Raw genomic sequence first — 57,671 nt, 5'->3', positions numbered from 1 at the left:
ACGGTGATCATCCCCGTCCACACGGGCGGATCATGAGAGAGCGCCACTTCTATCGCGCCTATGGCCTGACCATCGCGTCCGAGGTGGCGTTGCCCGAACTGGAGCCGGCGGCGCCGGGGGCGGCGGATGTCGTGATCGCCGTCGGCCCGATCGACCTGCCAAAACCCTCCTCGGACGCCGCGACCGAGTTTCGCTTCGAGGCGGAGCGCCAATATCTCGCATGGCATGCCGTCGGCGCATTCCTGATCAGCGATGGCTGCCGCATCGACGTCGAGCCGGCGCCCGGTGTCGACGACACGCTGATCGCGTTTCCGCTGCTGGGTCCGGTGATGGCGCTGCTGCTGCACCGGCGCGGCCTGCTCGTCCTGCACGCCAGTGCCATTGCAGTCGCCGGCACGAGCGCCATCTTCATGGGCGACAAGGGCGCCGGCAAGTCGACGACGGCAAGCGCGATGATCCGGGCCGGACATGACCTGCTTACCGATGATGTCGTGGCGCTGGACCTGGCCAATCCGGGTGAGCCGATGATCGTTCCGGGTTTTCCGCAGATCAAGCTGGCAGCCGACGCCGCGGCGGCGATCTCGCTGGGAGAAGTCGAGGTGCGGCCGCAAGTGCATCCGGCGATCGACAAGATGCAGCATCGCCTGAATGGCGCCTTTTCCGGCAACAATGTGCCTGCAACTCGGATCTATATCCTTGAGCGCGGCGAAAAGGCCGCCATCACGCCGTTGCCAGGCATCGCCGCCCTGCCGGCCATCATCAAATTCTCCTATGTGACGCGGTTCGGCCGCGCGGCCCTGCCTAGCGACCTTGCAGAAGTGCATCTTCGCCAATGCGCGCGGCTGGCGGACCAAGTCGGCGTTCGCCGCCTCGAAGTCCCGGCGGGCCTAGATAGGATCGGTGAGGCCGTGGACCTGATCGAAAGGGATCTGGCGGCTGGAGATCCGACAGCAGGTCGTTGGCGGTCGTGAGCGCAATCATGTCGAAGTCCTCAGTCCTTCGCCTGTCGCTGTTTCGAGACGTTGCCGCATTCGGCGCCGTCATCGCCCAGATCGGCGGGCGGCGAACCTGGACGGCGCTGCTCTTCCTGATCCTGGGCAGCCTGACCGAAGGCATCTCCATCCTGCTGCTGGTGCCGCTGCTGCATCTGGTGGGACGCGCCGACCAGGATTTTGCGGTCAAGCTGCCGAACAATGATTTCGCACGCTGGCTGGTGCCGGACGGAACGCTGCAACTGACGACGGTGCTTTGCCTGCTGGTCGGGCTTGTTGCCGTGCAGGCGGCGTTCAACCGCTTCAAGTCGGTCTACATGGCCAAACTGCTGTTCGATTTCATCAATCGCGTGCGCATGAACCTGTTCGAGAGCATCGGCAAGGCACGCTGGGGCGTCTTCACGCGCATGCGCAGTTCCGACCTCGACCATGCCCTGACCGGCGATATCGACCGCGTCCAGGGGGCTGCCTTCTCGGTGTTGATGCTGGTGCAGATCGCCGTGCTCCTGACCGGCTACCTGCTGGTTTCGGTGTTCATCTCACCGGTGATGACGCTGTTTGCCGTCGTGATCGGCATCGTGATGTTCGTGGCCCTGCAGCCGTTTCGATCGCGGGCCACCGCCTTTGGCCGGGTGCTGACCGCCAATCGCCAGGATCAGTACCGGACGGTTTCGGAATTCCTCGGCGGCATCAAGGTGGCCAAGAGCCTGAATGTCGAGGCGACCTATTTCGCGCAGCTGCAAGCGACGCTCGAAAAGATGAAGGCCGACAATGTCGACTATGTGCGCAACAGCACCATCGGCACCGCGGTGTTCCAGGTGGCGAGCGTCGTTGGCTTGAGCCTGTTCATCTATGTGGCACTGGTCCGCTTCAACCTGTCGCTGGCCGAGATCGTCGTCCTGCTGCTGGTTTTCATGCGAATCGCGCCGCGCTTCATGGACATGCAGACGCAGGCCCAGCAGGTCTTGATCAATCTGCCCGCCTATACGGCGATGCGCGGCATGCAGGCGCGTTTCGATGCCGAGCGCGAACTGGGCGATGCCGAAACCAGCGAAGGCGGCAAGCTGTCTCTGGCAACCGGCCTCAACATCAGGGACGTCTGTTTCGGCTATGGCGACGACCCGGCCAAGATGGTCGTCAGGGACGTCACCTTCGGCCTGCCGGCCGGCAAGGTTACCGCGCTGATCGGCCCCTCCGGCTCGGGCAAGAGCACGATCGCCGACATGCTGCTCGGCCTGCTCGAGCCGACCGCCGGCACGATGCTCGTCGACGGCGTCGAGATCGATGCCGGCAACCGCCGCCGCTGGCGCGATCAGGTGGCCTATGTGCCGCAGGACGTGTTCCTGCTGCATGACACGATCGCGGCCAACCTGCGCCTTGCCGCGCCGCAAGCCAGCGATGACGATCTGTGGACCGCGCTACGCTCAGCGCACGCCGGCGAATTCGTCGAACGGCTCGACATCAGGCTTGAGACGGTGGTCGGCGACCGTGGCGTGCGGCTTTCGGGCGGCGAACGCCAGCGCATTGCGCTTGCGCGCGCGCTGTTGCGCAAGCCGTCCCTGCTCATCCTGGACGAGGCCACCAGCGCGCTCGACTGGCAGAACCAGTCGCTGATCGCCCAGTCCATTGACGGATTGCGCGGCACCATGACGATCCTGACCATCGCGCACCGGCCGTCGATGATCGCCTTCGCCGACTGGGTGGTGGCGATGGAAAACGGCCGCGTCGTCGAAGTCGGGCAATATCAGCGGCTGAAGGAAAAAGCCGGCAGCCGATTGTCGCGGATGCTTTTGGGCGAACAGTCCGAGAGCCAGCCCGCTAACGTTGCGTGAGGCTGGCAGGCTTCTGGTTAGTGCAGGCTTCGCCTGGCGCTGCCCAGCTTCTCGCCTTCGGCCACCTCGGGCGCATTCAGCTTTCTCTCCGCGTCGCGAGCCATGTCGGCCGGCGTCGGCGGGCTTCTGGCGATCATGGCATAGACGAGCACGAAGTAGCCCGCCTGAATGATAATTGCGCAGATGATGACGCGGATCAGCGTCGTTCCGATCGAAGCGCCGCCTAGCCAAGACCAGGCAACGACGATTGAAAGAGCGAAAATCATCCCGACGATGAATTTTGGAAGTGCCATACCCAACAGCCCATAAACCGGCTCGGGTCTATATAACGATTGCCCCACCCGAGCGCCGTCCCTTGTCATGCGGGCTTGTTAAGGTCGCCCGCTCTCGGCCGGTTGCTTCCGGCCTTTTCTACCTGTCGCCACTGTGACAGGTATAATTTGCAATTCTATTAAGGCGAGCAGTAGGCGGCAAGGGCAACTCCGGATATTTTTGATTGAGCTTTTGCGATCGATTCGGCCATGCTGCAATGCACGCAAAGGGATTTGAACCGACCTCGAATGGTCGCCATTCTTGAGTAAAAGAAACAATATTAAGTAGTATTTTACGGGATTTGCCTTGAGTCTCGAGCTCTGCTAAAGCACTATTGTGCTCCGTGCCTTACCCCATAGGACAGCCCGCCTAAGAACCGCCCCAAAAAGGCCGCTATTTTTCGGGGTTTGCCCATTTATTGTCACAAATGTGCTAAATATCCCGAAATTTGTGCATGGCTAGCTTATTATTTAGTCAATTCATGACGCGACTATTTCAACCGGTTGGTAAATTGTGTGTTGCGCTGCAACATTTTTTTGGTATCTTGCGGCGAACCATTCGTTCACGCATGGAGTTTACGGCATGAGGGACGTTGCCAAGTCGGCCACAGCGGGCTTTTCGCAGGTCGACATCGATTTTCCGCCGCCGATCGGCGGCCTGCTCAAACGCAGCTTCGATATCACCGGATCACTGATTGGCTTGATTGCTCTCAGCCCGCTGTTTGTCATGATCGCTCTGCTCGTCAAACTTTCCGACGGCGGATCGATTTTCTACGGCCACAGGCGAATCGGACGCGGAGGACGGATTTTTCCGTGCCTGAAGTTCCGCACCATGGTTCCCGATGGCGACAAGGTGCTGGCCGCTTATCTCGCAACCAACCCGGACGCCAACGCGGAATGGGTGGCGACCCGCAAGCTGAAGAACGATCCGCGCGTCACCCGCGTCGGAGCGGTCCTGAGGAAACTCAGCCTCGATGAGCTGCCGCAGATCATCAACATCCTGCAGGGCGACATGAGCCTTGTCGGGCCGCGTCCGGTCGTGCGTGACGAGCTCGAGATCTATGGCACCTCCGCCGTCTACTATCTGAAATCCCGCCCGGGCCTGACCGGCCTGTGGCAGGTGAGCGGCCGCAACGACGTCTCCTATGACAGCCGCGTGGCCTTCGATCGCCACTATGTCGAGAACTGGTCGCTGTTCGAGGACGTTCGCATCATCATCAAGACAGTCCCCGCCGTCTGGATGTCACGCGGTTCTTACTGACCGGCCGCGATACCAGGCATTCGGCGGCAAGCATCATCGGGCGATGGGGCTAAAGCGGATCGGAACGTTCAGTTGAAAACAGATATGTTTGAAGCCCTTCGCAGCGGCCCGGTTTCCGGCCGGCTGCGGCGGGCGCGTTTGCTGGCCACATGCGTTGCCATGTCGCTGGTCATCCCTCACATCGCCGCCGCCGACGAATACCGTCTCGGATCGCAGGACAAGCTCACCATCCGCGTTGCCGAATGGCAGACGGTCGAAGGCACATTCCGTGACTGGTCGGCGGTGAATGGCGAGTACACGGTTGGCCCTTCCGGCACGTTGTCGGTGCCGTTCGCCGGCGAGCTTCCGGCATCCGGCAAGACCACCTCCGAAATCGCAGCGGCGATCGGCCAGGCATTGCAGCGCAAGCTCGCTCTGTCGGACAAGCCGGAAGCCTCTGTCGAAATGGCGCAGTACCGGCCATTCTACATTTCGGGCGAAGTCCAGAACCCCGGCCAATTTCCCTATGTGCCAGAGCTGACAGTGCTGAAGGCCATCAGTGTCGCCGGTGGGATCAGGCGAAACGCCGACTATGGCCCGCAGCTCGGCAAGGACCTGGTCACCGCCAAGGGCAATTTCGATATCTCTGACGACCAGCGCATTCGGCTGCTCGTCAAGCGCGCCCGCATCGACGCCGATATGGCCGGCAAGGCGAGTTTCGAGGTGCCGAAGGAGGCTGAGGGCGATCCCAGACTGCCAGCCATCGTCGCAGACGAGATGACGATCCTGACCTCCGACCAAAAGGCGCTGAAGCTGAAGCTTGAGGCGCTCAGCGATCTGAAGGGGGTTCTGCAGTCCGAAATCGAGTCGCTGCAGAAGAAGATCGTCAACCAGCAGCAGCAGGTCGACCTGGCACAGCAGCAGCTCACGAGCATCGGCCCGCTGGCGCAGAAAGGCCTGATCGCCAACGCCCGGCTGCTGGATTCGCGGCAGTCCGTCGCCGACCTGCAGGGCAAAATCCTGGACTACGAAACGGCCATCCTCACCGCCAAGCAGGCGATCAGCAAGGCGACGCAGGACGCCATCGATGCCCAGAACACCTTGAGTTCAAATCTCGCCACCGACCGGCAGCAGACCGAAGCTGACCTCAACGAGGCCGCGCTCAAGGTGAATATGCAGAAAGGCCTGATGGCCCAGGCCAGCGATCCCTCGATGAGAGTCGCCAGCGACAGTGACCAGCAATCCAGCCTGCTCTACGCATTGGTGCGGGTCGTCGACGGCAAGAGCAGCGAAATCTCGGCGAAGGAAGATACGCCGGTGCTGCCTGGCGACGTGATCAAGGTCAAGCTGGCGCCGCTGACCAGCCAGTAGACCCCTAGAGCAGTTCACCGTTCACGGAAACGGCGAACCGCTCTAACTCTTTGCTTTGACGCGATTCCCTAAGGGAACGCGCTACGCGCTTTTCCCGGGAAAACCGTTTTATACTTTCCTGGAATTGTTCTAGCCAGCAGACCCGGAAACCCCAGCACGATCCGGCGTTTTGATCCATCCCGCCAGGGATGGATCCCGCCTTGGGCCAGGCCTGCTTGGGCGAAAGCTCCCAAGCGAAACCGCCGTTGGCCCTGCTTCCGCCTCCCAAACGATAAAGCGCGTCGCGTTTGAAGGGATTCATGCGACGCGCTTCAAGCCTTTGTTTTGATGCATGTCAAAACCGCTGCGCAGTTTTGAGCGCCATGCACTGGCTCAGGACGGGTTGGCGGCCGCCGGACCATTCACATGCCGGGGCCAGGGGGCCTCTCTCTTGGCCGCCTCAGCCTGCTCGAAGGCGGGGCTCCACCGCGTGCGGGTGACCGGCAGCCGCGCCAGCTTAAAGAAGCTGAAATACATCAGGAAGGAGCCCATGATGTAGGGGTTGAGAATCTCGACCTCGACGAAGGAGCGGATCAGGAGCAGCACCATCACGCCGAAGAGAATTACCGAATCCGCTTGCCATGCCTTGAAGATCACCGCCGAGACGTGGCCGTAGAGCGTGCGCAGCATGATCAGCGAGACCAGCGTCGCTCCGACGAAGCCGAGTTCGACGAGGGCTTCGATATAGGTGTTGTGGAAATGGAAGCCGGTGCGGGTGGTGATGTAGAATTCGTTCCACAGCCGCTCGGCTTCGGCGAAACCCTGCACCCAATAGGCGGCATAGCCGAGGCCGAGAATCGGTGCTTTCTGCACGGCGTTCCAGCCCTGCTCCCACAGATAGGTCCGCCCGGTGAGCGTCGAATCCTTGCCGAAGAGGCCAAGGACGAAGTCCATCAGCCCGAGGTTCAAGGCGACGAAGACAACCACGACCAGCAGGCCGGCGCCGATCAGGAAGATCACCCGGCGATAGCGCCGCGACAGCAGCTTGCTCATGGCAAGAAGCGCCACAAGCGCCAGGACCGCCGGTATCGAGGCCATCGAGGTGGCGGAATGCGCAATGACCAGCAGATAGGCCGACAACAGCACGATAGGCACCGCCAGGATGACGCTCCGCCAGCCGCGCCTGTAAAAAGCAACGAAAACGACGCAGAAATAGATGCCGAGCGAGGCGACAAAGCCAATCTGGTTCTTGGAGGCGAAAGCGCCGACGAAGTTGTAGGTGCCGTCGAGAACGTCCTCGGAATAGTTTCCGACCCGCAGCGAATAGAGCAGGACGACGAATATCCCGATCAAGGCGCCTATGGTCAATGTGCGCACGCTGACGGTGCGTGCCGCGACGTAGGCGCAGGCAATATGGGAAAAATACTGGATCGACGTCCTCGCGGTGACGCCGGGCGCCTGCGACCAGAAGACCGAGAAGCAGACATAGGCGGCAAACAGCAGCGGCAGCCAGGCACTGGACAGGTGCCGCAGGAACCGCCGGTAGTCGACCAGGATGAGCGGCAGCCAGACCGCATAGTAGGCGAGGATCAGGATCTGGCCGAAAATGACCGAATAGGAAAACGCCCAGATCGAGACGGCAACGGCAAAACTGCCATAGACCGAATTCTTCTCGGGATCGACCAGCAGGGACTTTGGAATCTTCATCTCAGAGTCCCGCCGGCGCGACCCAAGGCCGGCAGGCCGTGGGCCAGTCGGCATATCCGCAAACAAGGGCGTGCAATAAACGGCGTCTCCATTGTGCAGTGCAATATAACCTATCGCGCCCTGCGCTCAATGGCAAATCCGGTCACCTTGTCTTACAGCGAGGCGATTGCCGAGATCAGGCCGTCGCCTCGTCCTGCCGCAGCTGCCTGGATCAGCGCTACCACAGTGCTCCGCCGGTGATCTGAATGTTTTCCATGGTGATGCCCTTGGCCAGATCCGAGCAGAGGAAGACGGCAAGAGCCGCGATCTCCTGTGGCTGCAGAAGGCGCTGCTGCGGGTTGCCGCTGGCGATTTCGGCCATGGCTTGCTCCGCCGTGCGCCCCTTCCCTTCGCGCTCGACGACCTGCGCCACGTTGCGGCGCATCAGCTCGGTCTCGACCCAGGTCGGGCTGATCATGACGCAGGTGACGCCATGCGCCGCCCCTTCCAGCGCCACGCAACGGGTCAGGCCGAGCAGGCCGGCCTTGGAAGCGCAATAGGCCGGGTTGTCCTTCCAGCCGACGGAGGCGGCGGTCGAGCCTATGTTGACGATACGGCCCCAGCCGCGCCCGATCATGCCGGGCAGCACGGCACGGGTGACGCGGAAGGCGCCGGTCAGATTGGTGTCGACGATCTTGTCCCACAGCGCGTCGGAGTGGCCGCAGACCGGCTGCTCGGCGGTGGTGCCTGCGGCGTTGACCAATATGTCGGCCGGGCCAATAGCGGCTTCGGCGTCCGCCGCGAAACCGTTGGTGACGTCGCTGTCGCGCACGTCGAGATGGGCGGCGTGAACCCTGGTGCCATGGGCGGCAAGAGCTGCGCGCACGCGTTCGATTTCGTCGGCGCCGGGATAATAGGCGGCATCGGATTTGTCGGCGCCGGCGGGCGCAATGTAGGAGCCGACGGCGACATTGGCGCCAGCCTCAGCCAGTGCCGTGGCGATGGCAAAGCCCATTCCGGAAAACCCGCCGGTGATGATCGCGCTGCGGCCGGAAAGGTTTGTCATCAGGCATGGTCTCCAGACAATTCGGTGCGGGCAACCAGGCTACCTTGCCTGCGACGCGGCTCACAAGATCAGTGTCGTCAAAGTGGTTTGCCCAGCCATTCGCGATAAAACCCTTCGAGATCGGGTTCGAAATCATGCACGATCGGATAGCCCGGCGCCGCCGCCTCGACCTCGTGCAAGGTACCGCACTGCGGGCAGATGAATTCGCGGATTTCCATCCATTCGGGATCAGGAAGGTCGCTGTTCGGATAGATCTCGCGCAGGGATTGCTCGCTGTTGCGCACGTTGATGGCGGCGTTGAGCTTCCAGTTCTTGCGGTAGTCGCCGAAGGAGTGGCCGCACTCGCAGCGGGTTATCCGCTCATCGCCGCTCTGGCAGATGAACAGGTGATCCGAGACCGGCAGCAGGATCGTATCCTTCCAGGCGACGCGATCCTGATAGACGGCGACCATCTTGAAGAAACGGTCATCGTCCTTGTAGGCGCTCATGATGCGCCGGGTCTGCGGCCAGGGCAGCTGGCCGGCAGCGAGATCGCGGATGACTTCCTTGCTGTACGAGGTCATGGCTTTGCTCCCGGCGTGAAGATCGACCTGGCGTCGACGTTCCAGAAATCACTGAAATCCTTGGTGAAGCGCGACGACAGCTTGATCGCGCTGGCATACATTTTCTTCACCTCCGGCGCGAAGTCGGCTTTCTCGACCCGGCCTCGCTCGGCGGCGATCCAGTCCGCCACCGGGATTGCTTTCGCCAGCCGCTCTTTGCGCATGGCGGCGCGCCGCGTCACGGTCGCATCGATATCGGCTTTGGGGTAACCGTCTTCATCGTCCTTCAGCACGATGCCGAAAACCTGGCCCGCCGCTTCGCGGGTGAGAAAACCGTTCTCGACATCCGATGCCGTCTTGATCGGATCGCGCTCCAGCACGTCGCCGTAGCCGCCGCCGCCATTGTAGGAATGGCTGAAGATGTCGCCCTCTTTGTGCGGCGAGGTGATGTAGGGGCCCTCGACCACGACATGGTCGCCGCCAATGCTCTTCTCGTAGTCCGACATATGCGGGTCGATGCCTGGCGCATGCGCCAGCGGTTCGCCCCTGGCCGCCAGTTCATGGATGTTGGAATTGCGCACGGCGCGGTGCTTCTGGCAGGTCGGCGCCGGATAGCCGCCGCACATGCCGCCATTGTCGAACACCCGCGAAGAGTGTTCCGAGGTGTGGAGCCGCAGATGCGGGGTCTTGTTGATCAGCCAGGTCGAGACGAAGGAACAGCCGCCGCGATATTTGCCGGCACCGCCGGAATTCGGCACGATCGAACGGCCGATATAGACCATCGGCATCGACTGTTCCCAGACCTCGATGTTGCCCATGTCGGATTCCGGGTTCCAGCCGACATAGGCGGTGTCGAGGCCATCCTTGATGGCCAGCGCGCCGGAGCCGGCGGCAGCGCATTCGAAATGCGCCATGCCGAACGGCGTGCCGTACTGGCTTTCGCCGCCCATCTCGATCATGGGGCTGTTGACCTGGCCGACGAAAGCCTCCTCGACGAAGCCACGGGCAATGAAGCTGCGCGACAGCAGTCGCTGGAACACGCCATAGGCGGGCAGCAGCAGCGCCCATGAGGTGGCTGTCGCCACCATCTCATTGTCGGGGTTGGTCCAGGTGCCGTGCGGCAGTTTCAGTTCGGTCGCCATCCAGGCGCCGTCATTGACCAGGCCTTCGAAATTCATGTGCTGGGTCAAGGTGACAAACATGCCGCCATCCATGCCGGCCGGCGTGCAGTTCATCGAATGGTAACCCCAGGGCTGAGTGCCCTCGAAGTCCATGGTGATCTTGCCGTCGGTGGTGATCTCCATCTCGATCGGGATGTTGTAGAGCCAGTCCGGATCGCCGAGCAGCTGGAAGCCGGGCTTGCCCGCGGTGACATGGCCATAGAAGGTGTGGCCGCGATAGATGCCGGGCACGGTGAGCTGGCGGGTACGGGCAAGCTGGGCACGACGGCCTTCCTCGATGAACTCCTTCGACACCTTCATCCAGTAGTCGAGGCCGATCTCGGAGATCAGCTGCTTGACGCTTTCGCGCATGTCGATGCAGGAGGCGACCTTGGCCTTCTCGTCCAGCACCCAGTAGATCGGCATGCGCAGATTGCGCTCGCAGCGGATGACATAGTCACGGCGGATCTCGTCATTCTCGCCGATCTTCTCGGCGCAGACGAACAGGCCTTCGGTGAAGCGCTCCTGCGCCAGGCAGACGTCGCCGCCGGGCGTGATGCCGCCGGCTTCGAGCTCGTGGCAGACCGCGCCGGCCCAGCCGACCAGCGTGCCTTCATGGAAGATCGGCACCACGTCCATGACGTCGGGCACCTGCACAGTGCCGATGAAGGCGTCGTTGTTGGCGAAGATGTCGCCTTCGCGGATGCGCGGGTTTTCCTCGTAGTTGTTCTTGATCATCCATTTGATGAAGCGGCTCATCGTGTGGACATGCACCATGATGCCGTTGGAGAGCGCGATGGCATCGCCCTCAGGCGTGTAGATCGCCACCACCATCTCGCCGACCTCGCGCACGCCGGGCGAGGCCGAGATGCGGCGGGCCATTTCGCGTGCAGAGACGCAATAGGCGCGCAGCTTGGTGTGCAGCGTCTCGAATTTCAGCGGATCCTGGTTGCGCAGCGTGAGTTCCGTGATGCCGTCATAGCATCCGGTCTCTTCCATCAGCCGCTCGGAATCGAGCAGTCTTTCGCGAAGGCGCAGGGCCGAGGCAGGTTTGTCCAACATGGCGGTCGCCCTCTCAAGCGTGGGTGTAGTGCAGCAGCGTCCATTCATCGACATGGACGCGGTCCTGCGGATGGACGACGAGTGTCGTGGCGGGATGTTCGATGATGGCGGGCCCGATCACCTGATGGCCGGGTTGCAAGAGATCCATCTCGTAGAGATTGGCCTTGTGCCAGCGCCCACCGATATAGGCCTCGCGCACGCCCTTGTGGGCGGCAGCCGGATTGGAGGCACCGAGCGGCCGCTTGAGCAGCACCGGCTTGACCTTGTCGGCGGTGGCGATCAGGCCGAGCTCGGTGATGGTGAAGCCGGCTTCGCCATAGCGCGACACGCGGTGGTTGACCTTGGCATATACCGCCTCGAACTCGTCGAGCACCTTGCGCATGTCGTCGGCCGAATTGACCTCGGCGAGCGGCGCCATCACTTCGACGTCCTCGAGCTGGCCGGTGTAGCGCATCATCAGGAACGGCACGGTCCTGATTTTCTCGCGCGCATGGCCGTCGGCGATCATCTCGTCGACGGCCGCCTTGGTCAGATCGTTCCAGACCGTCGTGACCTTGGCGCCGAAAGCGGCAAGCGTCGCCTCGTCGGCGCGCGAGGGGATGTCGTGCTGCGTCGACACCGAATGACGGCGCATGAAATCGGCCGTGGTGCAGCCGAAGGCGGAGAAGGCGGCGGCAAACTGGAAGGTGATGATATCCTTGAAGCCGATTCCCCTGGAGCAGCCGGCCAGATGCAGCGGGCCAGAGCCGCCATAGGACAGCAGCGTGAATTCCGACGGATGGATGCCCTGGCCCGAGATGACGCGGCGCAGCGCGTTGTTGGCGTCGGCCTCCAGCATGTCGATCATGCCTTCGGCGGCCTCCTCGACACCGACGCCGAGCACGTTGGCGCACTTTTCCTCGAAGGCCTTGCGGGCCTTCTCGACCTGCAGCACGACCTTTCCGCCGAGGAAGTAATACGGGTTCAGGCGGCCGAGAATGGCGTCGCAATCGGCGATGGTCGGCTCGGTACCGCCCCTGGCGAAGCAGATCGGGCCGGGATCGGAGCCCGCGCTTTCCGGTCCGAGACTGACTTTCTTGGTCAGCGGATCGACCTTGAGGATCATGCCGGCGCCCGCGCCAATGGTATCGAGATGCAGCGTCGGCACGTTGAGCTTGAAACGGTCCATCAGCGGCTCGTTCTCGATCCGCGTCTGGCCGCGCGTGATGACCCCCATGTCGAAGGAGGTGCCGCCCATGTCCGAGCAGATCAGCGAGTCATTGCCGATCAGCTTGCCGACATAGGCCGCACCCAGGATGCCGCCGATCGGGCCTGAGATCATGGTTTCATGCAGGCGCGGATGATTGATCGAGGTCAGGCCACCGAAGGAAAGCAGCGTCTGCACGCCATATTTGAAGCCGTATTTCTTCGAAACGTCCTCGATCCCCTTGAGCTGCTTGCGGCCACGCGAGGTGGCGTAGGCCTCGATCAGCACCGAGTTCAGCCGCGACTGTTCGCGGATGACAGGGCGGACTTCGTGGCTGGTGTAGACGGTGATCTCGGCGCCGGCCTTCTCGATCTCCTCGCGGCAGATCTCGGCGATGCGCTTCTCGTGCACCGGATTGACATGCGAGAAGATCGTCATGATGCAGATCCCCTCGACCTTGTCGGCGATCAGCTTTTGCGCCGCCGCCGCGACCTCATGCTCGTAGAGCGGCAGCACGATGTCGCCGAACTGGTCGATGCGTTCGGTGACGCCATGGGTGCGGCGGCGCGGCACCAGCGGGTCGGGATGATGATGGGTGACCGCATGCAGCCGGTCGGCATAGGAATAGTCGGCCCAGGCCTGCAGGCCACGGCCCATCAGGATCATGTCCTCAAGACCCTTGGTGGTGATCAGCCCGAGCCGGCGCCCTGTGCGCGACAGCAGCGTGTTGAGCATGCCGGTGCCGGAATAGAGCACGACGTTGACGCCGGAAAACAGCTGCTCCAGCGAGATGCCCCAGGCGTCCGCCGCGTCCTCGGCCGAAGCGAGGAAACCTTCGGCTTCGTTCTTCGGTGTCGTCGCCGACTTGCCTATCTTGAAGTGGCCGTCCTGATCGACAAGGATCGTGTCGGTCATGGTGCCGCCGGCGTCGATACCGATGACGATTGGATTGCCAATGATCGGCGTATTGCCAACGATGGGGCCGGTGAGGTTGGGCTGGGTCACGGTCGCCTCGATATCTGGTCTAAGTTGTCGCTAGGCTAGATTCGGCGGGTGGCCTCGCGCCATATGCCTAAAGACACAATGACGGGCTGACCTACATCGCAGAGAAAAGGGCATGCGCATGGGGACCATCTGGGCGCCGCTCGCCAAGGCGATCGCCGCCACCGGCACGGACAGGCATGTCGACTGCCTGATCGACCTGATCGGCGCGGATATCGAGCACGACCTCGTCACCGTGACACGCTATTCGGCGACGCAGACACCTGAATTCGTCAAGCACAGGCGCTTTTCGGACGAGATGGTGCAGCGCTACCTCGCCAGTTACTACGTCTTCGACCCGTTCTATGCGTCGTGGCGGCGCGAGCGAAGGCTCGGCATCATGCCGCTGAAACGGCTTGCCGACGACGCGGCCAAGCGCGGTCAGTACATTGCCGGCTTCCTGGCGCAGTCGGAAATCTGCGACGAGGTCGGCATCATGCTGGCCGATGGCGGCGACTGGTGCCTCGGCATTTTCCTCGACCGCTCGGCCACCGTATTCAAGGACAGCGAGATCGCCCTGCTGGACGAGCGGCTGCCGGTGTTCGAGGCGTTGCATGCGCTCGACATCAAGGCGCGCGGAACCGAGTTCTCCCGCACCTCGGCGCCGACCGGCCCCGGTGCCTCGCCCCGGCAGGAGCCGACCATCCCGGCAAGCCTGTGGCCGGAGCTGTCGCTGCGCGAGCGGGAACTGGTCCAGCTGATCCTGGCCGGCCACCCGACTGCGAACATCGCCGAGCGCCTCGGCATCACCGTCGGCACCGTGAAGAACCATCGCCGCCGCATCTACGAAAAACTCGACATCACCACCGAGCGGGAACTGTTCCTGCAGTTCTTCCAGCACCAGGTGGACCGATGAGGCGGCTGCGCCCATTCGCAGGAACATTCCCTGCGTCGGCGGATACAGCTACAATTCTACGTGACGGGGGCAACGAAGGGAGCGCTGCACGCGTATGATTGCCAACGCCCGAATCGACGAGAACGCAAGAAAGATATGGGAAAGCCATGACACCGAGTGACAGGTCGGCATGCGCGACAACCTGCCAGGGGCTCGCCATTGCCATGCGAGCGGCGAAGGCTACGGCCATCAGGGTGGAGTGTGCATCGTTTGCTTAGGGCCGAACCCGCAGCGCTGTCCGATGACGAGCTTCTGGATCGCTACCAGCGTGCGGCCTTCGACTATTTCCTGGAGAATGTGAACGCGGAGAACGGGCTGGTCGCCGATACGTCGCGGCCGAATTCGCCGGCCAGCATCGCCGTCGTCGGTTTCGCCCTGTCCTGCTATCCGATCGGCGTCGAGCGAGGCTGGATGACACGCGAGGCGGCGGTGAAGCTGACCCTTGCGGCACTGCGCTTCTTCTCGACCTCCACGCAAGGCAATGGCGACGACGTCACCGGCCACAAAGGCTTCTACTACCACTTCCTCGACATGCGGACCGGCCGGCGCGTCTGGCGCTGCGAACTGTCGATGGTGGATACCGCATTGCTGATCGCCGGGGTGCTGGTGGCGGGCGCCTATTTCTCCGGTGACGATGACGAGGAAGCCGAAATCCGCCGGCTGGCCGAAGCACTCTATCGGCGTGTCGACTGGCGATGGGCGCAAGGCAGCAGTCCAACCTTGCGGCAGGGCTGGAAGCCGAAGAGCGGCTTTCTCCACTATGGCTGGGAGGGCTACAACGAAGCGACGATCCTCTATGTGCTGTCGATGGCCTCGCCCGACAGCCCGACTTCCGGCGACAGCTACGAAGGTTGGACCGCGACCTACCAGTGGGAAAACATCTACGGCTACGACGTGCTCTATGGCGGACCGCTGTTCATGCACCAGTTCTCGCATGCCTGGATCGATTTCGCCGGCATACGCGACGCTTTCATGCGCGAGAAGAATTCGGACTATTTCGAAAACAGCCGCCGCTCGACCTACCTCCACCGCGACTATGCGCGGCACAACCCCTATGGCTATGGGGGTTACGACGAGAACCTATGGGGACTTTCGGCAGGCGACGGGCCGGGCGGCTTTCGCACCAGCGTGGAGCGACAGCGTCGCCGGTTTTCCGGCTATGCCGCGCGTGGCGCTCCGTTCGGGCCGGATGACGGGACGATCGCCCCATGGTCCTACCCGGCGTCACTGCCTTTCGCGCCGGAGATCTGCCTGGCGGCGTTGCGCCATCTCGGGGATCGCTACCCTGAGGTGGTCGACAATTTCCGGCTGCCGAGCGGCTTCAACCCGACACTGGCGAACCGGCGAAAATTCGGCCGCAACGGTTGGGTGTCGGAAGGCCACTACGGTCTGGACCAGGGCGTTGTGGTGATGATGATCGAGAACCACCGCTCGCGCCTGGTCTGGAAACTGATGCGGTCCAACCAGCACATCCGTCGAGGCTTGCGCAAGGCGGGCTTCACGGGTGGATGGCTGTCGAGGGATGACGGCGATGGCGCGTGACCGGACTGCCGCCTTCCCTGTCGACCGCAATGACATCGAGCTGATCCAGTACGCCCATCCACCGCACTGGAAGAACCCGGAGCCGGACGGTCCCTACAACCTCGTCGTCATCGGCGCCGGGCCGGCCGGGCTGACCGCCGCCCGCGACGCGGCTGGCCTCGGCGCAAAGGTCGCGCTGATCGAACGCAACCTGATTGGCGGCGCCTGCGTCAATGTCGGTTGCATCCCGTCCAAGTCGGTCATCCGCACGGCCAGGCTCTATGCCGATATGCGCGATGCCGAAAGTTTTGGCGGCGACACGCCGGAGCGTCTTCACGTCGACTTCCAGCGGGCCATGCGGCGCATGCGGCAAATCCGGCAGCGGATAAGCCGCGCCGATTCGGCCGCGACCATCGCCTCGGAAGGCATCGATGTCTTTTTCGGCGAAGCGCGGTTTGCCGGACCGGACGCGGTCATCGTCGCCGGCAAGACGCTGCGTTTCAAGAAGGCGCTGATCGCGACAGGCGCCTGTGCGAGCCTGCCGACGATTCCGGGGCTGGCCGAAGCCGGTTATCTCAGCAACGAGACCGTGTTCAACCTCACAGCCTGCCCGCCACGGCTTCTGGTCATCGGCGGCGGACCGCTCGGTTGCGAGGCGGCGCAGGCTTTCTGCCTGCTGGGTGCGAAAGTCATCTTGGCCCAGCGGGACCCGATGTTCCTGCCCGGCGAAGAACGCGACGCCGCCCAGGTCCTTTCGGATGCGCTGGCGCGCGAAGGGGTCGAGGTTCGCCTCAACACCGAGGTCGTAGCGGTGCGGACGGCAGGCGGCAAGAAGCTCGCCGACCTGCTGCGCGACGACGACACGACGACAATTTCCGTCGACGAGATCATCACCGGCATCGGCCGTTCGCCCAATGTCGACGGCCTCGACCTGGAAAACGCCGGGGTGGCATACGATGCCGACGGCATCCAGGTAGACGATTATCTCAGGACCACAAATCCGCGCGTCTATGCGGCGGGCGATGTCTGCCTCGACTACAAATTCACCCACATCGCGGAGGCAACGGCCCGCATCGTCGTGCAGAACGCCCTGTTCCTCGGGCGCAAGAGGGTGAGCCAGTTGGTCGTGCCGTGGTGCACCTATACCGATCCGGAAATTGCCCATGTCGGCCTCTATCCGGCACAGGCGCGCCAGGATGGCATCCCGGTCAAGACCTATACGGTGCTGATGCACGACGTCGCGCGTGCGGTCATGGACGGCGAGGAGGAGGGCTTTGTCAAAATCCACGTCAAGGAAGGGTCGGATCGCATCCTGGGCGCCACGGTCGTCGCCAGCCATGCCGGCGAGATGATCAATGCGGTGTCGCTCGCCATAAAATCCGGTATGGGACTGCACGCGCTGGCCGACGTCATCCATCCCTTCCCGACGCAGGCACAAGGCATAAAGATGGCCGGGGACGCCTACCGGCGAACCCGGTTCACCTCACTGTGGAAGCGGTTGTCGGCGCGCTGGCTGGCGTGGTCCAGGCGCTGACCCTTGCGGGCCGTCGGCATCAAGCTTGCACCGGACATCCCAGAGGATCATGCGCTTGACGAAAGCGCCGTTCAGCTAAACAAGTCGAACCCCTTTTTGTGATTGCGGAACCGTCTGGAATGCCGTCTGGAACAGAGCCTTGGAGCGCCGAACGGCGTGTGCTGGTTGTGTCGCACGATCCGGCCTTTCCGCCGAAGTCCGGCACGGATCTGCGCAACCACCGCAATGCCGTGGCGGCAGCGGCGTTCGGACCCGTCTGCCTGGCATCGGTGCGGCCGCAGGCTGTGGAAGCCGTCGATCCGCCGATCCGCATCGAGGCCCTGTCGATCGACGGCGAAGCTCGCACCGGTTCGATCGGCTGGTGGCGCATACGGGCAGAACATCGCATTTCGCGCTCTGCCCTGACGCGGCTCGAGACACTCGTTCGAGACTTCCGCCCGGACACAATTGTGGTCGAGAGCGTCGGCCTGTACAAGCTGCTGCAGCCTTTGAGACCCCTGACGAAAAAGCTCATCCTCGACATGCACAATGTCGAGTCCGACCTGGCGGGGCAATTGCATCGGGCCGAAAAGGTGCGATCCGCCGCGGCCAGGCTTGCCACGGCCATTGCCATCAGGCGCCTCGAAGGAAAGGCGCTTTCCCTCGTCGACAGGGTCTGGGTCTGCTCGAACGAGGACCGCGAAAGGCTGATGACCCTTTTCCCGCACAGAGTGCCGGTCGATATCGTTCCGAACGGAATTCCCCACGCTAGCGATATCCCCGAAACGCTGCCCGCCGAGGCTGCGGCCGACAATGGCTTTCCGGTGATCCTGTTCGTCGGCCATCTCGACTATCCGCCAAATGTCGATGCCGCCAAGAGATTAGCCGGCATCATATTTCCTCGCATCCAGGCGGCTTTTCCGGCGGCGACGCTGGTTATTGCCGGGCGTAGGCCGAAGCCTGCGGTGCGTGCGCTGGCCGGATTGCAAGGCGTGGAGCTCATCGAAGACCCCGAAACCATGGCGCCACTCCTGTCCAGGGCGCATCTCACCATCATCCCGCTTGCGGCAGGCGGCGGCACGCGCATCAAGATCCTGGAGGCGATGGCCTGGGGCGTGCCGGTGATCGCGACACCGCTGGCCGCCGAGGGGCTTGGCTTTGTCGAGAACCAGGAGTTGCTGCTGTCGGACAGCGATGAGGTGCTAGCCGAGATGGCGGTGGGACTTTGCCTGGACGCTGAACGCAGAGCAAAGCAACGCATCCGCGCGCATCAGGCGGTCTGGGCCAGGTTCGGCCCGCGAGCCATCCGCAACGCCGTTCGCGACGGGCTGGGGCTGGACGAGGTTGGTGGTGATTGAGGCGCCGAAGCATCCGCTTCAGTCGTGCAGTTCCCGCGCTATCGGCGGGCCGACCGAAAAGCCCGAGAATGTAACCTCAAAACCCTCGCGTTGCGGCGAACAGCACATCATGCCGACATCGATCGCCTTCGAGATCGGAAAATAGGCAAGCCGCACGGGCTTCCAGTAACCATCGGAAGCATCGAGATACTGGATGCGGATCGTCTCGGCATGACGGGTCAAGCGGATCCGCACACCGTGCGGGCTGGCCGGAATGGTGGCCAGCGACCAGTCCGAGGCATCGTTGGTGACGACGACGGAAAAATACATCACGCCGTCGGTGTATTCGATACCGGCCTTGATCCAGTGCGTTTCGCTCAGCCGGACCATCAACCCCGCCTGGTCGTAGAGCACCTCGTAACGCCCTTCGACCGTGACCTCGGCGGTGAAATCGCCCTCGACCTTACGGTAGAGGAAGTGGCCGTTGTCGCGCCAGAAACCGTAGAAGGTTTCGCGCCAGAAATCGGTCTCGTTGCCGGTGCGCACACGAACTGTATCGCCGTCGATGGCATGGTGCGGCGGCGGATTGAGCCAGGTCAGGTCTCGCAATGTCATCGCCGCGCGCCGGTCCGGTGTCCTTGATGTTGCCATGTCGCCGGCATGATCGGCCCGGGCGGCCGATCAGCCCGGCATGATCGGAGGTGGCTGATCAGCCTGCGAACGTATAGGCGGTCTTCACCGTGGTGTAGAATTCCATGGCATAGCGGCCCTGTTCGCGCGGGCCGTAGCTCGACCCCTTGCGCCCACCGAAGGGGACATGGAAGTCGACACCTGCCGTCGGCAGATTGACCATCACCATGCCGGCCTCCGAATTGCGCTTGAAGTGCGTGGCGTGCTTGAGGCTCGACGTGCAGATGCCCGAGGTCAGCCCGAACGGCGTGTCGTTGGCGACAGCCAACGCCTCGTCATAGTCCTTGACGCGGATGACGCTGGCGACAGGTCCGAAAATCTCCTCGCGCGAGCTGCGCATGGCATTGGTGGCTTCGGTCAGCAGGGCCGGGCTGAGATAGAAGCCGGGCGTCTTGCGGTCGAGCCGCTCGCCGCCGAAGGCAAGTTCGGCGCCTTCGGCGCGGCCGATGGCGATGTAGTCCTCGTCCTGCTTCAACTGGGTCGCGTCGACGACAGGGCCGATCTGGGTCTGCGCGTCGAGAGCGTCACCGACGATCAGTTTGCCCATACGATCCTTGAGGGCATCGACAAAACGATCATGGATAGCGTCGGTCACGATCAGTCTGGACGAGGCGGTGCAGCGCTGGCCGGTCGAGAAGAAGGCACCGTTGAGCGCGCAATCGACAGCGACCGCAAGGTCGGCATCGTCAAGCACGACCAGCGGGTTCTTGCCGCCCATTTCGAGCTGGAACTTGCGCATGTGCTCGACGCTTGCGGCGGCGACGCGCTTGCCGGTGCCGACCGAACCGGTGAAGCTGATGGCGTTGACATCGGGACTGTCGAGCATGGCCTGACCAACGACCGAGCCCTTGCCCATGACGAGATTGAGCACGCCCTTCGGCAGGCCGGCGCGATGCAGGATGTCGACGATGGACCAGGCGCTCTCGGGAACCAGCTCCGCCGGCTTGAAGACGACGGTGTTGCCATGGGCGAGCGCCGGAGCGATTTTCCAGGCCGGAATGGCGATCGGGAAATTCCACGGCGTGATGATGCCGACCACGCCGACGGCTTCCCGGGTGATCTCGACGCCGACGCCCGGCCGCACGCTTGGCACGACCTCACCGGACAGGCGCAATGTTTCGCCGGCGAAGAAATCAAATATCTGGGCGGCGCGAATGGTCTCGCCGATGCCTTCGGCCAGTGTCTTGCCTTCCTCACGCGCCAGATTACGGCCGATCTCGTCCTTGCGCGCCATGATCTCGTCCGACGCCTTTTTCAGCACTGCGTGGCGCGCCAGCGGACCGGACCGGGACCATGCCGGAAACGCGGCCTTGGCGGCAGCGATTGCCTGCCCCGCCTGCGCGGCACCCGCCGAGGCGTAGTCGCCGACGACATCGCCGGTATCCGAAGGGTTGATGTTGCGGGAGCCGGCGTCGCCGACCCATTCGCCATCGATGAGGTTCTGTCGAAACAGGGTCATGTCTTGTCTTCCTGCTGGTTGGCCGCCCGGCGGCATCTGTCTGAATTGGTATTTGCCAGACAATTGCCTTGCGGGAAAGCATGCAGTGGGCCAGCCGCCCGCGACAAAAATCCCCCGCCTGGCATCATGCCGATGGCGCGGCGGCGATAGCGCCATACGATCCCCAGTCCGGCTAACATCAATGAGGCATCATCCGGCGCAGGCCGAAGTGACCTGGACATATGTGTCCATAGCCTTGATTTGCCTGATACAGCGTGTCATGCGTCGTGCCTATGGAAGCCACCGATACGACGATCCAGCGCGCCGGCGCCACCGGAAACATCAAGGCCACTCGCGAAGACTGGCTCAAGCTGGCGCTTGAAACGTTGATCTCGGATGGTGTCGAACGCGTTCGCGTGCTGACACTTGGCCAGAAGCTCGACGTCTCGCGCTCCAGTTTCTACTGGTATTTCAAGAGCCGTCAGGACCTGCTCGACCAGTTGCTGGACTACTGGCGGCAGACCAACACCAGGTTCATCGTCGAACGCGCCAGGCGGCCCTCCGCGACCGTGATCCGCGGGGTGATGAGCATCTTCGAATGCTGGGTGGACGAAAGGCTGTTCGATCCGCAGCTCGATTTCGCGATCAGGGCATGGGCCCGGCGCTCGCCTGCCATAAGGCGTGCGCTCGACGAGGCCGACGCGGAGCGCGTCGATGCCATTCGCGACATGTTCATGCGCCATGGCTATGAGGAAGAAGACGCGTTCGTGCGCGCCCGCGTGCTGTATTTCATGCAGATCGGCTATTATTCGCTCGAGCTCAACGAGCCGATGAGCAGCCGTTTGCCTCACGTCGCCGCTTATCTGCGCAGTTTCACCGGCCGGGAGCCTTTGGCGGAGGATGTCGAGGCGTTCTCGCGCTACGTCGAGAAGACTGTTTCCGCCAAACGGTGACACAGCCATCGGTCGCCGCGCCCTGACAACGCTACTCGGGCGCGCCACCTCAATAACCAGCCCATTTGGCTCCTGCCGCGCTATCGGAACGGCTCCGTGCGTCGACGTCGCATAGGTACTAGACACATATGTACAATGCCGGTAGATTGTGCTGCTGAGAACCGGGCGGAGTGCGACAGGATGAAATCTCAATACCGGGCGATCGTCATCGGCGGCGGCGTGGTTGGGGCCTCGGTGCTCTATCACCTTGCGAAGCTCGGCTGGAGCGACGTCGCGCTGATCGAACGCGAAGTGCTGACCGCCGGATCGAGCTGGCATGCGGCCGGCGGCTTCCATGCGCTGAACGCCGATCCCAACATTGCCGCTCTGCAGGCCTACACGATCGACCTGCTTTCGGAGATCGAAAAAGAATCGGGCCAGAGCATCGGCATGCACATGACCGGCGGCATCTCGGTCGCCTCGGCGCCGGAGCGTTGGGAATGGCTCAAGGCCGCCTACCGGATCTTCCAGACCATGGGCATTGACGATGTCCATCTGGTCGGCGTCGACGAGATCCGGCAGCGCTGCCCTATCCTCAACACCGACGGCATGCTGGGCGGCCTCTATGCTGCGCGCGAGGGCCATATCGATCCCTCGGGGGTCGTCCACGCCTATGCCAAGGCGGCGAAGCGGCGCGGCGCCGACATCATCGAGCACAACCGGGTCCTGGAACTGAACCGTCGGGCCGACGGCGGTTGGGACGTTGTCACCGAGAAGGGCACGGTGATTGCCGAGCATGTCGTCAACGCCGGCGGCCTATGGGCAAAGCAGGTCGGCCGGATGGCCGGCATCGACCTTCCGGTCTCGCCGATGGAGCATCATTACCTTGTGACAGAGGCGCTGCCCGAAATCCAGGCGCTGGACAGAGAGTTGCCGCTGATCGTCGATCTCGAAGGCTTCACCTACATGCGCCAGGAGCAGAAAGGCCTGCTGCTCGGCATCTACGAGATCAACCACAAGCACTGGAACATGGACGGCGCACCGTGGGACTACGGCATCGAGCTGATCCAGGAGGACACCGATCGCATTGCCGACGAGCTGGCGCTCGGCTTCAGCCGTTACCCCTGCCTGGAGAATGCCGGCATCAAGCGCTGGGTGAACGGCGCCTTCACCTTCTCGCCTGACGGCAATCCGCTGGTCGGCCCGGTGCGTGGCGTTTCCAACTACTGGGTGGCATGCGGCGTCATGGCCGGCTTCCTGCAAGGCGGCGGCGTCGGCAAGTCGCTCGCCGAATGGATGATCCATGGCGAGCCGGAAGCCGATGTCTACGGCATGGACATCGCCCGCTACGGCGACTTCGCTTCCAACCGCGAATACATCAAGCAGACGACCGGACAGTTCTATTCTCGTCGCTTCGTCATGAGCTACCCCAATGAGCAACTGCCGGCGGGACGCCCGTTGAAGACGGCCGGCGCGCATGACGCCATGGACGCCACTGGTGCGCGCTGGGGCAATTCCTGGGGCATGGAAGTGCCGCTCTATTTCGCCCCGCAAGGGTTCGTCGAAACACCGACGCTGAAGCGCTCCAACGCCTTCGACATCGTCGCGCAGGAATGCCGCAAGGTGCGCGAAGGCGTCGGCTTGCTCGATATCACGGCCTTCTCCCGCTACGAGGTCTCAGGACCGCAAGCGAAGGCGTGGCTCGATCGGCTGCTCGCCTGCGCTCTACCCAAGCCCGGCCGCGCGAAACTCGCGCCGATGCTGGGCGAGAACGGTAAGCTCAAGGGCGACCTCACGGTCTTCAACTGGGGCAACGGCGGTTGGTGGATCATGGGGTCCTATTATCTTCGCCAATGGCACATGCGCTGGTTCGAACAGCATCTCGCCGAGGGCGTCACCGTGCGCGACATTTCGGACGCAGTCGTCGGCTTTTCGCTGGCCGGCCCCAATGCGCGGCGCCTGCTCGAACGCCTGACGCACCAGGATGTCTCGCACGAAGCCTTCGGCTTCCTCGCCTGCAAGACGCTGGATGTCGGCCTGGTGCGGGCCAAGGTCGGTCGGCTTTCGGTTATCGGCGAGCTCGGCTACGAGATCCATTGTCAGGCCAACGAGCACGCCGGGCTGCGCCGCGCGCTGCTGGCGGCAGGCAGCGACCTCGGCGTCACCGAATACGGCTTCGGCGCTGTGAACTCGCTGCGGCTCGAAAAGAGTTTTGGCATCTGGTCGCGCGAGTTCACCCAGGATTATACGCCTGATGAAACCGGCATGGACCGCTGGATCGCCTTCGACAAGGGCGATTTCATCGGGCGCGAGGCGGCTCTCAAAGAGCAGGAGGCTCCATCCCGGCGGACGCTGGTTACGCTCGAAATCGACGCGGCGGATGCCGATGCCAGCGGCTACGAGCCAGTCTGGAACAAGGGCAGGCTGGCCGGCTTCGCCACCTCCGGCGGCTACGGCCATACGGTCGGCAAGAGCCTCGCCATGGCGCTGGTCGAGCGTGAGGTGGCTGATGTCGATACGCAGTTGACAACCCACATCGTCGGCGTTGAAAGAGGTGCGCGCATCATCGCTTCGTCGCCATACGATCCACTGGGCAAAGCGATGCGGGCATGACGATCGAACCGATGGCATCCGCGCAAAAGATCATGCAATGATCCCCGCCCTATTCCGAAAATCAGCCCTGCCCGGGACGCCATGACCCGTCGCTATTCCGCTTTGTCGCTCTTCAAGGAGGGGCTGGCTGGCCAGACCGGCTGGCAGCCTGCCTGGCGCTCGCCCGAGCCGAAGCGGTCCTATGACGCGATCGTCATCGGCGGCGGCGGTCATGGGTTGGCGACGGCCTACTACCTGGCAAAGAACCATAATATCAGCCGGGTTGCAGTGCTGGAAAAGGGCTGGATCGGTGGCGGCAACACTGGCCGCAACACCACCGTGGTGCGCTCCAACTACTATTATCCGGAAAGCGTCGAGCTCTATGGGCTGGCGCACCGGCTCTACGAGGGGCTGTCCAAGGACCTGAACTACAATGTCATGCTGTCGCAGCGCGGCATGGTCAACCTCTGTCACAGCACCGCCGAAATGGAGGTCGGCGCGCGCACCGTCAACGCCATGCAGATCAACGGCATCGATGCTGAGCTGTTTTCGCCAGAGAATGTGCGCCGGGTGGCGCCGATCTACAACTTCTCAGCCGATGCGCGCTTCCCGGTTTTCGGCGGCATCTGGCAAGGCCGGGCCGGCACGGCGCGCCATGACGCGGTCGCCTGGGGTTACGCGCGGGCGGCGAACCGGCTCGGCGTCGACATCATCCAGAACTGCGAGATCACCGATTTCATCGTCGAGGGCGGCCGTTGCCGCGGCGTGCAGACGACGCGTGGCGCGATCCGTGCCGACCGTATAGGCATGGCGGTCGCCGGTCATTCCTCGGTGCTGGCGGCCAGGGCCGGCTTTCGCCTGCCGATCAACTCCTACGCACTGCAGGCGTGCGTTTCCGAGCCGGTCAAGCCTGTCCTCGACACGGTGGTGCTGTCGCCAGGCACAGGCGTCTATGTCAGCCAGTCGGACAAGGGCGAGATTGTCATCGGCGGCGGGCTCGACCGCATCCCTTCCTATGCGCAGCGCGGCAATCTGCCGACACTGGAGACAGTGATTGCCGGCCTGCTGGAGATGTTCCCGATCTTCGGCCAGTTGAAGCTGATGCGGCAATGGGCCGGGATTGTCGATGTCGTGCCGGACTCCTCGCCGATCATCGGCGAATCGCCCTTGCCCGGCCTGTTCCTCAATTGCGGCTGGGGTACGGGGGGCTTCAAGGCCATCCCCGCCGGCGGCACGCTGCTGGCGCAATTGCTGGCAACCGGCAAGCACAACGACATCAGCCGTCCGTTCGATCTGGATCGCTTCGCCAGTGGGCGGCTGATCGACGAAGCGGCCGGCTCCGGCATCGCGCATTAAGAGGACTTCATGCAGCTCTTCCCTTGCCCGTTCTGCGGTCCGCGCGACGAGACCGAGTTCCACTATGGCGGCGAAGCGGGCAACACGCGGCCGGATGGCGTCGATGTGCCGATCGAGCACTGGGCCGATTACCTCTATCTGCGCACCAATCCGAAAGGCACGGCGCGTGAAATCTGGGTGCATATGAACTGCGGCGAGTTCTTCGTCATGGAACGTGACACCGTCACCCACAAGGTGCTGTCCTCAACCGCTCTCGGTGGGGAGCACGCGGCGTGACCGCCTCGCGCCTCGCCACCGGTGGCAGCGCCATAGACCGGTCACGGCCGATCCGCTTCAGCTTCGACGGCGCCACCGTGAATGGCTTTGCTGGCGACACCATCGCCTCGGCGCTGCTGGCCGGCGATGTCGCGGTCGTTGGCCGCAGCTTCAAATACCACCGGCCGCGCGGCATCTGGGGCGCCGGCGTCGAGGAGCCAAACGCGCTGGTCGATATCGGTGGCAGCGTGCCGGCGACGCCGAACACACGCGCCACGACCGAGCCGGCGCGGGACGGGCTGGTGGTAAGAAGCGTCAACGCGACGCCCAGTGCGCTGGCCGACCGCAACGCCTTCTTGGATCGTTTCGCCCGCTTCATTCCAGCAGCGTTCTACTACAAGACCTTCATGTGGCCGGACTGGCACATGTTCGAGCCGCGCATCCGCACCATGGCGGGACTGGGCAAGGTCGCCACGGGCTGGACATCGCTAGGCACAGCCGACCAGATCAATCATCATTGCGACGTGCTGGTGGTGGGCGCGGGGCCGGCCGGGCTGGCCGCGGCAAGGCTGGCGTCCGGCGCCGGTCTCACCGTCACGCTGGTCGACGACCAACCGAAGCCGGGCGGATCGCTCGGCCACCGGGCTGGTGAGATCGACGGCAAGCCGGCGGCCGTCTGGATCGAGGAGACCGCTGCGGAGCTCACCGCGGCCGGTCACCTGATCCTTCCTTCGACCACCGCCTTCGGCATCTACGACCACAATCTGGTCGGACTGAACCAGCGCCATCGCGACGGCCGGCCGGATACGCTGTGGCGGGTCAGGCCACGCCAGATCGTGCTGGCGACCGGCGCCATCGAGCGTCCGCTGCCTTTCGCCAACAACGACCTGCCAGGCATCATGTCGGCGGATGCCGCGCTCACCTATCTCAGGCGTCACGCGGTGCTGGTCGGCCGCAGGATCGTCATCGCCACGAACAATGACAGCGCCTATGAGGTGGCGGAGGCGCTCGCTACGGCCGGCGCTGGCGTCACGCTTGTCGACATCAGGCGCGACGGCACGCCCGCCGCCCCGGCCAATGTCCTGCTGATCGCTGGACGTAGCCTTGCCACCGCGCATGGCAGGTTGCGCGCCGAAGCGGTGACGCTCGACGACGGCGCCAGGCTGGATGCCGATTGCGTGCTGGTCTCGGGCGGCTGGACGCCGACCATCCATCTCTTCGGCCAGGCCAGGGGCAAGCTCGCCTGGAGCGAGGCGCGCGCCGCCTTCCTGCCGGGCGATCCGGTCGATGGCATCGCCGTGGCAGGCGCCGCAGCCGGTGGGGTTTCCCTGTCGGAGGTGTTTGCGGGCGCCGGCAAGGCGATTGCATCGCTCGGCCAGACCACGACAGCGGTGCCGCGCAGCACCGGACCTGAAGCGACGGGCGGCATCCTCGCGGCATGGCCGATGCCCGGCTCGAAGGGACGCATCTGGATCGACTACCAGAACGACGTCACGGTGAAGGACGTCGAACTGGCGGCACGCGAAAACTTCGTCTCGGTCGAACATCTGAAGCGCTACACCACACTCGGCATGGCGACCGACCAGGGCAAGACCTCCAACTTGCCGGGTCTCGCGCTGATGGCCGGGATCACCGGCCGCACGGTGCCGGAGGTCGGCACGACCACCTATCGCCCGCCGTTCACGCCGGTGCCGCTGGCAAGCTTTGCCGGCGCGCGCGGCGGCGAATTGATGGTGCCGGTGCGCCGGTTGCCGCTGGAGAGCGTGCATCGTGCCAGCGGCGCCGTCTTCCAGGAATATGGCGGCTGGCTGCGCCCGGCCCACTATGGCGGCAACACCGATGCGGAACGCTCTATCGCGGACGAGGCGCGGCGTGCCCGCCAGTCGGTCGCGCTGTTCGACGGTTCGACGCTCGGCAAGATCGAGGTGATCGGACCCAAGGCGGCCGAGTTCGTCGATTTCATCTACTACAACACCATGTCGACTCTGAAACCAGGCCGATGCCGCTATGGCTTCATGCTGTCGGAGAACGGCGTAGTCTTCGATGACGGCGTGCTGGTTCGGCTCGACGAGCATCGCTTCGTCGTGTCGTGCTCGTCCTCGCATGTCGCTGCCGTACATGCGCGGCTGGAGGAATGGCGCCAGGACCGCTTCGGGCGCGGCGCCGTCTACATCCACAACGCCACCGCCGAGATGGCGACGCTGACCGTTTCAGGCCCGAACGCCCGGAAACTGCTCGAAACGCTGGATCTCGGCCTCTCGCTCGACGATGCCGACCTGCCGCATATGGCGGTCGGCCAAGGCTCGTATGGCGGAGACGAGGTCCGCGTCGCCCGCGTCAGCTTCACCGGCGACAGGAGCTACGAAATCTCCATCCGGGCTGATCGCGCCGAGCCGCTATGGACGCATCTGCGCCATGCCGGCCAGGCGTTCGACGCGGTCGTCATCGGCCTCGAGGCGCTGATGATCCTGCGGGCGGAAAAGGGCTTTATCGTCATCGGCAAGGACACTGACGGCACCACGCTGCCGCATGATCTCGGTGTCGAGGGTCCGCGCGCCAAACGCCAGGGCGAATTCGTCGGCCGCCGCTCGCTGTTCACCGACGAGGCTTCGCGCGGCGACCGCATGCAGCTTGTCGGACTGACGCTGCCTCAAGGCGAAGCACCACTTCCGACCGGCGCGCATGGCGTCAGGCGGAGCGATGGCAGATTGCGGAGCCAGGGCTTTGTCACCTTGAGCTACCAGAGCCCGACGCTTGGCCGCGCCGTGGCGCTTGGCCTGATCGAACGCGGCGCGGCACGTCACGGCGAGACGATCGACATCCAGCACCTCGGCAAGGTCAGGAGTGCGACGATTGCCGCCCCTTGCGCCTTCGACACGGCAGGAGAGCGGCTGCATGCGTGATCTCGCTGAAAAATGGTCTGTCGCGCCGGACTGGCCGTCGGCGGTCATCACGGCACCCGGCCTTGTGGTGCGTGCGATCGCCGGCCTCAATCAGTTGCTGGTCAGTGGCGATTTCGACGCCTGGACGCAGGCGTCCGGCCTGGACGGAAATGGGGTCGGTGCCTTTGGCACCGCGCAAGGCGACCGCTATGCGGCGCGGCTGGCGCGCGACCGGCTGCTCGTCGTGTCGAACGGCCCACTCCCCGTCGCGATGGGCTGGCACGCAGAAGGCTTCGCGGTGACGGCGATCAGCGCCGGGCTGCAGGTGTTCGAGGTCGAGGGCTCGTCGCTCGACGCTTTTATCGCGCGCGGGACGACACTCGATCCCAGGCAAGCGAGTGCCAGCGCAGCACTTTCCTTCGCCGGCATCAGCGCCATCGTCTATCGCCATCAGGGCAGGCTGCGCATTCATGTCGATCGCGGGCTTGCCGCCTATCTCTGGACATGGATGGACACTGTAGCCAGCAACATTGCCGCTGGGTCACTGGATTAGCCTGCTACTATCCGAGCTGGTCAGAGCGAAAACGACCAGAACAGGCAGGCCAGTGTCGCGGCGGCGAAAACCACGAAGAACAGGCTGCGCAGCAGCACATTGCGGCGCAGCTCGTTCATGACGAAGTGGCAACCGACGATCACTGCTGCAAACAGGAACCGCCAGTTCAGCAACGCCCAGACGGCGCTGCCCTGGCCGAAGGCCCATCTGGCGGCGAGACTGCCGACGATGGCGGCAAACAGCACGATCACGGTCCAGAAGATCGCATCGGCGGCATGGGTGAGAACGATGCTGGCCGCCCTGATCGGCAAGATCATCATCAACAGCGCGCTGAAGAAATAGACGGCAGCAAGCGGAATGAAGGTTCCGGCATCGGCAACGCCATCGAGCCGCTTGACGCCCATCGCGCCATAGGGATAGCCGTGCCTGGCCACAGCCAGGCTCAACGCCATGAGCAAGGCGGTCAGCACCGCGACCAGTGCGAAGGATATGAGGGCTTTGCTCATGGCGTTCCTGTCCCAGACGAATCAGACAGGAACAGATGTAGCGGGCGGTCGTAAATTGCGCGTAAGCGATGCCACCGCCCACACGAATTCTCGTCGCAATGCGCCGGCGGAACGCTATTCGGCGGCGATCCTGGCTTGCGAGCGGTTGGCCAGCACCAAGCCGACCTCGTCCACTGCCTGAGCAGCACGTTTCAGGATCGCATCGGAGCGGAGCACGCCATCGGTAAAATCCTTGTCGGTGGCGTAGACGGCGGTGGGCAGTGTGAAGGCCTCGAAGAAGCCGAACAGCGGCCGCAGCTGATGCTCGACGATCAGAGCGTGCCGCTCGCCACCACCGGTCGCGGTCAACAGGATGGGCTTTCCTCGCAGGGCGGCCGGATCGATCAGGTCGAAGAAATGCTTGAACAGGCCGGTATAGCTGCCCTTGTAGGTCGGTGACCCGACGACGAGAACGTCGGCGGCGAGGATTTCCTCCAGGATTGGGCGCGCCTGGCTGTCGAGATCGCGGCCCCATCTTGCCGTTCCCAGCGACGGACCGATATCCTCGATATCATAGGTGCTCGCCGACAGGCCGTGGCGGGCTGCGATGTCCCTGGTGACCAGATCGACGAAGGCGCGCGTCTTTGACGGCCGGGTGATGTTGCCGGAAAAGCCGACGACTGTTGGATTTGACATGGCAGTGGGCCTCTTGGATGGTCGACGTCTTGATATGGCGAGCCAGTGCCCGCCGGTGGAAAATCAGCTCCAGGCGTGCAGCGGCGGATTTTCGCCGTTGAGGAAATACTTGCCGAGGATGGAGTATTTCCAGCGCATCGGATCGTGCAGCGTGTGCGTGCGGGCGTTGCGCCAGTGCCTGTCGAGATTGTGCTCGGCCAGCGTCGAGCGGGTTCCGGCCAGTTCGAACAACTTGTTCGTGGCGGCGATGGCGATTTCGGTCGACAGGATCTTCGCCTCGGCGGTGACGACCTGCGCATGCGCCACCGTCTCGGCGGTCGGCACGGCCACCGCCCGGTCTATCGCATAGCCGGCCTTTTCCAGCAGCGCCTGCGCCGCATGCAGGCGCAGCGTCAAGTCGCCGATGGCCTGGATGGTATAGGGGTCGTCCCACGCATTGTCGACGCCGCTGTCGATCCAGGCGCGGCTCTTAGTCCTGACGAAACCGACCGTCTCGTCGATCGCCGCCTGGGCGATGCCGGTGTCCACCGCCACCTGGATGATCTGGAAGATGGCGCCGTCGGCGGTCGGCTTGTCATAGCCCTTGTAGCCGGGCACCAGATGCGTCTTCGGCACCTTGACGTTGTCGATGATGACGGTGCCGGACAGCGTCGTGCGCTGGCCGAAGCTCGACCAGTCGTCGATCACCGTCAGGCCGGGCGCGGCTCGGTCGGCGATCGCATACCAGGCGCAGCCCTCGTCATCGAGCGCCACGATCGGCACCAGATGGGCAAGCAGCGCGCCGGACGAATAGAATTTCCGGCCGTTGACGACGACGTGATCGCCGGCATCGGTGAAGCGGGTCTCGAAGTCGGCGGCACGCTTGGAGCCGAACTCGGAAAAGGCATTGCCGAAACGCGTGCCTTTCAGCACTTCGGCGAACAGCAGCTTCTGCTGATCCGCATCCGACACCGTGCGAATGGCGGCGACGACACCAAGATGGTTCTGCGCAACCTGGCCGATCGAGGAATCCGCCGCCGAGATGATCTCGATCACCCTGGCGAGGGTGGCATAGGACAATTCGGGACCACCGAATGCCTTCGGCACATTGATCGACCACAGGCCGCTTTGCGAAAACGCATCGAGTTCGGCAACGGGCCAGATTCGCTCGCGGTCGCGCCGGGAAGAATCCCTGGCGAATTCGGCGGCAAGCCCGTGAGCGATAGCGATCGCCTCGGCGTCGTCCTTGATGATGTGCGCCGACGCGGTTGGCCTTGTGACTGGCGGCACGGCGGCGGAAGCGTGGTCGGTCTTGACGGTCGAGATGGTCATTTTACTGCTCCTTCGGATTTCGGTTCAGGCAACGGCATGGAGATGAGCTGATTTGGCGGTCGGCGATGCCTGTTGCCCCAGGTAGAAGGCCCGCACATCCTCACGCTGGCGAAGCTCGGCAGCCGCACCAGAGAGAACGGAGACACCGTTTTCGAGCACCGTGGCGTGGTCGGCATATCTAAGCGCGACCGCCGAATTCTGCTCGGCGACGAGGATCGACAGGCCGGTCTCGCGGTTGAGTTTCCGGAGCGTCTGGAAGATGTCCTGGACGATGAGCGGCGCGAGCCCCATCGACGGTTCGTCGAGAATCAGAAGACGCGGCCGCGACATCAACGCGCGGCCGATGGCCGTCATCTGCTGCTCGCCGCCGGAGGTGAGGCCGGACAAGGTCCGGCGCTTCTCCTTGAGACGGGGGAAATAGCCGTAGATCCGCTCGAGATCCCCGTTGATCTCGGCGCGGCGACCGCTGCGGCCAATGCCGCCGGCGACCAGGTTCTCCTCGACGGTTAGGCTCTTGAAGCAATGCCGCCCTTCCAGCACCTGCACCAGTCCGGCGCGCACCAGATCGCCCGGCTGGCGGCGCGAGACATCGCTGCCGTCATAGCGGATGGTGCCGGCGTTGACCTGACCGCGCTCGGCCGGCAGCAGGTTGGAGACGGCCTTCAGCGTGGTGGTCTTACCGGCGCCATTGGCGCCGAGCAGCGCCAGGATCTCGCCGCGCCTGATCTCGAAGTTGACGCCGTGCAGCGCGGTGATGGCGTGGTTGTAGGTCGCATGGACGGCGTCCACGACAAGAATGACGTCATCGTTCGGCATGAGCTCTTATTTCCCGTGGTTCGAAAACCGAAAAGGGCGGGCGTCGCGGACAACTTGCCGTGACGCCCGGCTTGGATTGATCAGTTGGTGGTCACGGCATCGGCGTCATCGGCTGTGCGCAACTTGATGCCCTTCTCGGCGGCATAGGCCTCGGCAGACTTCTCGATGATGGGCCGCAGCAGAGCCCAGTCCGGCGCGATCCAGTCGGAGACGACATTCCACTTCTTGCCGTCCCACTGCTGGAAGGTCACGTAGCCTTCGCCCTCGTGATTGTCCCAGCTGACATTGATAGAGTGGAACAGGTCCTTGGCGCCGAGCGCCTCGACCTTGGCCGGATCGAGCTTGAGATGTTCGAAGCCCCAGCGGACCTCGTCGCCGGTCAGCGTGCGATGGCCGAATTTCTCCTGAGCAACACGGATCGCCTCGACATTGAGGATGCCGTTGACGATGCCGAGGTTGTGGTAGACCGAGCCGATGCGCGACTTGTCTTCCAGATTGCCCTTGCCGGCATCGTAGACCGTCTTCACGATCTCCTGCACCACAGGGTAGCTGTTGCCGGAGGCCTGGGTGGTGATGGCGGTGTAGCCCTTGGCGGCGTCGCCGGCCGGGATCACGTCCTCTTCCGAATTCGACCAGACATTGCCGACGATATGGTCGACGGGATAACCGACCTTGACTGCCGTCTTCAACGCCACCGGGTTCATCACGCCCCAGCCGCGCAGGACGACGAAGTCCGGCTTGGCACGACGGATGGTCAGCCACTGCGACTGCTGCTCGTTGCCGGGATGCGGCACCTCGATCTGCTGCACGGTGAAGCCGTATTTCTGCGCCAGCAGCTCGTAGATCGGGATGGTCTCCTTGCCGTAGGGCGAGCCGTGATAGAGCACGACGATCTTCTTGCCCTTGAGCTTGTCGATGCCGCCTTCCTTGGAGGCGATGTAGTTCACGATGCCGGACGTCTCGCTGTAGGGATTGAGCAGCAGCGGGAAGACGTAAGGGAAGACACGGCCGTCGGTGGAGTCGGTGCGGCCGTGGTTGACGGTGATCAGCGGCACCTTGTCGGCAGTGATCCGGTCGATCATGGCATAGGCGATGCCGACCGAAAGCGGGTTCCAGGCGGCAGCGCCGGCATGGCTCTTCTGCCGCTCGTAGCACTCGACGCCGCGCTCGACCTCATACTGCGTCTCGCATTCGTCCCAGGTCAGCTTGACGCCGTTGACGCCGCCGTCGCGAATGTTGATGAGGTTGAGATAGTCGATGAAGCCGCCGAAGAAGCCGGTGCCGCCGGCCGCGTAAGGCCCGACGCGGTAGCTTTGCAGCGGGAAATATTGTTCGTCGGCGTGGGCAGCAGGCAAGGCCACCGACGCGATCATCGCCGCGGACAGCGCCGCCGCCTTGATGGTGCTCAGGAAGGTCATGGCTAGGGTACTCCCGGTATGGGGCCGTCTTGGGTCCGGCCTCTGGTTCATTTTCAGTTCGGGGCGGTTGCCCCCGATGGCTCAAGTCGATTGCCAGGCCAACAGGAGCCGTCTTCGGATCCTGTCCCACAGCGCTACCAGCCCGTCGGGTTCGAGGATCAGAAACAGGATAATGAGCGCGCCCAGCACGATGCGCTGGCTCATGTCGAGCACGCCCGAGTCAAAGAGATCGCCGAGCAGAAAACCGCCGAGGCGAGACAAAGCGAGCGGAAAGACGACGATGAGGGCGGCGCCGAAAAAGGCGCCGCGGATTGAGGCCAGGCCGCCGATGATGACGATGAACAGGATCTGGAACGACCGATCGAGGTCGAAACCATCCGGCTCGACGGTCCGCAGATAGGCGAAGGCCCAGATGACGCCGGCGACGCCGATGATGAAGGACGAGATGGCGAAGGCCAGAAGCTTGGTCTTCAGGACCGGAATGCCGATGATACGGGCGGCGGTTTCATTGTCGCGGATGGCGATGAAGTTGCGGCCGGTCTGCGACGACACCAGCCGATAGGCAAGAAACGTCACGATGGCGACGATGGTCAGCGCAAAGAGATAGCGGCCGACGGCGCCGTCGAGAGCGAAGCCGGCTATTGAAAGTCTTGGCGCATCGATGACGCCGGACGCCGAGTCGTTGGAGAACCAGCTGAACTTGGTCAGCGCCCACTGGACAAAGAACTGTGCGGCAAGCGTCGAAACCGCGAGATAGAAGCCCTTCAGCCGCAGGCTCGGCAGGCCGAAGACGATGCCGATCGCGGCCGCGACGAGACCGGCCAGGACAATGCTGCCGATCAGCGGCAGGCCCTCGACCCGCAGGTTGAAATTATAGGCGGCGAAGGCGCCCGCCGCCATGAAGGCGGCGCTGCCCAGCGAAACCTGGCCGGCATAGCCGGTCAGGATGTTCAAGCCCACGCCGGCGAGGCTGAGCGCCAGGAACGGCAGCAGGATGGCCTCGAACAGGTAGCTCGAGCCAAACAGCGGCACGACGCCGTAGGCGAAGGCGAGCAGCAGGACGGGCGCGATCCATTTCGGCAGCACGGGCGCGGAGGTGATACCGGTTGATATCGCGGTCATGGCTCAGATCCTTTCGACGAGCTTCTGGCCGAACAGGCCGGAAGGACGGATCAAGAGGAAGACGAGCGCGACGACATAGGCGAACCAGCTCTCGATGCCGCCGCCGAAATAGTCGCCGATATAGACCTCGGCGAGCTTCTCGCTGGCGCCGATAAGCAGTCCGCCGACGATGGCGCCGAGGATGGAATCGAAGCCGCCGAGCACCAGCACCGGCAGTGCTTTCAGCACCACCAGGGACAGCGAGAACTGCACGCCAAGGCGAGCCCCCCAAAGCAATCCCGCCACCAGTGCGACGAGACCGGCAGCAGCCCAGACGGTGCCCCAGATCAAGGGCAGGCGCAGGCCAACCGCGAGGGCCGCGAACTGGTCGTCGGCGACAGCGCGAAAGCTGAGGCCGATGCGGGTATAGCGGAAGAACAGCGACAAAAGGAGAACCATGCCGGCGGCCACCAATGCGGCGAAGATATCGAACTGGCTGATCAGCACGCCGCCGATTTCCAGCGGCACGTCCTCTATGCCGAGATCGAGGCCGTGGACCTGCGTGCCCCAGATCAGCTGGGCGGCGCCTTCGATGATATAGGAGAGGCCGAGCGTCGCCATGAACAGCGTGATCGGCGGCTTGTTGGTGAGAGGCCGCAGCACGGTGCGCTCGATGGCGATGCCGATCGCCACCATGATGGCGAAGGTGATCACCAGCGCCAGCGCGAACGGAACGCCGCGCTCGACCAGGCTGACGAAGGTGAGCGCCGCGAACAGGAGCAGCGCGCCTTGCGCGAAATTGAGCACGCCCGAGGTCTTGTAGATCAGCACGAAGCCGATGGCGACCAGCGAGTACATCACGCCGGAGAGCAGGCCGCCGACGAGCACTTCGATGAAGAACTGGTAGTCGAAGTCGGCGATCATATGCCTGCCCCGTCCTCATTGTCCGAGGCGACGCCGAGATAGGCGTCGATGACGCGCTGGTCGTTCCTGACTTCGTCGGGCGTGGCGTCGGCGATCTTGCGGCCGTAGTCGAGAACGGCGATGCGGTCGGACAGGCCCATGACGACGCCGACATCATGCTCGATCAGCACCACGGTGGTGGCGAAGCGATCACGCGCGGCACGCACGAAGCCCGCCATCTCGCCCTTTTCGCTCGCGGTCATGCCGGCCATCGGTTCGTCGAGCAAAAGCAGGCGCGGCTGCGCGACCAGCGCACGGGCAAGCTCGACCCGCTTCTGCAACCCGTAGGGCAAGGTGCCGACAAGGCGATCGCGAACGGGGCTGAGGTCGAGGAATTCGAGGATCTGATCGGCGCGGCTCAGAGTGTCGCGCTGCTCGCCGCGCGAGCGGCCGATGCCGAGCACCTGGCCGGCAAAATTGGAGCGGACCTTGTAGGCAAGACCTGAGGCGACATTGTCGAGAACGCTGAGGCCCTTGAACAGGGCAAGGTTCTGGAAGGTCCTGGCGACACCGAGATGCGCCAGCCGCTGCGTCGGGACCTGGGCATGACTGATCCCATCGAGCAGGACATGACCGCGATCCGGCCGGTAGACGCCGCTGATGACGTTGATCAGCGAGCTCTTGCCGGCGCCGTTCGGGCCGATGATGGCGCGGATCTCGCCTGATAGAACCGACAGGTCGATATCGGCCAGTGCGACGACGCCGCCAAACGACAGGCCGATGCCCTGAAGCGAAAGCAGCGGAGCGGCTTGCGCGGCAAGCCCGGTGGACTCGGCGCGGCCTTCGGATGGCTGCGCTGGCGGCAGAGCTGACGGCAGGCCGCGCGCCAAGACTTCCGGCGCATAGACCGAAGCCTCCATCGCTCCGAGGGCATAACTTGGCAACGGCATTCCAATCGTCCTCGATTGCACCCTCAGGCGCGCAAATCCTCGTTGCCGCTCGAAGGATCGAGCGCGCCGGGCAAGCTTCATTCGTGGGTTGGCCGGAGGCTGTCCGGCCAATCTTTCAGGGTAACTATTCCGCCGCCAGCGAGGCTGCCGCCTCGCTGTCTTCCAGCTCGCGGATGAGTGGAATGACATGCTTGCCGAAATACTCGACCTCTTCCTGGAAGTGCAGGAAGCCGAGCAGGATGAGATCGGCGCCGGCGCGCTTCAGGTCGACGATGCGCTCGGCGACCTGCCTCGGCGTGCCGATCAGGTTCGAGCGGAAGCCGTCATTGTACTGGACCAGATCGTCGAAGGACGACTTCGCCCAGTTGCCCTCTCCTTCCGGCGAGGCCTTGCCGGCATTCTTGACCTCATGGCCAAAGGCGTTGACCGCTTCGGGATTGGCCTTGGTGATGATTTCGGCGAGCACCGCCTTGGCCTCGTCCTCGGTCTCGCGGACGATGGCGAAGGCATTGACGCCTACCTTGACGGAATGGTCGTTGGCCTTTGCCTTGGCCTGGATGTCATCCACCTGTTTGGCGATCTCGGCCGGTGTGTTGCCGTTGGTGAAGTACCAGTCCGAAACGCGCGATGCCATGTCGCGCGCGGCGCGCGACGAGCCGCCCTGGAAGATTTCGGGCAGCGGATGCGGCGGCTTCGGCTTCAGCGAATATTCGTTGAAGCGATAGAAATCGCCACGGAAGGTGAAGCTGTCCTGCGTCCATATTCCCCGCAGCGAACGGATGAACTCTTCCGATCGGCGATAGCGCTCGTCATGGTCGAGCCAATGTTCGCCGATGGCGTGGAACTCGCCCCGGAACCAGCCGGAAACGAGGTTGATGGCGACGCGGCCGTTGGTCAAGTAGCTGATGGTGGCGATCTGCTTGGCCGCCAGCGCCGGATTCCACGGTCCGGGCAGGATCGCCGCGATGACCTTGAGCGTGGTTGTCGCGGCCAGCAGGTCATGGCTGAACGCCACTGATTCATGCTGCTCGTCGGCGCCGTAGCCGGCGGTGAAACGTATCTGGCTGAGCGCGTAGTCGAAGCCGGCCTTCTCGGCGATCTGAGCCAGCTTGCGATTGTATTCAGCCGAATGGTTGGTGCGCTGCTCGATGTTGGAGATCACTAGGCCGCCCGAAACATTGGGCACCCAGTAGGCGAATTTGATCGCGTCGGTCTCAGCGTGTGCCATGAACTGTCTCCCCTTCAGGCGGTGTCGTTGATCGATCCGACCGCAGCCGGTTTTCGCCAATATTTATTATGTTTATAGAATATATATACAAAGAAGGATTTTCCGTTTTTGAAGCCCTCTCGGGACGGAAATACCAATTTTGCGCGGCAGACCCGGCCTCCCGTTGTCAGCTCCCGACTCGAACGTGCCCGGCAGTAGCGCCGATGGCCTCGGCCGGCGTGTCGAGCAGCTTTGCGATCTCGGCCGCGACTGCCTGGGCATGGCGGGCAACCTCCGGCAGGCCCATGAGTTCGCCGAAAGTCCCGCGTGCCAACGGACCGGCGACAAACAGTGTCGTGACCGCCCTGCCGTCCCGGCCGACGGCGCGGCTGTCGCGACTTGTCTCGATACCGAGCCCGTAGGGATCCGTCCCGATCAGCCCGGCCTCGGTCAGCGAGCGCAATGCCGGGTTGAGCTGCAGCGCCTGCCCATGCGCCGGGCCGGTGGTGTTGATGATGGCATCGAAGCGGGCCGTCTCGATCCGCGTCTGCCCACGCCGTTGAAAGCTGACCGCCAGGCTGTCGTCCTCATGGTTCGATGCGACAAGCCTGGCAGCAATATTGTCGAACGTGCCGGCTGCATGGCGGCGGTCGAGCACGGCCGCCACCTGCGGTGCGATCCTGAAGCGATGCACATCCCAGAATACGCGGAGCTGGCGGACCAGCCTTGCCCGCTCCAGCGGCGCAAGTGCGGCCCACAGCACCGGCCCCTGCTGGCGCAGCTGGTCGAAGACGGACTGCCAGTTGACATTGGCCGCGTGTGCCGCTGCCAGCGTCGCACGGATGGTTTTGAGCAGCCGCAGCGCCGTTGTGGCCGGCACGGAGGCAAAGTCGCCGAAGGGCTCACCCCTGATGTTCGGGTGGCCGCGCGAGCGCAACCCGCGGCGAGACAGCGCCAGGATACGGCCGCGATGGCCGCGACGATCGAGTTCGGCAACCATGTCGGCCGAGGTCAGTCCGGAGCCGACGATCAGCACCGACGCCTCCCGCCTGATCCCGGCAAGCGCTGCAGGAGCGTACGGATCGGCGATGAACCCCGGAGCCTCGGCCAGCGAGGCCAGAGCGGCGGGAATATTGGGCAGCGGATGCGTCGCCGCCAGGACGACGATGTCGGCGGCGACCGGCCCGTCCGAGGTGTGCACGGTCCAGGCCCTGCCGTCCTCGTCACGTGCGATATGTGTGGCGAGAGCGCCGACATGACGCACCGCGCCCGAACCGAGCCAGGGTGCGAGGTGCTCGGCGACGTAGCGGCCGAACACGCGCCGACGCGGATAGACGTCGCCATTCTTCCAGATGGCGTCCGCATCGCGTTCGAGTTCACCATCACGGCTCAACCAGAGCGCAAAATGCTGCGGATCCTCTGGGGCCATGCTCATTCTGACCGCTGGGACATTGACCCGGTGCGCCGGCTCCTCGCTGGAGTAGGCAAGGCCGCCGCCGAGCGCCGCTCGCGGCTCGATCACGGAAATCGACAGGCGCTCCGGTCGAGATGCCCGCGCCAGATGCCAGGCCACCGCGGCACCGGAAAAGCCGCCGCCGATGATGGCGACGCGCAACCGACGGGCAGGCGGAAGCGCGTTCACGAGGCGCTGGCGAGTGATTTCGGCCGGTGGTCGCCGGCAATTGTCTCGCCGAACGGGCCGGTGTTGACCGACGAGCCGGCGGCCTTCACCGGATGATCGGTCGGCAGTTTCGGCAGCACCAGTTCACCGAAGCGATAGGCTTCTTCGAGATGCGGATAGCCGGACAGGATGAAGGTATCGATGCCGAGGCGACGGTATTCATCGATGCGTTCGGCAATCGTGTCGGGATCGCCGACAAGTGCTGTGCCGGCGCCGCCGCGCACCAGGCCGACACCGGCCCACAGATTGGGCGCGATCTCGAGCTTGGCGCGGTTGCCGCCGTGCAGTGCGCTCATCCGCGCCTGGCCGACCGAATCCATGCGGGCAAAGACCTTCTGCGCCGAGGCGATCGTCGCATCGTCGAGCCGGCTGATCAGGCTGTCCGCCGCGGCCCAGGCCTGTTCGGTCGTCTCGCGCGCGATGACATGCAGGCGGATACCGAAGGATAGCTTACGGCCGGCTTTCTCGGCGAGTTCACGCACGCCGTCAAGCTTGCGCTCGACATCGGCGGGCGGCTCGCCCCAAGTCAGGTATTTGTCGATCTCCTGCGCCGCCACCACGGATCCGGCGTCGGACGAACCGCCGAAATAGAGCGGCGGGTATGGCGTCTGCACCGGCGGAAACAGCAGCCGGCCGTCCTCGATGCGGAAATGCTTGCCCTCGTGCTCGACCGTCTCGCCGCTCAGCACGCGCTTGTAGATCTGCAGGAATTCCTGCGTCACTTCATAGCGTTCGGCGTGCGACAGGAAAATGCCGTCACCCTTGTTCTCCAGCGGATCGCCGCCGGTGACGACGTTGATCAGCAGGCGACCATTTGAGATGCGGTCGAGCGTCGCCGTCATGCGCGCGGCGAGCGTCGGCGATTGCAGGCCGGGCCGCACGGCGACAAGGAAGCGCAACCGCTCGGTCGCCGGCACCAGAGCCGAGGCGATCACCCAGGAATCCTCGCAGGCCCGGCCGGTCGGCAACAGCACGCCGTAGTAACCCAGCGTGTCGGCTGCCTTTGCTACTTGCGTCAGGTAGGGCAGGTCGACGGCCCTGCCGCCTTCCGATGTGCCGAGATAGCGGCTGTCGCCATGCGTCGGCAGGAACCAGAGCACCTTGATGCGGTCAGGGATGTCGCGGGTCATGGCCTGCCTCCCGAAGTCCGACGACGTTGGCCGGTCATGCCAGACGGAATAGAGGGCGAGCGCAAAAGGTTGGGCATGGCGGGGTCCTGTCCGGGTGGAAAACCATATCGCCAGTGCAGATTGCTTATTCTATAAATTCTGTAGAGTTAGTTTATTCCAAATCCGCGACGGCGATTAGAATTTCTCTCCTCAGCTGGTGGCGCCGACCCGGTTCAACCCTTTGCCCAAACCGCCGAACCCGTGCTGCGATCGTCTCTTGGCTAGATCTTTCCCCGGCACTCAGGCGGGATGCTGCAGCTGGCTCAGCCCGCCATCGACGACGAGGCTGGCCGCGTTCATGAACGGGCACTCGTCGGAAATCATGAACACCGCGGCGAGCGCGATCTCGTGCGTCGAGGCGATGCGGCCGCCGGGATGCAGCGCCATGGTGTCTGCGCGCGCCACGGCCGGATCAGGAAAACTGTTCCAGTAGTCGATGGCCTTTTGGGTCTCGACATAGCCCGGCGCCAGCGCATTCACGCGCACGCCCTGCCCCGCATATTCGAGTGCCAGCGATTTGGTCAGCCCGAGCAGCGCATGCTTGGCGACGGGATAGGGGAAGGTATGCGGAATGATGGTGAAGCTGTGCGTCGAGGCGATGTTGAGGATGGCGCCGCCGCCGCTTGCGATCATACCCGGCAAGACTGCCTTTGTGCAGTTCCAGGCGCCCTTGACGTTGACGTCGAAATTGCGGTTCCACTCCTCCTCGCTGGTGTCGAGCGGCGTCGAAAACACATTGACACCGGCATTGTTGATCAGCGCGTTGACGGTGCCGATTTCGTTGTTTGCCCGGCTGACAGCCGCGGCAATCGCCGCCCAATCGCTGATGTCGGCTGCGGTATGCCCGACATAGCCTTGTGGTGCGGCAAGGCCAGCAACGGCCTTGTCCAGCAACGCGCTGTCGCGGTCGACCAGGAACAACCTCGCCCCTTCGGCCAAACAGGCCTTGGCGATGGCGAGCCCGATGCCTTGCGCGGCCCCTGTCAGGAAGATGCGTTTGCCGGACAGGCGCTCTGCCATTTTGTTGCTCCAGTCGAAGACGCTCAACGCCGGCCCAGTGCCGACGAGCGCAGATTGTCGAGCAGGACCGCCAGGAGCAAGATAACGCCGCGCACGATGTACTGGTAGAAGGCCGGGATGTTGAGCAGGTTCATGGCGTTTTCGGCGATGCCCATGATCAGCACGCCGACGATCACGCCCGACATGGTGGCGCGGCCGCCTGCGAGCGAGACGCCGCCGAGCACGCAGGCCGAGATGACCGAAAGCTCAAGCCCGACCGCCGCGTTGGGCTGGCCGGAGGTGATGCGCGACGCGAGCAGGATGCCGGCGATGCCGCAGACGACGCCCTGGAGCGTAAAGATCCAGATGCGCGTCCAGTCGACATCGACGCCGGCCAGCCGCGAGGCCTCCGGATTGCCGCCGATGGCCAGCGTGTTCTTGCCAAAGACGGTGCGGTTGAGGACGAAACCGAAGACGCCGAAGAGAACGGCCAGCACCCAGATCGGCGTCGGTATGCCGAGCAGTTTCGACAGCGCCAGCTGGTAGAAATCCGGGCTGTTGATGCCGACGGCGCGGCCGTCGGACGCGATCAGGGCAAGGCCGCGCACGATCTGCATGGTGGCCAGGGTGGTGATCAGCGCGTTGATGCGGAATTTGGCGATGACAACGCCGTTGATGAAGCCGACGAAGGCGCCGCAGGCAATTGCCGCCAGAAGGCCGAGCAGGATCGAACCGGTGGCGTTCGACGCCATCACCGCGACCATCCCGGCAAAGGCGACGATGGAGCCGACCGACAGGTCGAAGTCGCGCGCCGCGAGGCAGAACATCATGGTGCAGGCGACGATGCCAACGGTGACCACCGACTGCAGCAGGCCGAGCATGTTGCGGTCGGTGAGGAAGTTCGGCACCAGAGCCGACACCAGCGCGAAGGCAACGATGAAAATGACGACAAGGCCCTGTTCGCCGAGCAGGATCTTCTTCAACCGGTCGGTCATGGCGGGGGGTCCTCAGGATGCGATCGCGTCGAGGGTTTTCTTGTCGGGAAGAGCGGCGGCCAGGATCGCCTTCTCGGCGAACTGGTGGCGTGTGAGTTCGGCGCTGATGCGCCCACCGCACATCACCAGGATGCGGTCGCAGATGCCCATCACCTCCGGCAGTTCGGACGAGACGACAACGATCGCCATGCCGTCCTCGGCAAGCTGATAGAGAAGTTCGTAGATTTCCGATTTGGCGCCGACGTCGATGCCGCGTGTCGGCTCGTCGACGATGAGCACCCGCACGCCCTGCTCGGACAGCCAGCGGCCAAGGATGACCTTCTGCTGGTTGCCGCCGGAGAGGTTGATGATGTCCTGCTTGCGCGACGGCGTGCGCACCTTGAGCTTCTTGATAAAGGTTTCGGCGGTAGCGGTTTCCCTGGCGCGGTTGAGCACGCCAAAGCGTGTGTGATGGCGGCGCGACGAGATGTTGATGTTCTCCTCGATCGAGCGGCCCTGGATGATGCCGTCATGCTTGCGGTCTTCCGAGCACAGCACGATGCCGGCCCGGATCGCGCCATGCGGATCGGTGGCGTGCACCAGCTTGCTGTCGACGGTGACGACGCCGCCCGAGCGCGGATCGGCGCCGAAGACCAGCCGCATCAGTTCCGAGCGGCCGGCGCCGATCAGGCCGAAGAAGCCGACGATCTCGCCGGCGCGGGCCTCGAAGCCGGCCGGCGTCGGCAGCTTTGCTCCTGACAGGGCCTCGACCTTCAGGCGGATATCACCTGCCTTGCGCGGGCGAAAACCCCAAATGTCCGAAATCTCGCGGCCGACCATTTCGGCGACGACCTGGTCGCGGGTGACGTTCTTGAGCGATATGTGGTGGGCCGCGAGCTTGCCGTCGCGCAGCACGGTCAGGCTGTCGCAAAGTCGGAACACCTCATCCAATCGATGCGACACGTAGATGATGACCTTGCCCTCGCCGCGCAGCCGATCGATCAGGGCAAACAGGATTTCGCTTTCGCGCGACGACAGCGACGAGGTCGGCTCGTCCAGCGCTATGACGCGCGCGTCGAGCATGATCGCCTTGGCGATCTCGACCATCTGGCGTTCGCCAATCGACAGCGTCTTGACCTTGCGGCGCATGTCGATGTCGATGCCGGCCGATTTCAGCTTGGCGCCGACGTCGTCCAGCATCCTGGCGCGCGCGATGATGCCGGCGCTGGCGGGAAAGCGGCCGAGGCTGAGGTTTTCGGCAACGGAGAGCTCGGGAACGAGCTGCAGTTCCTGGTGGATGACGATGACGCCATTGTCGAAGGCATCCCGGGTCGAGGCATAGGCCTGGACCTTGCCTTCGATGCTGATCTCACCCGCGTCGGCATGCTGGTCGCCGGACAGGATCTTGATCAGGGTGGATTTGCCCGCGCCGTTCTCGCCCATCAGGCCATGCACGACGCCCTTGTCGACGCCGAAAGAGACGTCCGACAGTGCCTTGACGCCCGGATAGGTCTTGGTGATGCGCGAGAAGTCGAGAAAGGACACGGGCGTCGATCCTTGTTGTGCCATGACAAACAGGCGGCGGGATGAGCCGCCGCCTGTTTGTATAGGGAGGATTATTCGATGCCGAGGCCCTGGCGGACCTTCTGATAGTCGTCCCGCTTGGCCAGCGCGCCGGAGGTCAGAATCAGCTTCTCCGGTTCCTTGTTGTTGGCAACCCAGTCGTACATGTTGAGCGCCGTCTCATAGCCATGGCGCTTCGGCGAGATGATCACGGTGCCGACAAAGCCGGTGGCGGCCGGCTTCTTGAACTCGTTGATCGCCGAATCCGCGCCGCCGATGCCGACGCCGATCATGCCGTCCGCCGGGATGCCGACGCTCTCGGAGGCGCGCACGGCGCCCAGCACGGCTTCGTCATTGAGGCCGAAGGAGACCCACTTCTTGATGTCGGCCTGCGCATTGAGCACGACCGTCGCGGCATTCAGCGCGGCTTCCGTGTCGGTCTTGGCCTGCGGCGCGTCGAAGATGTTCTCCGCCTTGAAGCCGTTCGCCTTCAGCACCGAGATGGCGCCTTCGACGCGATCGACCGCCGTCGGCAGCTGATCATAGGAGACGCGGATGGCGCCTACCTCGTCAGCCTTCCAGCCGCGCGCCTTCATTTCATCGACGATCGCCTGGCCGACGGCCTCGCCGATCTTGGTGGCCGAGATGCCCATGTGCGGCACGTCTTCCAGCGCCTTGCCGTCGGCACCGACCAGACGGTCGTCGACGGTCATCAGCTTGAGATTGTTGGCGGCGGCCTTGGCGACGATGCCAGGTCCGAGCTTCACGTCCGGCGTGCAGACGATGAAGCCTTGGGCGCCCTGGGCACCGAGATTGTCGATCGCCGACATCAGCTTCTCACCGTCCTCGGCGCCGATCTTGACGAGGGTGAAGCCCTTTTCCTTGGCGGCCTGGTCGGCGAATTTCCATTCGTCCTGGAACCAAGGTTCCTCAGGCTGCTTGACGATGAAGCCGATCTTGGTGTCCTGAGCATAGGCAGAAGCGATCGTCGTGACGGACAGCACGGCAAGCGCGCCCGCGAAGAGCGCGGTCTTCAAAAGTCGCATGATTACCTCCCAGCGATAGGCCGGGCGCTCAGCCCGGGTGTCGGCGTTTCTATTCGCTTTTATCATACTCGTCAATTGATCTGGTATGATAATTAATGTACATGCTCTGACCAACGACCGCTAGCGAAACCCGTTTGCATCCGCTAATGCCGGGCCGGTTGTGCGAACCGGCTGGTTTGCCGCCTTGGAGGAGGGCTGAGGTGACCGAAATTTCGAAGAAGGCCCCGGAGGGTGCGACCACCCGTCGCCCGCGCGTCATGCCCGACGTGACCAAGGCAATGGCCTCGGACATCTTTTCCGGGCGCTACCCGGCCGGGTCCTCCTTGCCGACCGAAAACGAACTTGGCGTCGAATACGGCGTGAGCCGCACCGTCATCCGCGAGGCGCTGAAGGTGCTGGCCGCCAAGGGGCTGGTGTTGTCGCGGCCGCGCGTCGGCACCATCGTCTGCAACGAGGACGACTGGAACATCATCGACCCGCAAGTGCTGGCCTGGCACGCGCCGCACGCGCTGGACGACAAGCTCTTCGACGCCATCCTGGAAACACGCCGGGCCATCGAACCGCTTGTCGCCGAGCTTGCCGCGACGCGCGCGACACTGCAGGAGATCGCCGATCTTGAAGCGGCGTGGCGCGGCATGGCCAGCGCCGGAGAGGATCGCGCCGCTTTCTCGCGCAGCGACATCGCTTTCCACCAGATCGTCTATGCCGCGAGCCATAACCCGATCTTCCGCCAGATCGGCAATCTGATCGACACGGGGCTGAAATTCTCGCTGGAGGCGACGGCGACCATTTCGCTCGAACGGCGTCTGGAAGCGGTGGCGGCTCACCGCGAGGTGGTCGAGGCGCTGCGCATGCGCGACGCCGAGGCGGCGCGTGGGGCGGCAAACAAGATCCTCGACCTTGCGGCGCGCGACCTGGTCAGTGCCAAGAAACTCAAGAACAACTGAGACTGCGCATGAAAATCATCTCGCTCACCACCTACATCGTTCCGCCGCGCTGGCTGTTCCTGAAGATCGAGACCGACGCCGGCGTCACCGGCTGGGGCGAGCCGGTCGTCGAGGGTCGGGCGCTGACCGTCGAGGCGGCGGTCAAGGAGCTTGGCGATTATCTCATCGGCAAGGACCCGCGCCTGATCGAGGACCACTGGACGGTGATGCATCGCGGCGGCTTCTACCGTGGCGGACCGATCCTGATGAGCGCGATTGCCGGCATCGACCAGGCACTGTGGGACATCAAGGGCAAGGCGCTCGGCGTGCCCGTGCATGAACTGCTCGGTGGCAAGTTGCGTGACAGCATCAAGGTTTATTCCTGGATCGGCGGCGACCGTCCGGCCGAGGTCGCCGCCGGCGCCCGGGAAGTGGTGGCGCGCGGCTTCCTGGCGCTCAAGATGAACGGCACCGAGGAACTGCAGATCGTCGATAGCCATGACAGAATAGATGCCGCGGTCGAGCGGGTCGCCATGGTGCGCGAGGCCGTCGGTCCCAACATCGGCATCGCCGTCGATTTCCACGGCCGCGTTCACCGGCCGATGGCGCGCATCCTGGTCAAGGAGTTGGAGCCCTACAGGCTGATGTTCATCGAGGAGCCGGTGCTGAGCGAAAACCGCGAGGCACTGAAGGAGATCGCCGCCCTCGGCTCGACGCCAATTGCGCTCGGCGAGCGGCTCTACAGCCGCTGGGACTTCAAGTCCGTGTTCGAGGAGGGCGTCGTCGATATCATCCAGCCCGATCTATCGCATGCCGGCGGTATCACCGAATGCCGCAAGATCGCGGCCATGGCCGAAGCCTATGACGTCGCGGTGGCGCCGCACTGCCCGCTCGGGCCGATCGCGCTTGCCGCCTGCCTGCAGCTCGATGCGGTCAGCTACAACTGCTTCATCCAGGAGCAGAGCCTCGGCATCCACTACAACGCCGCCAACGACCTGCTCGACTATGCCGCCAACAAGGATGTCTTCCGCTACGAGGATGGCTATGTCGCCATTCCCGATGGCCCTGGCCTCGGCGTCGAGATCGACGAGGACTACGTCAAGGAGCGCGCCAAGGAAGGCCACCGCTGGCGCAACCCGATCTGGCGCCACAAGGACGGTTCCTTCGCCGAGTGGTGATGACTATGCTTTCACCTGCGCCGCTTCGGGTGACTTCAGTCCATCAACCAGGTGATGAAGATCCGCCTCGTTCTCGTAGTGCAGGGTCGAGACCAACGCATCGATCGTAAATTCCGGATCGACCTTGTCTATTTGAGCGAGGTGAGCGGACGCAGCGGTCCGATCGCCCAGCCAGTGATAGGCCGCCGCGACAAAAGCGTGTTGGTTGGCATCCATCTTCGACAGATGCATGAAGGCCTCGATTGCTTCGGGATATTCGTGGGCTGTAAAGTGAGCTTTCCCAAGATGGCTCCAGAAGCGTTCTGGGTGGTGAGGGTTCAACCGCATCGCCTTGCGAATCCAGTCGGCCCCTTCCTTGGGGCGACCGAGCCAAGTCAAAAGCTCGCCGTGCTGGACCACGACGAGATCATAGTTCGGATTGAGTGCGAGAGCCCGCTCCTGGTGGTGCCGAGCCTTCGTCAGATCGTTGCGGCTGATGCTGATGGCGGCCAATATCCGTTGGACGTCCGCATCGTTGCTGTCCAGTGCTTGCGCCAACTCAAGCTCACGGACGACTTCGTCGAAAGCGGCGTCCTTATCGGCGCACCAGCCGTAGCCCCAAGCTTGCCCCAGGATGCAGCCCCGCCAGGCATGGGCATGCGCGTATTCGGGGTCGAGTTCCAGCGCTCGTGTCACCAGCTTCAGCGCCTCCTCATTCTCGGCTCGACTGCTGCGATGGTGGCGGACCTTGGCCGCGAGCACGCATTCGTATGCTGCCATGTTGGCAGGTGTTTTGCGCGCCACGACATCCTGCTGCGCGGCTTCGACGCGGCCTGGCAGCGTGGCCACTATCGCTGCGGTCAGTTCGTCCTGAATGGCGAAAACATCGTCGAGCTTGCGGTCGTATCGCTCGGCCCAGATGTGCGTATCGGTGGCAGTATCGATCAACTGCGCTGTCACCCTGAGCTGGCCGCCCGATTTGCGAACACTGCCTTCCACCAGGAATTGCGCGCCCAGCTTCCGGGCGATTTCGCGGAGGTTTACCGACTGCCCCTTGTAGACGAAGGTGGAGTTGCGCGAGATGACGAACAGCTCGTGCCGCCGCGAAAGTTCCGTGATGATATCCTCGGTCAGTCCGTCCACGAAAAATTCCTGTTCGGATTCGCCGCTCATGTTGGCAAACGGCAGGACCGCAATCGACGGCTTCACCACGCTGTGCCGGGCCGAGCCGTCCCCCGCTCGCGGATCGGCTGCATCCTCCAGCACCGCGCGCCAGACCCGTATCGGGCGAGAGATGTTCTTCAGGGCCTTCTCGCCGAGGTCCTCGAACTTGATTTCGAGCCGATCGAAGACCTGTTCGTACACGGCCTGGGTGACGCACACCCCGCCGACTTCGGCCATCTGCTCCAGCCGGGCGGCGACATTCACGCCGTCGCCATAAATGTCGCCCTCATCGAAGATGATGTCGCCGAGATTGATGCCGATCCGGAACTGAATGCGTCCGGCTTCCGGCACGTCGGCATTGCGGCGGCGCATGCGGATCTGCACCTCCGCGGCGCAGCGCACGGCATCTGCCACGCTCTGGAACTCGACCAGCATGCCGTCACCGGTGGTTTTGATGATGCGGCCCTGGTTCTTGGCGATTGCCGGATCAATGAGTTCGATCCGATGCGTTTTGAGCCGCGCAAGCGTGCCCCTCTCGTCGGCTTCCATGAGCCGAGAGTATCCAGCCATGTCGGCTGCCAGCACCGCCGCGAGCCTGTGTTCCATGTTCCAGCCTCGAAGCACGCAATTCTAGATGGCAAACGCTGCAATCAAAGCCGATCACGGTCACGCCGCCACCTAACAGCGCCGTCCCCGCGCGATCGGAAGGCGCCCACTCATAGCATTACTCGAAATGAGCGGATGCGGGAAGGAAATCGAACGCACCCCATACCCGCTCGCGGCTGCTCGATTGGTCTGCCTGCTCGACGGGGCAAGGTTTCATCCCAATCCATCGCATTCAGCAGCCGATTGAACGGCTCCAAAGGTGGTGGGTTCAGGAAAGTGCTTTCGTAGAATAGGCCTTCAAATCAAAGGCTTTCCAGGAAAATCAACGGCCTAGAGGGAACTTGGTGGAGCCAATCGGAATCGAACCGACGACCTCTTGAATGCCATTCAAATTATCCCGGCCTTCACCGCCTAACAGATCAAAACCTCTTCAACGCCACAACCGCTTGCGTCGCATGGAAATTCGCCTTATCTATGCCTAATGTTGGTATTGCAGGGTAACGCACCCTAACAGGCAAATCGCGTTACCCCCCGTTACCCGGGGCGAAAAAATGGCAAAATCGAAGGTGCTTACGGTGGGATCGGTCGAATCCGCGAAGCCGAACCCGAACAAACGCATTGAAAGGCCCGATGCGGCCCTGCCGGGCCTTTACCTGATCATCCAACGCAGCGGCGTGAAGTCGTGGGCGCTGCGCTACCGGTTCGCCGGTGTACCCAAGAAACTGACCATCGGGCCGGTGCTTACCGAGCGTGCCGAGCCGACTGGAGGCGAACTGCCCTTCGGTGTGCCGATGACGCTCACTGAGGCTCGCAGCGCGGCCAGGAGGGCGCTCCAAGGGATTGCCGAGGGCAAAGACCCGTCGCAGGCCAAGAAGCTCTCCAAGGCCCTGCAGGCGGTTGCGGCCGAGCCTGACAAGGACACGGTGCGCGCGCTCGGCGCGTCATTCATCGAGCGCTATGCGAAGCCGCGCAATCGCTCATGGGCCGAGGTCGAGCGCCAGTTCAAAGTCGAGATTTACGACCGAGACGGCAAGCCTTTCTGGGGCGATCGCAGCGTCAAGGACATCACCAAGCGTGACGTGCTCGATCTTCTGGATGGCATTATTGACCGCGGCTCGCCGGTGACCGCGAACCGGGTGTTTGCCTCCGTCCGCAAGTTCTTCTCATGGCTCATCGATCGCGACGTCATCACGACTTCGCCCTGTGTCGGGGTGAAGATGCCGACGGCTGAGAAGTCGCGCGATCGGATTCTTTCCGACGACGAGCTGCGCCTGTTCTGGAAAGCGACGGAGACGCTCGAGTACCCGTTCGGGCCGATGTTCCGGTTGTTACTTGTCACCGGCCAGCGTCGGGAAGAGGTCGGCGGATTGATCAGCAAGGAGCTTACTCTCGGCGCCGATCCGCTTTGGACGCTGCCCGGCGGCCGCGCCAAGAACGGGAGCGAGCACACCGTTCCCCTGTCCAAGCTGGCAGTCGGAATCATCGAAGGCCTGCCGAAGATTGGAAAGAGAGGCTTCCTGTTCACAACCACCGGCGAGACGCCCGTATCGGGCTACAGCAAAGCCAAGGAGCGCGTCGAAGCGAAGATGCTGGAAATCCTTCGCGACGAGGCCAGCGAACGCGGTGAGGACCCTGCCGCGGTCAAGGCAATCCCCCATTGGACACTGCACGACTTACGCCGCACGGTTGCGTCACGCCTGGCCGGGTTGAACATCAATTTGCCGGTGATCGAGAAAGTCCTGAACCACGTTTCTGGAACGTTCGCCGGCATCGTCGGCGTCTACCAACGGCATGAATTCAAGGACGAGAAACGGCGAGCGATGAACGCCTGGGCGGATTACCTATCGGCGCTGGTCGACGACGGGCCAGCAGCGAACGTCGTGACATTGAAAGCGACCGCGAAATGAACGAGCGTCGAGTAACCCTAGACCGTTCGGAGATTTTCGCCCACACAAAGGTTGTTAAGCAGCTCCTGCGAGCGGAAGAAGACAATATGATCGAGCTCATAGAGCTCGCGATCGAGCGATTCCTTGATGGTTGGTCAGAATTTTATTCGGCAGAATCGGATCGCTTGTCCCGGACGCTCGAACATATCGACCGGGCGTTGGCGTCCATCTTAATAGAATCATGGTCCTTCCATGACGAGGATGACCTTTGGGCATTTCGAACCGAAGGCGAAGCCTACGCCTGGCTTCAGGGCGAAGGCCCAAATGTCGAATGCCCGGAGCCGGACGGGCATTTCGATCGATCAAACAATTGGAAGATAAGAAGCTTATGGGATGTCCGTTGCGACATATCCGCCGAATTCGGGGATCTGATGTCGTGGGATAAAGCGCGATGGAAACTGCATTGGACGCGCCCGCCGTCAACCACCTCGCGACTCCCAACGGATTTGCAGGAGATGATCTACGACTTCTGTCAAGTTTGGCATGACTATATCGATCCATCGCTAGGACTGCCGCGGCGAAATCCAAATCCGTCGAATCCGCTAATCAGGTTCATCGACTGTTGCTTGAAAGTCCCGCTGGGCGACCAAAGACCGGCACCCAAAACGCTGCTGCAATTGGTACAGGATCATATTCGGCCAGCGATAAGAGAGCGCGACGATAGGGGTCGCCAAGCCGAAGCTGCTGAAGAAAGCTGGCATCCGGCAAAGTTCGAGCCTTTCGGCGACGTGGACCTCGACCCGTTCGAACCCGACTGAAAAAGTCCACGGTGATGAGGCTGCCACATCTCAATAACTAGTTAGGCACTGTAGCAACAAAGGGCCTAACACTGATGGAAAATCCCGGAAACTACGTGACTGCCAAGCAGGTGCTTGGGCGTTACAATATTACCGACATGACGCTATGGCGCTGGCTTGCCGATGACGCCCTCGCCTTCCCTAGGCCGATGGTGATCAACCGCCGGCGCTATTTCCTCGATTCCGACCTCGTCGCCTGGGAGCGCGCTCGTGCCCGAAAGCAGCATTGACGGGCTGTGACCGCGAACATTCCGAGGCGATCGAGATAGCCGCCCAGTGGCTGTCACAGCACCCGCGCGACCGTATCGGGCGGCCGATCATCCTGCTGTTGCGTCAGCGCTTCGGCTTGACTGTCGCCGAGGCCTGTGAGGTCTGCAAAGAGGCGAACCTGCGCCGGGCTCGCGCCGCATGACCGTTCAGCCGTCGACGTTCATCCCTGGCACCAACCCGAACAATCCGCGGTGGACCGGCAAGCGCAAGCGGATCCCGCGTTGCACGTCCGGCTCGGTCCCTATGGGGTGGGGCAAGACCGTCAAAGAGTGCGAGGAGGCATTCGCCGACTGGCACCATTGCGCTCTGCAGATCGTGCATGCCGAAAATATCAGCTTCCGCCTGTTGGCCTTCGTCCGCCAGCATCTCAACATGAAGACAGGCACGATCAGCGGCACCAATCTGGAATTCTCCAAGATGGGTGGGGGCTGCTCTATCAAGACCATCTCGCGTGAGATCGGCTTGTATGAGGGGCTCGGCCTGTTCATCGGAACACGACGTCGGCACAAGCTGCCAGGTGGCGGCATCATCGAAGTCCGGACCCTTCGCCTGTCGCTACCGAAGACATTTGCCCCCGGAATTACCATGAGGGAGGACGGGCCGTGAGGACCACAGTGGTCTCGCATGGTGGCGCCAGTCTGCCGGACCATAGTGGTCTCGCATGCCTTCCGGTGCCAACCTCCCGAATGTGGGTCCACAGTGGTCCCGCTATTACAGCCATATCTTGCTCGGGTGACGCATGACGCAACTGGACCTTTTCAAGCAAGCACCGAAGAAGCCAGGCCAAGTGGTGTCGTTCCCGGTCGACCGCCGCGCCATTATGGTCAGGGCAACTGCGCATGAGCTTTGCTCCCTCGACTATATCGCCGGCCGCAAATTCTGGAGCGAGCACGTCAAAAGCCTCCGGGCCCAGCTTCGCGCCATCGGCATCCCTTGTCGTCAAGTCGATATGGAAATCCGCCGGTACTCCGCAACCGTTGCCCGCACTGTTGATCACTCCCTGCTCTATCGAGACGGCCCCGATACCGCAGCCTGACGCTCATCTGCCCGCGAAGCGGGTCAGAGTGGGGGTGTGGGGCCTCAGGCCCCACGTCTTCTGTTGGCGCCAAGTCCGCGCGCGAGAGAGCGACTACCGCCGCTTGAGTGAACGCAGTTTCCAGACAGGCGAAATAATGGTGACAAACCGCGAAAGGCACGCCATCGGAAAATGGTGCGTTGGGCATACCCTGTGACACACAGACAAGCGCTCTCCAAGCAGTTGACCCCAGAGGACGCGGCCTTCCGTGAGTGAATCTAGAGGAAGATATACCTTCGGGGTAACCGCTGGGTAGCACAGAAGATATAGGACTTGAGTAGCGCCCAGTCGGATAGCGGCAAGGATGACGAAGACGGCGGCGTCCGACACCAAACGATGAACGGCGACGTTGCTGAACCGCTTCGAAGACCCTTAACACTGCAGCAAGCTGCGGCCTTAGCGGGCGGTCACCAGATAACATCCCTCGCCGGCGCGAGCCATATGTGATTATTGGCAAGCAGCCTCAACGGAAGATTCCGTAGCGCGTGCATCCCACTGGCCTATCGATTTGTGATAGCCGGGACGCAGCGGTGCATATCAACCAGGAAACTCCTCGGGTCTGAGCTTGAGCTCGGTGGCTGGTTCGGCCGACGGGTAATAGGGGGGTCAAATTAATCTTTGCGAACTCGAGGAGCCCGGACCGACTGCTGAGCCATTTTCGCAAGACTCCAGGGAAAGAAGTTTTATGCTGCCATGGGTCTCATCACTGGGGGATAGGGCTAAAGATAGCGGTTTGGCGAAACTTACCGATGCATGAAAGTGAGGGGGCCTCGCGCGTGCCATTGTTTTCCACGGCACGGACTGTGATATGCTCGCCTATTAGCGGAAGGGCAAATGTACGTCGCATATTTTGACGAGGTGAAGCCGAACGAAAAGGAAGGCCAGTACCGATATATCGTCGGTGGCATCGTCGTGGCCATGAGCAGCATTGCTGCCATAGAGGCGCAACTGACGGCGCTTTCTGAGGAAGTCTTTGGCACCTCGGACCTCACCACAGATACGGAGTTCCACAGCACCTTCATCTACAGCAAGAAGGGCGGCTTCAAAGCGATGGAGCCGGCGCAACGTTTCCACATCTTCGAACGGCTTGGCCAGATTCTGTCGGACAAGGACGCCATCAAGAAGGTCTACGCCTGCATCAACACCGACAAGCTCTATGCGGGGACGAACGCGGCCGAGCACGCATTCATGCATTTCGTCGAACGCGTCGACAACGTGATAGGCAAAGGTGGTTCCGCGATCCTGATTGGCGATCTCGACGACCAGCAGGCCAGAAATATGGTCTCCGAATTCTCCCGCTACCGGACGCAAGGCACAAACTCGAAGTACGGCAAGCTCATCACTCGCATCGTGGACTCCGTGCACTTCTGCCGATCGCACCATTCCCGAATGATCCAGCTGGCGGATGCCTACGTCTTCACCGTGAGCAATGGCTACACGAAACGCACGGGCTGGTTTGCAGACGGGTACCGGAAGGCCATGGCTGGTGCGGACTTGTGGCCGGACGGCTACAAGGAATGGCCGAAATAGGTGCGTCGGGAGACCAGGGTGCAGATTGGTACAACGCTCCCCGGTTCTCCACTCAGTAGGGGGTGGTTCGCGCAAGCGAAGGGTGCGGTCTTTCTGAGAGGTTTTGGATGTCTGGTGACAAAGGCCTGAGGACACTCCCGATATCGAATGGCGGCCAAGCCACGATTGTGGCGTGGTCCCACCCACGAGCGCTGTGTGCAGGCTCTGGGGCTGGCTTGGCCGCCGACCGTGTTTTGGGCTTCGCCACTGCTAGTCGCGCCGAACCATGACTCGTTCGTCACCTTTGCCCTTGTTGATATGACGGCGGACTATCGAGGCCATTGTCCAGAGATTCTTGGCTTCAAGGCTTTTGGCTAGTGCGGGTAGTTGTCCGGTCAGGTTGTTCGACTTCAGGAATTCGACTACAACTTCGAGGCCCTCCATCTGGCTTGGATCAGCTTCGGATTGGAGGCGCAAGCGCTCAGTAAGTTGCTCTATCTGAAGGGGCTTTTCCGGCGCGGGCAGGCGACCCTGCCCTTTTCTCTTCTTTCGCTCTTTAGCGTCTGCGTTTCGCATCGAAACTTCAGGGAATGAAAGCCTGATGACTTCCTTGCTCTTGCCGCTGCCCCTGCTAATTTCCAGATTTGCACCGCTATTCGCGGCGATCTCCAGCAACCGAGCTGGCGACGCATCCAACGGTGGCGGAAGCGCCGTCTGCACAATTTCTGACCCCTTCAGCTGACCTTTCAGGAAATTGTAGAACTGGGCTATGCGCTCGGCAGCCTCTATAGCGATCAGGCCCGCCCCTACATAGGCGGTGGCGATCACAACCTGGTCCGCGAACTCTATGAAGGTCGAGCCTTGCTCCAACCGGGCAAGGACAAGGCGGGAGCCGGTTGTACGGCGGTAGTCGGCTCCCAGTTCTCGCACGAGTCGTCCGAGTTCTTCGGCGTTGATTGGTTGCTCGTTACCGATGGTGATGAAGAGCCTCGGCTGCTGTTCTGGCTCAGGCTCCCGCGCCATTTCCATCATTGCCATGTTGCCACCCCCCCCCGTTGCGGAAGATGCTTATAGAATAAGTATTTTGACGCAACACCTGACTTCGCAAGCGCAGGAGTTATTCAAGCCGAGTTAAAGCAGATGACGCTTATTCGCCTCGGCATTGTTGGAGCAGCCCATCGCGCCCCACCTCCCACACGCTGATTTGCACCGGCGCGCAGTTGTCGCTCGCCAACCCGCAGGAACGTCTGCGGGTTGGCGTTGCGGGTACAGAATGACGGCGCGTGGACGCGATGCAGCGCTCAGTCAGTTACTTCCATGCGACTATCCTGGGGTCGTCGCAGTCGAGAACGCCCTCGGATGTGACGATTTTCGCTAGTCATCCACACGGTTTCGGCTGCGTCGTGGTATGCTCGCCTCTTGGCACAGTACATGCTGCCGAAGACTGGAAAGCCAACCGAATAGTGCAGTGCTTGAGGCGCGGCAAATTCAACGGTAAGAATTTCTCTTGGTAAGATTAATCGAAGAAATTGGGCGGCAGCGGCATTTGGTTTGACGGTCGCAGCTTTCCGGTTGCGGCTTTCGTAAAGAGACGAAGCCACCGGACGTGAAATCCATCCTCGTCTTCAGCATCTATCGTCAGCGGGCCGTGGGCTGTTTGCCAGCCGCCTGTGACGTTTGAGAGCGCCAGATAGAAGTTGGTATCAATTGGCGACAGGGCCGATGGCTGCTGGTCATTGGGCGTGCTCGAAGCCCAACTCCAGAATGATATTTCCCGCCATCTGTATTCAGAGTCCTTGCCTGTTCGAGCGAACACGAGCGTCGCCGGGAACGTGTATTCCGATGGATGGTGCATCGCGACCCGCTCGATGGCGGCCTTGATACTAATGGCAGATGCGGCGAGAACATCCCATCCGGTTTGGTACCGGTCGGGTGCCTGATCGGGCGTCAAGACGACCGGCTGCTGGAATGTGAGAGTGGCGGGACCAAGGGTAATGAATTGCGGCTGTCGCCTCACGACTTCGGACGATGCTTCAACCTCGTCGAAGAGGCGTCTCACGATGCCCTGTAAGTCCTTAATGGCCTCGTATGATGCCTCCTTCCGCTCCTGCTTCGCCGTCTCCGCCAGATGGCGCTTAGCCTCATCAGCGGCTGCTTTTTGAGCGATCGCGCTCCCTGCCTCTGCGAGCCCCTGATTTCTTGGAGTCAACGGCTTGTCCTCAATTCCTCGGATGACTGAGGCGCACCTTTCCAGTATCGGCCGAGAGGAAGGACTTTTCCTGAGCATCGTTTGCACAAGCCCCTGAAGTCGGGGGTCAACCCCTATGAGGTCTGGCGGAGAAATGTGCAAATGGGCCTCGCGCACGGCATCTTGCGAGCCCGTAAATGGAGGCGATCCGTTAATCAGGGCGTGGAGAAGGCAGCCCAAGGCATAAACGTCCGTTGCGCGAGTGGGCGCTTTGCCGAGCCA

49 protein-coding genes (2 of these 49 running past the window's edge) are annotated in these 57,671 nt (G+C 63.0%); 23 read left to right on the top strand and 26 right to left on the bottom strand.

Features of this window, described 5'->3' with window-relative positions; translation table 11 throughout:
* Positions 1 to 971 carry the 3' portion of a phosphoenolpyruvate carboxykinase (ATP) gene (locus AC1DZU_RS03475; protein ID WP_477281744.1) on the top strand. Its footprint begins 31 nt before the window's first position, so 971 of the gene's 1,002 nt are visible here — the last part of the coding sequence; its start codon lies beyond the left edge, outside the window; the stop codon is at positions 969 to 971.
* A gap of 8 nt (positions 972 to 979) precedes the next feature.
* Positions 980 to 2,824 (top strand): ABC transporter ATP-binding protein, encoded by a 1,845-nt coding sequence (locus tag AC1DZU_RS03470; protein WP_477281742.1) that lies wholly within the window; start codon positions 980 to 982, stop codon positions 2,822 to 2,824.
* Positions 2,825 to 2,841: 17 nt separating this feature from the next.
* Here AC1DZU_RS03470 and AC1DZU_RS03465 read toward each other — a convergent pair whose 3' ends face one another.
* Positions 2,842 to 3,186 (bottom strand): exopolysaccharide production repressor exox, encoded by a 345-nt coding sequence (locus AC1DZU_RS03465; RefSeq protein WP_245331034.1) that lies wholly within the window; start codon positions 3,184 to 3,186, stop codon positions 2,842 to 2,844.
* A gap of 532 nt (positions 3,187 to 3,718) precedes the next feature.
* On the opposite strand from AC1DZU_RS03465, the gene AC1DZU_RS03460 reads away from it, so the two are divergent.
* Positions 3,719 to 4,396 (top strand): sugar transferase, encoded by a 678-nt coding sequence (locus AC1DZU_RS03460; protein WP_184873244.1) that lies wholly within the window; start codon positions 3,719 to 3,721, stop codon positions 4,394 to 4,396.
* An 84-nt stretch (positions 4,397 to 4,480) separates the two neighbouring features.
* A complete protein-coding gene (locus AC1DZU_RS03455) occupies positions 4,481 to 5,746 on the top strand; it encodes a polysaccharide biosynthesis/export family protein (RefSeq protein ID WP_477281739.1) in 1,266 nt (421 codons plus the stop codon).
* Positions 5,747 to 6,118: 372 nt separating this feature from the next.
* On the opposite strand, the gene AC1DZU_RS03450 is transcribed toward AC1DZU_RS03455, so the two are convergent.
* The 5 genes from AC1DZU_RS03450 to AC1DZU_RS03430 form a co-directional block, all read right to left on the bottom strand.
* Positions 6,119 to 7,432 carry an O-antigen ligase family protein gene (locus AC1DZU_RS03450; protein ID WP_477281737.1) on the bottom strand — a complete coding sequence of 438 codons (1,314 nt, stop codon included), beginning with the start codon at positions 7,430 to 7,432 and terminating at the stop codon, positions 6,119 to 6,121.
* Positions 7,433 to 7,649: 217 nt separating this feature from the next.
* Positions 7,650 to 8,477 (bottom strand): SDR family NAD(P)-dependent oxidoreductase, encoded by an 828-nt coding sequence (locus AC1DZU_RS03445; protein ID WP_477281735.1) that lies wholly within the window; start codon positions 8,475 to 8,477, stop codon positions 7,650 to 7,652.
* Between the two features lie 77 nt (positions 8,478 to 8,554).
* A complete protein-coding gene (locus AC1DZU_RS03440) occupies positions 8,555 to 9,040 on the bottom strand; it encodes an acetone carboxylase subunit gamma (RefSeq protein ID WP_477281733.1) in 486 nt (161 codons plus the stop codon).
* Positions 9,037 to 11,241 (bottom strand): hydantoinase B/oxoprolinase family protein, encoded by a 2,205-nt coding sequence (locus AC1DZU_RS03435; RefSeq protein WP_477281731.1) that lies wholly within the window; start codon positions 11,239 to 11,241, stop codon positions 9,037 to 9,039. Before AC1DZU_RS03435 ends, AC1DZU_RS03440 begins: the two co-directional genes overlap by 4 nt.
* Before the next feature lie 13 nt (positions 11,242 to 11,254).
* Positions 11,255 to 13,384 carry a hydantoinase/oxoprolinase family protein gene (locus tag AC1DZU_RS03430; RefSeq protein WP_477282220.1) on the bottom strand — a complete coding sequence of 710 codons (2,130 nt, stop codon included), beginning with the start codon at positions 13,382 to 13,384 and terminating at the stop codon, positions 11,255 to 11,257.
* A gap of 160 nt (positions 13,385 to 13,544) precedes the next feature.
* Here AC1DZU_RS03430 and AC1DZU_RS03425 point away from each other — a divergent pair, with 160 nt between their 5' ends.
* The 4 genes from AC1DZU_RS03425 to AC1DZU_RS03410 all read left to right on the top strand — a co-directional run bounded on the left by AC1DZU_RS03425 (position 13,545) and on the right by AC1DZU_RS03410 (position 18,755).
* Positions 13,545 to 14,324: a helix-turn-helix transcriptional regulator gene (locus tag AC1DZU_RS03425; RefSeq protein WP_477281729.1), complete on the top strand. Its 780-nt coding sequence runs from the start codon at positions 13,545 to 13,547 to the stop codon at positions 14,322 to 14,324.
* A gap of 249 nt (positions 14,325 to 14,573) precedes the next feature.
* Positions 14,574 to 15,905 carry a glucoamylase family protein gene (locus tag AC1DZU_RS03420; RefSeq protein ID WP_477282218.1) on the top strand — a complete coding sequence of 444 codons (1,332 nt, stop codon included), beginning with the start codon at positions 14,574 to 14,576 and terminating at the stop codon, positions 15,903 to 15,905.
* Positions 15,895 to 17,418: a mercuric reductase gene (locus AC1DZU_RS03415; RefSeq protein WP_477281726.1), complete on the top strand. Its 1,524-nt coding sequence runs from the start codon at positions 15,895 to 15,897 to the stop codon at positions 17,416 to 17,418. The genes AC1DZU_RS03420 and AC1DZU_RS03415 overlap by 11 nt, the downstream gene beginning before the upstream one ends.
* Positions 17,419 to 17,537: 119 nt before the next feature.
* On the top strand, positions 17,538 to 18,755 hold the full coding sequence (locus AC1DZU_RS03410) for a glycosyltransferase family 4 protein (protein WP_477281724.1): 1,218 nt from the start codon (positions 17,538 to 17,540) through the stop codon (positions 18,753 to 18,755).
* An 18-nt stretch (positions 18,756 to 18,773) separates the two neighbouring features.
* On the opposite strand, the gene AC1DZU_RS03405 is transcribed toward AC1DZU_RS03410, so the two are convergent.
* Together AC1DZU_RS03405 and AC1DZU_RS03400 are read right to left on the bottom strand one after the other, a co-directional pair.
* Entirely contained in the window at positions 18,774 to 19,349 is a 576-nt protein-coding gene (locus AC1DZU_RS03405; protein ID WP_477281722.1) for a DUF1349 domain-containing protein, read from the bottom strand.
* A 94-nt stretch (positions 19,350 to 19,443) separates the two neighbouring features.
* The gene (locus tag AC1DZU_RS03400) at positions 19,444 to 20,883 is read right to left on the bottom strand and encodes an aldehyde dehydrogenase family protein (RefSeq protein ID WP_477281720.1); all 1,440 of its coding nucleotides are present in this window, start codon (positions 20,881 to 20,883) and stop codon (positions 19,444 to 19,446) included.
* Positions 20,884 to 21,155: 272 nt separating this feature from the next.
* On the opposite strand from AC1DZU_RS03400, the gene AC1DZU_RS03395 reads away from it, so the two are divergent.
* From AC1DZU_RS03395 to AC1DZU_RS03370, 6 genes are all read left to right on the top strand, one after another.
* Positions 21,156 to 21,815 carry a TetR/AcrR family transcriptional regulator gene (locus AC1DZU_RS03395; protein WP_477281718.1) on the top strand — a complete coding sequence of 220 codons (660 nt, stop codon included), beginning with the start codon at positions 21,156 to 21,158 and terminating at the stop codon, positions 21,813 to 21,815.
* Positions 21,816 to 21,995: 180 nt separating this feature from the next.
* A complete protein-coding gene (locus AC1DZU_RS03390) occupies positions 21,996 to 24,407 on the top strand; it encodes a GcvT family protein (protein ID WP_477281716.1) in 2,412 nt (803 codons plus the stop codon).
* An 81-nt stretch (positions 24,408 to 24,488) separates the two neighbouring features.
* Positions 24,489 to 25,742, top strand: coding sequence for a sarcosine oxidase subunit beta family protein (locus AC1DZU_RS03385; RefSeq protein ID WP_477281714.1), 1,254 nt, complete (start codon positions 24,489 to 24,491; stop codon positions 25,740 to 25,742).
* A 9-nt stretch (positions 25,743 to 25,751) separates the two neighbouring features.
* On the top strand, positions 25,752 to 26,018 hold the full coding sequence (locus tag AC1DZU_RS03380) for a sarcosine oxidase subunit delta family protein (protein ID WP_477281712.1): 267 nt from the start codon (positions 25,752 to 25,754) through the stop codon (positions 26,016 to 26,018).
* Positions 26,015 to 28,900 (top strand): sarcosine oxidase subunit alpha family protein, encoded by a 2,886-nt coding sequence (locus AC1DZU_RS03375; protein ID WP_477281710.1) that lies wholly within the window; start codon positions 26,015 to 26,017, stop codon positions 28,898 to 28,900. The genes AC1DZU_RS03380 and AC1DZU_RS03375 overlap by 4 nt, the downstream gene beginning before the upstream one ends.
* On the top strand, positions 28,893 to 29,432 hold the full coding sequence (locus AC1DZU_RS03370) for a hypothetical protein (protein WP_477281708.1): 540 nt from the start codon (positions 28,893 to 28,895) through the stop codon (positions 29,430 to 29,432). Before AC1DZU_RS03375 ends, AC1DZU_RS03370 begins: the two co-directional genes overlap by 8 nt.
* Positions 29,433 to 29,452: 20 nt before the next feature.
* Here AC1DZU_RS03370 and AC1DZU_RS03365 read toward each other — a convergent pair whose 3' ends face one another.
* The 15 genes from AC1DZU_RS03365 to AC1DZU_RS03295 form a co-directional block, all read right to left on the bottom strand.
* On the bottom strand, positions 29,453 to 29,938 hold the full coding sequence (locus AC1DZU_RS03365) for a hypothetical protein (RefSeq protein WP_477281706.1): 486 nt from the start codon (positions 29,936 to 29,938) through the stop codon (positions 29,453 to 29,455).
* Between the two features lie 114 nt (positions 29,939 to 30,052).
* Entirely contained in the window at positions 30,053 to 30,613 is a 561-nt protein-coding gene (msuE, locus tag AC1DZU_RS03360; protein WP_477281704.1) for an FMN reductase, read from the bottom strand.
* A 63-nt stretch (positions 30,614 to 30,676) separates the two neighbouring features.
* Positions 30,677 to 31,924: an SfnB family sulfur acquisition oxidoreductase gene (locus tag AC1DZU_RS03355; protein ID WP_477281702.1), complete on the bottom strand. Its 1,248-nt coding sequence runs from the start codon at positions 31,922 to 31,924 to the stop codon at positions 30,677 to 30,679.
* A gap of 24 nt (positions 31,925 to 31,948) precedes the next feature.
* Positions 31,949 to 32,740 (bottom strand): ABC transporter ATP-binding protein, encoded by a 792-nt coding sequence (locus tag AC1DZU_RS03350; RefSeq protein ID WP_477281700.1) that lies wholly within the window; start codon positions 32,738 to 32,740, stop codon positions 31,949 to 31,951.
* Positions 32,741 to 32,820: 80 nt separating this feature from the next.
* Entirely contained in the window at positions 32,821 to 34,158 is a 1,338-nt protein-coding gene (locus tag AC1DZU_RS03345; RefSeq protein WP_477281698.1) for an ABC transporter substrate-binding protein, read from the bottom strand.
* 81 nt (positions 34,159 to 34,239) lie between these two features.
* Complete coding sequence (locus tag AC1DZU_RS03340) at positions 34,240 to 35,280, bottom strand: branched-chain amino acid ABC transporter permease (RefSeq protein ID WP_477281696.1); 1,041 nt, start codon at positions 35,278 to 35,280, stop codon at positions 34,240 to 34,242.
* 3 nt (positions 35,281 to 35,283) lie between these two features.
* Positions 35,284 to 36,183, bottom strand: a complete 900-nt coding sequence (locus AC1DZU_RS03335; protein ID WP_477281694.1) for a branched-chain amino acid ABC transporter permease — start codon at positions 36,181 to 36,183, stop codon at positions 35,284 to 35,286.
* Complete coding sequence (locus AC1DZU_RS03330) at positions 36,180 to 37,112, bottom strand: ABC transporter ATP-binding protein (RefSeq protein WP_477281692.1); 933 nt, start codon at positions 37,110 to 37,112, stop codon at positions 36,180 to 36,182. Before AC1DZU_RS03330 ends, AC1DZU_RS03335 begins: the two co-directional genes overlap by 4 nt.
* Positions 37,113 to 37,236: 124 nt before the next feature.
* On the bottom strand, positions 37,237 to 38,340 hold the full coding sequence (gene sfnG / locus AC1DZU_RS03325; RefSeq protein WP_477281690.1) for a dimethylsulfone monooxygenase SfnG: 1,104 nt from the start codon (positions 38,338 to 38,340) through the stop codon (positions 37,237 to 37,239).
* A gap of 166 nt (positions 38,341 to 38,506) precedes the next feature.
* Positions 38,507 to 39,961, bottom strand: coding sequence for an FAD/NAD(P)-binding protein (locus AC1DZU_RS03320; protein WP_477281688.1), 1,455 nt, complete (start codon positions 39,959 to 39,961; stop codon positions 38,507 to 38,509).
* Positions 39,958 to 41,130 (bottom strand): FMNH2-dependent alkanesulfonate monooxygenase, encoded by a 1,173-nt coding sequence (gene ssuD, locus AC1DZU_RS03315; RefSeq protein WP_477281686.1) that lies wholly within the window; start codon positions 41,128 to 41,130, stop codon positions 39,958 to 39,960. Before ssuD ends, AC1DZU_RS03320 begins: the two co-directional genes overlap by 4 nt.
* Positions 41,131 to 41,409: 279 nt before the next feature.
* On the bottom strand, positions 41,410 to 42,189 hold the full coding sequence (locus AC1DZU_RS03310) for an SDR family oxidoreductase (RefSeq protein ID WP_477281684.1): 780 nt from the start codon (positions 42,187 to 42,189) through the stop codon (positions 41,410 to 41,412).
* Positions 42,190 to 42,212: 23 nt separating this feature from the next.
* Positions 42,213 to 43,163 carry an L-arabinose ABC transporter permease AraH gene (gene araH, locus AC1DZU_RS03305; protein ID WP_477281682.1) on the bottom strand — a complete coding sequence of 317 codons (951 nt, stop codon included), beginning with the start codon at positions 43,161 to 43,163 and terminating at the stop codon, positions 42,213 to 42,215.
* Between the two features lie 12 nt (positions 43,164 to 43,175).
* The gene (gene araG / locus AC1DZU_RS03300; RefSeq protein WP_477281680.1) at positions 43,176 to 44,687 is read right to left on the bottom strand and encodes an L-arabinose ABC transporter ATP-binding protein AraG; all 1,512 of its coding nucleotides are present in this window, start codon (positions 44,685 to 44,687) and stop codon (positions 43,176 to 43,178) included.
* A gap of 71 nt (positions 44,688 to 44,758) precedes the next feature.
* Complete coding sequence (locus AC1DZU_RS03295) at positions 44,759 to 45,751, bottom strand: arabinose ABC transporter substrate-binding protein (RefSeq protein WP_477281678.1); 993 nt, start codon at positions 45,749 to 45,751, stop codon at positions 44,759 to 44,761.
* A 257-nt stretch (positions 45,752 to 46,008) separates the two neighbouring features.
* Between AC1DZU_RS03295 and AC1DZU_RS03290 the strand changes: the two genes are divergently transcribed.
* Both AC1DZU_RS03290 and dgoD read left to right on the top strand, forming a co-directional pair.
* Positions 46,009 to 46,698 (top strand): FadR/GntR family transcriptional regulator, encoded by a 690-nt coding sequence (locus tag AC1DZU_RS03290; protein ID WP_477282216.1) that lies wholly within the window; start codon positions 46,009 to 46,011, stop codon positions 46,696 to 46,698.
* 8 nt (positions 46,699 to 46,706) lie between these two features.
* On the top strand, positions 46,707 to 47,855 hold the full coding sequence (gene dgoD, locus AC1DZU_RS03285) for a galactonate dehydratase (protein WP_111544911.1): 1,149 nt from the start codon (positions 46,707 to 46,709) through the stop codon (positions 47,853 to 47,855).
* Positions 47,856 to 47,858: 3 nt separating this feature from the next.
* Here the strand turns inward: dgoD and AC1DZU_RS03280 are convergent, their stop codons facing one another.
* Positions 47,859 to 49,604: an adenylate/guanylate cyclase domain-containing protein gene (locus tag AC1DZU_RS03280; RefSeq protein ID WP_477281676.1), complete on the bottom strand. Its 1,746-nt coding sequence runs from the start codon at positions 49,602 to 49,604 to the stop codon at positions 47,859 to 47,861.
* Positions 49,605 to 50,179: 575 nt separating this feature from the next.
* Here AC1DZU_RS03280 and AC1DZU_RS03275 point away from each other — a divergent pair.
* The 7 genes from AC1DZU_RS03275 (at position 50,180) to AC1DZU_RS03245 (ending at position 55,222) form a co-directional block, all read left to right on the top strand.
* Positions 50,180 to 51,511 carry a tyrosine-type recombinase/integrase gene (locus tag AC1DZU_RS03275; RefSeq protein WP_477281674.1) on the top strand — a complete coding sequence of 444 codons (1,332 nt, stop codon included), beginning with the start codon at positions 50,180 to 50,182 and terminating at the stop codon, positions 51,509 to 51,511.
* 86 nt (positions 51,512 to 51,597) lie between these two features.
* Positions 51,598 to 52,308, top strand: coding sequence for a hypothetical protein (locus AC1DZU_RS03270; RefSeq protein WP_477281672.1), 711 nt, complete (start codon positions 51,598 to 51,600; stop codon positions 52,306 to 52,308).
* A gap of 95 nt (positions 52,309 to 52,403) precedes the next feature.
* Complete coding sequence (locus AC1DZU_RS03265) at positions 52,404 to 52,577, top strand: DNA-binding protein (protein WP_477281670.1); 174 nt, start codon at positions 52,404 to 52,406, stop codon at positions 52,575 to 52,577.
* Positions 52,574 to 52,759, top strand: coding sequence for a hypothetical protein (locus AC1DZU_RS03260; protein ID WP_477281668.1), 186 nt, complete (start codon positions 52,574 to 52,576; stop codon positions 52,757 to 52,759). Before AC1DZU_RS03265 ends, AC1DZU_RS03260 begins: the two co-directional genes overlap by 4 nt.
* Complete coding sequence (locus AC1DZU_RS03255) at positions 52,756 to 53,223, top strand: hypothetical protein (RefSeq protein WP_477281666.1); 468 nt, start codon at positions 52,756 to 52,758, stop codon at positions 53,221 to 53,223. Before AC1DZU_RS03260 ends, AC1DZU_RS03255 begins: the two co-directional genes overlap by 4 nt.
* Before the next feature lie 133 nt (positions 53,224 to 53,356).
* The gene (locus AC1DZU_RS03250; protein ID WP_477281664.1) at positions 53,357 to 53,653 is read left to right on the top strand and encodes a DUF6074 family protein; all 297 of its coding nucleotides are present in this window, start codon (positions 53,357 to 53,359) and stop codon (positions 53,651 to 53,653) included.
* A gap of 873 nt (positions 53,654 to 54,526) precedes the next feature.
* Positions 54,527 to 55,222 carry a DUF3800 domain-containing protein gene (locus AC1DZU_RS03245; protein ID WP_477281662.1) on the top strand — a complete coding sequence of 232 codons (696 nt, stop codon included), beginning with the start codon at positions 54,527 to 54,529 and terminating at the stop codon, positions 55,220 to 55,222.
* Between the two features lie 249 nt (positions 55,223 to 55,471).
* On the opposite strand, the gene AC1DZU_RS03240 is transcribed toward AC1DZU_RS03245, so the two are convergent.
* Positions 55,472 to 56,239: a hypothetical protein gene (locus AC1DZU_RS03240; protein ID WP_477281660.1), complete on the bottom strand. Its 768-nt coding sequence runs from the start codon at positions 56,237 to 56,239 to the stop codon at positions 55,472 to 55,474.
* A 478-nt stretch (positions 56,240 to 56,717) separates the two neighbouring features.
* A protein-coding gene (locus AC1DZU_RS03235) for a serine/threonine-protein kinase (RefSeq protein ID WP_477281658.1) crosses the window boundary here: on the bottom strand, positions 56,718 to 57,671 show its 3' portion. Its footprint extends 531 nt past the window's final position; only the last 954 of its 1,485 coding nucleotides appear in the window; its start codon lies beyond the right edge, outside the window; it ends in the stop codon at positions 56,718 to 56,720.

This window comes from Mesorhizobium sp. P2_A12, from assembly GCF_056405075.1.
This window is presented reverse-complemented; position numbering and strand designations above follow the sequence as displayed.

Excerpts from the sequence above, each read along its gene's own strand:
- AC1DZU_RS03410 (WP_477281724.1), top strand. The coding sequence starts at position 17,538 with ATGCCGTCTGGAACAGAGCCTTGGAGCGCCGAACGGCGTGTGCTGGTT.
- AC1DZU_RS03370 (WP_477281708.1), top strand. The coding sequence starts at position 28,893 with ATGCGTGATCTCGCTGAAAAATGGTCTGTCGCGCCGGACTGGCCGTCG.
- araH (WP_477281682.1), bottom strand. The coding sequence starts at position 43,163 with ATGACCGACCGGTTGAAGAAGATCCTGCTCGGCGAACAGGGCCTTGTC.
- AC1DZU_RS03380 (WP_477281712.1), top strand. The coding sequence starts at position 25,752 with ATGCAGCTCTTCCCTTGCCCGTTCTGCGGTCCGCGCGACGAGACCGAG.
- sfnG (WP_477281690.1), bottom strand. The coding sequence starts at position 38,340 with ATGGCACACGCTGAGACCGACGCGATCAAATTCGCCTACTGGGTGCCC.
- AC1DZU_RS03280 (WP_477281676.1), bottom strand. The coding sequence starts at position 49,604 with ATGGAACACAGGCTCGCGGCGGTGCTGGCAGCCGACATGGCTGGATAC.
- AC1DZU_RS03335 (WP_477281694.1), bottom strand. The coding sequence starts at position 36,183 with ATGATCGCCGACTTCGACTACCAGTTCTTCATCGAAGTGCTCGTCGGC.
- AC1DZU_RS03470 (WP_477281742.1), top strand. The coding sequence starts at position 980 with ATGTCGAAGTCCTCAGTCCTTCGCCTGTCGCTGTTTCGAGACGTTGCC.
- AC1DZU_RS03435 (WP_477281731.1), bottom strand. The coding sequence starts at position 11,241 with ATGTTGGACAAACCTGCCTCGGCCCTGCGCCTTCGCGAAAGACTGCTC.
- AC1DZU_RS03440 (WP_477281733.1), bottom strand. The coding sequence starts at position 9,040 with ATGACCTCGTACAGCAAGGAAGTCATCCGCGATCTCGCTGCCGGCCAG.
- msuE (WP_477281704.1), bottom strand. The coding sequence starts at position 30,613 with ATGTCAAATCCAACAGTCGTCGGCTTTTCCGGCAACATCACCCGGCCG.
- AC1DZU_RS03400 (WP_477281720.1), bottom strand. The coding sequence starts at position 20,883 with ATGACCCTGTTTCGACAGAACCTCATCGATGGCGAATGGGTCGGCGAC.
- AC1DZU_RS03245 (WP_477281662.1), top strand. The coding sequence starts at position 54,527 with ATGTACGTCGCATATTTTGACGAGGTGAAGCCGAACGAAAAGGAAGGC.
- AC1DZU_RS03385 (WP_477281714.1), top strand. The coding sequence starts at position 24,489 with ATGACCCGTCGCTATTCCGCTTTGTCGCTCTTCAAGGAGGGGCTGGCT.
- AC1DZU_RS03310 (WP_477281684.1), bottom strand. The coding sequence starts at position 42,189 with ATGGCAGAGCGCCTGTCCGGCAAACGCATCTTCCTGACAGGGGCCGCG.
- AC1DZU_RS03450 (WP_477281737.1), bottom strand. The coding sequence starts at position 7,432 with ATGAAGATTCCAAAGTCCCTGCTGGTCGATCCCGAGAAGAATTCGGTC.
- AC1DZU_RS03290 (WP_477282216.1), top strand. The coding sequence starts at position 46,009 with ATGCCCGACGTGACCAAGGCAATGGCCTCGGACATCTTTTCCGGGCGC.
- AC1DZU_RS03460 (WP_184873244.1), top strand. The coding sequence starts at position 3,719 with ATGAGGGACGTTGCCAAGTCGGCCACAGCGGGCTTTTCGCAGGTCGAC.
- AC1DZU_RS03270 (WP_477281672.1), top strand. The coding sequence starts at position 51,598 with ATGATCGAGCTCATAGAGCTCGCGATCGAGCGATTCCTTGATGGTTGG.
- AC1DZU_RS03255 (WP_477281666.1), top strand. The coding sequence starts at position 52,756 with ATGACCGTTCAGCCGTCGACGTTCATCCCTGGCACCAACCCGAACAAT.
- AC1DZU_RS03295 (WP_477281678.1), bottom strand. The coding sequence starts at position 45,751 with ATGCGACTTTTGAAGACCGCGCTCTTCGCGGGCGCGCTTGCCGTGCTG.
- AC1DZU_RS03340 (WP_477281696.1), bottom strand. The coding sequence starts at position 35,280 with ATGACCGCGATATCAACCGGTATCACCTCCGCGCCCGTGCTGCCGAAA.
- AC1DZU_RS03465 (WP_245331034.1), bottom strand. The coding sequence starts at position 3,186 with ATGACAAGGGACGGCGCTCGGGTGGGGCAATCGTTATATAGACCCGAG.
- AC1DZU_RS03350 (WP_477281700.1), bottom strand. The coding sequence starts at position 32,740 with ATGCCGAACGATGACGTCATTCTTGTCGTGGACGCCGTCCATGCGACC.
- AC1DZU_RS03405 (WP_477281722.1), bottom strand. The coding sequence starts at position 19,349 with ATGACATTGCGAGACCTGACCTGGCTCAATCCGCCGCCGCACCATGCC.
- AC1DZU_RS03455 (WP_477281739.1), top strand. The coding sequence starts at position 4,481 with ATGTTTGAAGCCCTTCGCAGCGGCCCGGTTTCCGGCCGGCTGCGGCGG.
- AC1DZU_RS03395 (WP_477281718.1), top strand. The coding sequence starts at position 21,156 with ATGGAAGCCACCGATACGACGATCCAGCGCGCCGGCGCCACCGGAAAC.
- ssuD (WP_477281686.1), bottom strand. The coding sequence starts at position 41,130 with ATGACCCGCGACATCCCTGACCGCATCAAGGTGCTCTGGTTCCTGCCG.
- AC1DZU_RS03390 (WP_477281716.1), top strand. The coding sequence starts at position 21,996 with ATGAAATCTCAATACCGGGCGATCGTCATCGGCGGCGGCGTGGTTGGG.
- AC1DZU_RS03240 (WP_477281660.1), bottom strand. The coding sequence starts at position 56,239 with ATGGCAATGATGGAAATGGCGCGGGAGCCTGAGCCAGAACAGCAGCCG.
- AC1DZU_RS03330 (WP_477281692.1), bottom strand. The coding sequence starts at position 37,112 with ATGCCGTTGCCAAGTTATGCCCTCGGAGCGATGGAGGCTTCGGTCTAT.
- AC1DZU_RS03345 (WP_477281698.1), bottom strand. The coding sequence starts at position 34,158 with ATGACCTTCCTGAGCACCATCAAGGCGGCGGCGCTGTCCGCGGCGATG.
- AC1DZU_RS03425 (WP_477281729.1), top strand. The coding sequence starts at position 13,545 with ATGCGCATGGGGACCATCTGGGCGCCGCTCGCCAAGGCGATCGCCGCC.
- AC1DZU_RS03355 (WP_477281702.1), bottom strand. The coding sequence starts at position 31,924 with ATGACCATCTCGACCGTCAAGACCGACCACGCTTCCGCCGCCGTGCCG.
- AC1DZU_RS03445 (WP_477281735.1), bottom strand. The coding sequence starts at position 8,477 with ATGACAAACCTTTCCGGCCGCAGCGCGATCATCACCGGCGGGTTTTCC.
- AC1DZU_RS03250 (WP_477281664.1), top strand. The coding sequence starts at position 53,357 with ATGACGCAACTGGACCTTTTCAAGCAAGCACCGAAGAAGCCAGGCCAA.
- AC1DZU_RS03415 (WP_477281726.1), top strand. The coding sequence starts at position 15,895 with ATGGCGCGTGACCGGACTGCCGCCTTCCCTGTCGACCGCAATGACATC.
- AC1DZU_RS03365 (WP_477281706.1), bottom strand. The coding sequence starts at position 29,938 with ATGAGCAAAGCCCTCATATCCTTCGCACTGGTCGCGGTGCTGACCGCC.
- dgoD (WP_111544911.1), top strand. The coding sequence starts at position 46,707 with ATGAAAATCATCTCGCTCACCACCTACATCGTTCCGCCGCGCTGGCTG.